This is a genomic window from Ruegeria sp. HKCCA5929 (genome assembly GCF_013034525.1).
Lineage (GTDB): Bacteria > Pseudomonadota > Alphaproteobacteria > Rhodobacterales > Rhodobacteraceae > Ruegeria.
The window spans coordinates 224,868-280,632 of sequence record NZ_WQGE01000006.1; the positions used below are offsets into that span (position 1 = coordinate 224,868).

Genomic DNA, 55,765 nt, shown 5'->3' on the forward strand with positions numbered 1-55,765 from the left:
GCTGCAATCACATTACGCGCCGGACGCGCCAGTCCGCCTGAATGCGGGATCGCGTCAGGGGGATGAGGTCTTGCTGGGCTTTGGCCCGGTGGATTGTGATTTGAACCTGTCCGTGGACGGCAACCTGGCTGAGGCCGCCGCAAACCTTTTTGCCTGCTTGCATGAATTGAACAAGACAGGCAGACCAATCGCCGTTTCTACGATCCCTGATACTGGATTGGGCACAGCTATCAACGACAGGCTGCGACGCGCGGCAGCGCCACGCGACTGCTGATCAGGCGCGGCCGGCGCTGGCGGACAAAGTCAAAGGATCCACGCCCAAGGTTGCCAGCGCAGCCTCCCATTTTTCATCATCCGGCACGTCGAAGACCAGCTTGGAAGCGGCTTCAGTGGTCAGCCAGCCATTCATCGCGATTTCATCTTCAAGCTGACCTGGACCCCAGCCGGAATAACCCAGTGCCAACATCGAATTCAGCGGCCCGACGCCAGAGGCAAGGTCTTCCAGCACATCCAGCGTCGCGGTCATGCTGAACTCTTCCGAGATCTGCATCGAATGCAAGTTTGCTTCATAGTCCGCGCTGTGCAGAACAAAGCCGCGCGACATCTCGACAGGGCCGCCAAAATGAACCAGCCGTTCGCCAACAACCGGAATACGGCACGCAATGTTCAATTGGCCCAGCAAGGTCTTGATGCGCAGGTCCGAGGGTTTGTTGATGATCAGCCCCATGGCGCCGTCATCGCCGTGGCTGCACATGTAAACCACCGAATGTTCGAATCGCGGGTCGCCCATACCGGGCATCGCAATCAACAGTTTTCCGGTCAGATCCATGGGACGTCATCTCTTTCTCGACTCTGTCAACAATGGCCCCGCCACCCCTGTGTTTGCAAGAGAACAACGGGTAATTCGACAGATTTCATTGCAGTGACCGGATCGTGACTTGGAATCCGGCCCCAGCCCGCGCATGTATGAGGGATGAAGATGTCGATCAAATCCACAGCCGCCGTTGCGTTTGCTTGCCTGACCCTGTCCTCTGCTGCCACCGCACAGAGTTTGGACGGTGTGGTGAAACTGGATGTTCTGGACGGTGGTCGAACCGCAAACGGCACGTATCTGAGCGCCCTGAGGCTAACCCTCAAAGACGGCTGGAAAACCTATTGGCGGGCGCCCGGTGATGCTGGCATCCCGCCCCAGTTCGACTGGAAACGCTCAAGCAACGTTGGGCATGTGGACATCACCTGGCCCGCGCCCGAGATTTTTGACCAGAATGGCTTGCAGTCGATCGGCTATGAAAACCAGCTGATCCTACCGATTGAAATTACACCGCGAAACCCTGCCAAACCCGTACGCCTGCAAGGTGAGATGGATCTGGGCGTTTGCAAAGACGTGTGTATCCCGGAACGTTTGGGCTTTGACCACACACTGGACTCAGAAGCAGGCCGCAACCCAGCCATTGCTGCGGCTCTGGCGCAACGTCCCTACTCGGCGCAGGAAGCCCGTGTCAGCAAGGCCACGTGTAATCTCACGCCAACTCAAGACGGAATTCAAATCGAAGCTCGGGTGACGATGCCGTCTGCGGGGGGTCGCGAAGTCGCCGTGATCGAGCCCGGAAACCCGGTTCTCTGGGCATCGCAACCGGTCTCGCAACGCGAGGGCAATACGCTAGTGGCGCAGGCTGAAATCATCAACGCGTCTGGTGCACCTTTCGCGCTGGACCGATCTGAAATCCGGATCACCGTTCTGGGCGCAAATCACGCGGTCGACATTCTGGGCTGCAGCGCGGGCTGACCTTGTGATCCAAACTCCAAAAATCGGCGCTTTGGCGGTTGTTCTGCGTCAGGATCAGGTGCTTCTGGTACAGCGCAGCAAACAACCAGATGCCGGGTTGTGGGGCTTTCCGGGCGGGCATGTGGAATGGGGCGAGACCGTTCTGCAAGCAGCACAGCGCGAACTGCGCGAGGAAACCTCGGTGATTGCAGAGCCGTCACACTATCTCAAGAATCTGGATCTTCTGCGGCACGACCCCAATGGGCAAGTTCTGTCCCACTACCTTCTGGTTGGTGTCGCCTGCACGTACCTCTCTGGCACGCCCGAAGCTGGCGACGACGCACTGGATGCACGCTGGTTTCCAATCGACCAGATACGCGAAGGCGACCTGCCGATGAGCGCGCGGGTTGCCGATCTGATGGAATTCGCTCTGCGTGAAGGTTAGGTTCCTGCCGACCGAGTGAGCCGACCATAGAACACCGCAGACAGTGCCATGCTCAGCACCAGAATAGGCAGGGCTCCGGCAAGGAACGCGCCCAGCCCCATCTGCAAAGCCGGGATACCGTCTGCGTCAGCATAAAGGCCCTGGAAAATACCTATCGGCGCACCGGTAACTGTTGGCCAGATCATCGTCAGAACAAACCAAACCGCCAAAGCGGCTCCTGTCGCCATCAAAGCGCCCCGAACCACCCGGTCGGGTGCGCGTAACGCGCGGCGCATGGCGGTCATCGGGCGCGCAACATCGTTGAGGATCGCCAGCAGGGCAGGCACGAGGATCAGAACCAGAAGCATTCCAAACCCAAGCCCATAGACCAAGGTGATCACGGTCGGCTTCAGGAATTGTGCCTGTTGCGAGCCCTCATAAAGCAGCGGTGCAAGCCCAAGAACCGTTGTCAGTGTGGTCAGCATAACGGGCCTCAGCCTGTCGGCTGTGCCTTCGACAATTGACGGCACCAGACCGCGATCCTGCTGATACCCATCTATCGTGGTCACAAGCACAATCGAGTCGTTGATAATGATCCCGGTCATTCCCAGCAATCCGACCACCGTGAACATACTGAGCGGAACATCCCAGATGTAATGCCCCCAGATCGCACCGACGAGGCCAAAGGGGATAATCGCCATAACCACCAACGGCCTCGACCAGCTTGCAAACACCCAGGCCAGCACAAGGTAGATACCGGTCAGACACAGTATCAATCCGGTGCGGGCTTCGGCTAGGAATTCGTTCTCCTGCTCGCTCAGACCCGACATACGCCATTCAACCTGACGTTCTGCGGAGATGTTGGGTAGTATCTCGTCCTGCATCATGCGTTCGATTTCAGCCGCTCGGGCAGGGTCGTCTTCGGAAATATCTCCTGTAACTGAAACCACCCTCAGACCATTTTCGCGCCGGACGACGGAAAACCCGGTTTTTCGTTCGACGGAAACGATGTCGGCCAGCGGAACATAAACCCCATCAGGCGAACGCATAAGGGTGCGTTCAAGGAAGTCTGCCGTCAACTCGCCCTCAGGCAATTCAACCCTAATTTCGGTGCTACGCGGGCCATCGGGGAAGGTGGCGGCCTCGATCCCGTTAAGGCGGTTGCGCAACGCGCGGCCCAGCGTTTCGATCCGAAAGCCCAAAGCTTGCCCCTGTGCCGTCAGGTCCAGAATGAACTCTTCCTTGTCATAGGCCAGAGTGTCTTCTAGCGCCGAGACTTCGGGGAATTTCGACAACGCGGTCTGCAGGTCCTCTGAGGCCGCCTTCAGAACATTCACGTCCGATCCATAAAATTGCACATCAATGGCATCGCCGCCGGGGCCGGACCGCCAGCCCCGGAAAGTCAAAACCTCGACATTCGGGTGCCGTGGCACGAAGTCCTGCAATTCGCCCACAAATTCAAAACTGGAATAGGGCCGCAGGTCGGCATCAATCAATTCGATCGAAATCCCACCCAGCACGCTGCCGTCTTTGCCGTCTGCCGCCGCCAGACCACGGCCCGCGGTGCCCCCGACCTCGGCCAGAACAAATTCGATCGGATTTTGGCCATAACGTTCTTCATAAATCTGACCCAGCTCGTCGGTGGCGTCCTGTACAATGCGCATCATTTCCAGCGTATCCGACCGGGTCGAACCTTCGCGCATGATGAACCCGCCACTGACGGAGCTGCGTTCAGGCGCGTTGAAGAAACGCCAGTTCACATCACCACGGATGAACAGGGCAACCTGACTGGCCAAAATCGCGATCATCAAAGCCACAACAACGTATCGCGCCCAGATCACCCAGGCGATCAACGGACGGAACAGGTGGTCCCGCACCCAGCGGAAGCCTCGGTTCACAACACGGTTCGGTAGATCGTACCAGTGTTCCTTGGCAGAATGCGCAATCGCGTGCGCCATATGGTTGGGCAGAATAAGAAAGCACTCAACCAGCGACGCGATCAGAACCGCAATCACCGTGAACGGAATATCGCGTATCAACTCGCCGAAGCGACCACCTACAAGGGTCAGGCCAAAGAACGCAATCACCGTCGTGACGGTCGCTGCCAGAACCGGCATCGCCATGCGCCGGGCTGCGCGTTCAGCGGCCACCACAGGCGGCTCGCCCAGACGACGGGCGCGGAAATCGGCGTGTTCGCCCACTACAATGGCGTCATCCACCACGATACCGAGGGTAATGATCAGGCCAAACAATGAGACCATGTTCAGCGACAACCCACCTAAATACATCAGCGCAATGGCAGCCGACATGGCCACAGGAATACCCGCCGCAACCCAGAAAGCGATGCGGGCATTCAGGAAAAGAAACAACAGACAGACCACAAGGCCCAAACCCATCAACCCATTGTCGACAAGGATGTTCAGCCGGTCTGTGATGGCCTGGGCCCGGGTGCGGATCAACTCGATCTTTACGCCTTCGGGCACACTTGCCTGCATCTCGCGGGCGACATCTTCAACGGTGCGCTGAATTTCGATGGCATCGCCCTGGTTTGACCGGTCAACCCGGATCGACATGGCCGGATTTTCGCCAACAAAATAACTGTGGTAACGCGTAACCCCATCGACTCGTATGTGGGCGATATCCCCGACCCGCAGCTTCGACCCATCATCGTTGGTTCGCAATGCAATTGCTTCGATCTGTTCAGGCCTACGCTTTTCGGTTCCAGCCCGAATGCGGGCGCCTGCACCTTCCACTTCACCTGCGGGATCCGTATTGACTTCGGACCCGATAACCGAAGCAATTTCGGCCATCGTAATGTCATTTGCGATCAACTGAGCCGTTGTCACTTCGACAATAATCTGCGGTGCGGCAATGCCCCGAATGCTGGTACGAGTCACACCGGCGGCAAACAGGCGATTGACCAATTCGTCGGTCAGTTTGGCCAATTGCGCCGTGTCGGTTGGGCCACTAATGATAAGATCCGTCACCCGATCACGCCAAACGCCGCGCTGGATTTTGGGTTCTTCAGCGTCTTCAGGCAGGTCCGAGACACCATCTACTGCGGTTCGAACGTCCTCAATTGCGCGAGACATGTCCCAGTTTGGCTCAAACTCAAGACGTATCCGTGTCCACCCAGGGTGCGAGTCGGCCTCCGTGCTTGTTACACCTTCCACTGCCAACAACGCAGGTTCCAGAAGCTGGACAATGCCCGCATCCATATCTTCTGGCCCGCCATCGTCCCACGTGACGCTTACGTCGACACGTTCCAAGACCACGTCTGGAAAGAACTGCGCCCGCATGTTGGGAATGGCCGCCGCACCCAGAACCAGCATCACCAGCAATAGGAGATTGGCAACGGTCCGATGGCGCGTAAAGTAACTGAGAATGCCGCCCGCTGCCCCGGGTATCTCGCGCATCATGGCGCTCAGCCTCCGGCCTTGGTTTCAAGACGACGTATCAGAGCAGCCGGCACGCGCGCTTCCTGCAATTGGCCAAGTAGCTGCGATTTCTCGTCTTGCGGCATGGATTCACTGGCTTCGACTTGCGCGACAAGCGCGGCCCGTTTCGAGGGACTTAACTCAACCATGTCCGGGGCTGCACCAGCCTCAACGCGTAATGGCCGAACCCGCACGCCCGAACCCAGCAGCGGCGTGCGTCCGATGACAACTTCGCGCCCCTCAAGCCCGTCGCCACGCAACAGGACCTCATCCCCTTGCCTGCGAACCAACTGCACCGGAAGACTTTCCAGGCGGTCGTCCGCGCCCAGAACCAGAACCGTACCCGACGCATCAAGCACGGAAGAAGGTAATCGGTATACATTTGCGACTGGTTGTTCTTGAACCGAAACCGTCACAAAATCACCGGGCTTGAAACCTGACGCCTCTTGCAGACGAGCATAGATCAACCGCCCGGTCTGTCCTTCTCCGGCCGAACCGCTGTCGCGACTGATTTGACCTGCAGCAGTCAGATCAGCGCCGGTGACTTCCAGCGACACTGTAACCGGGGCGTTTATCAGTCGGTCGGTTTCGTCCAACAAGCGGACATATTGCGCCGTCGACACCCGGAACGCCACCTCAAGCGCGTTGGGATCAACCAGTTCCGCCAGCTTTTCGTTGGCCGACACCAATCGCCCTTCCACAAGGGTCACGTCGGTCAGCGTGCCGTCAAACCCAGCCCGCACCGTCATGTCTTCTAGGTCACGCTCTGCTGCTTCCAATGCGATCACCGCACGGGACTGCAAAGTCATGGCCTGATCAACACGGGATTCTGCCTGCGCCAGCGCGATGCGACGGGCCAGAACCGCTTGCTGCGCCGAGGTTGCAGCCAGTTCAGCCTCTTCTACGCTAGCCGCGGCACCAACCCCACGGGATTGCAAGTCACGCTGACGTTGCAACGCCCGTTCACGCAGGTCCGCCTGCGCCTCGGCTGACTTCAACTCGTCCTGTGCCAGTAGCAACGAGCGTTCGGCATCGCGTTCTTCAAACTGAGCATCCAAAAGATCGGATTTGGCCCGATCCAGTGCTGATTGCGCATCCGCCGGGTCCAGTTCAACCAGCACCTCGCCCGCCGAGACTGTGCCACCATCCTCAAAGTCTTCAGCCAGCGCAACCACGCGCCCGCCCAACGCCGCACGCAATTCCAGCCTGCGGCGGCTTTGAACCTCTCCGAATGCCTCAAGATAGGGGGTGACGGTTTCTGCCTCGGCCTGACGCACCGCAACCGCAAAGACTCTTTCACGCGAAGGCGGTGCAGCATCTTCCCGGGTCAAAACGTCTTGCACCGCGCTTACAATTATCTGCGCGGCAACAAACAGCAAAGCCAGCGTCAGAAACGCCAGAAAAATACCGACAAGACTTTGCCGCAAAAATCGCATCAGTCAGTTACCCCGGTTGCACCACGCTGCCGTCCCTAACATGTAGCTGGATCACGAATTATGCCAAGCCACAAAGCGGTTACACGGAATTGAACGTATGACCAGTCTACTTCCGTCGCAGGTGTTCGTCCAATCTGGGCATTATTTCCACAAAATTGCAGGGGCGATGCCTATACTCGAACTGTTTTTCGAGTATCCCGTCCCACGCATCCTTGCAGGCGCCCGGGCTGCCGGGCAGTGCGAAAAGATACGTACCACCGGCAACCCCACCCGTTGCACGGGACTGCACCGCCGAGGTGCCGATTTTCTCCATCGAGATAATGGTGAACACGGTGCCGAACGCGTCGATCTCTTTCTCATAGACGTCGCGATGCGCCTCGACGGTCACGTCGCGCCCGGTCAAACCGGTGCCTCCGGTCGAGATCACGACGTCAATCTGATCATCCGCCACCCAGGCGCGCAACTGATCGGCAATCTGATCACGTTCGTCCCTAATAATCTTGCGATCAGCCACCACGTGGCCCGCTTTTTCGATCCGGTCCACCAGAGTCTGACCCGAGCGATCTTCGTCCATCGACCGTGTATCCGACACGGTCAGGACGGCAATTTTGACTGGGATGAACTCTTTGTTTTCGTCAATGCGTGACATCTTGCGTCAGGCCCTTTCCAAAATCGCAAGCCGGATGGCAAGCGCGGCAAAAATACCGCCTGTAACCCAGCCAATAATACGAGAGGCGCGCGGGTTGCCGACCAGCACCCGACCCGCGCCGCCCGCGAATATGCCCACCAGCCCGTTTACCACAAACGCTCCGACTGCGATGATCACACCAAAGGTTAGAAACTGAAGCAGAACAGAGCCCGTGGCGGGGTTCACAAACTGCGGGATGAAAGCCAGCACAAACAGGATGACCTTGGGGTTGGTCAAGTTGACCAGCATCCCATCCCGAAATGCCAGATGCGTTGGACGGACCGGCGTATCTTCGGTGATCGCACCGTTACGGATCGCGCCCCAGGCCAGATAGAGCAGATATGTAACGCCCATCCAGCGGATCACGTCGAACAGCCACGGCATCGCCGCGACTGCGGCCCCCAGGCCCAGACCGGCCAACAGAACATGGATCATCAACCCGACCGCCACACCGGCACTGGCCGATACCGCAGGCCGTGGGCCGGAGCGCAACCCCTGACCAAAGCAAAACATCATATCCGCACCCGGTGTGAAGTTCAGCGCCAAGGCAGCCGGAATGAAAGCCAGAAAAGTGATGGTGTCGATCATGGCTCTACCTCAAACCAATTCGGCTTTGGCCCCAGATTGGCCAATTGCGTTCGGCCCAGCGTTCCGCGATAGCCCCAACTTTCGTGTACATGTCCAAAGACCGCATGACCCGGCTGAAGCCGCTCTATGGCGTCGCGCACAGCGGTTGACCCAACCGACAGACCTTGCGACGTCTGATCCCCATAGCCTTTGGGCGGAGAATGCACGATCAGGACATCAGCCGCATCGCACCGGTCGAGCATCTCGGTCGCAGCACCTTCAGTCAGGTCGCAGGACCACTCGCCAAACGGCGTGGGCGGCACGCCATAACCAAGACCAAACAGGCGAAGCCCGTCGAGTGTCATACCGGACCCGTGCAAAACATGAACACCTTCCGGCGCGGCATCGCCCAGTTCTTCTGCGCTTTCTGCATTTCCTGGAATCAAAACCAGCGGGGCAGAAATGCCCGCAAGCATTTGCATCGCCTCATCCAGACCCTGACGCATGTTGCAATAATCACCCGCGCCAATGACCAAATCCGCGTCAACACTCGCCGCTACCAGATCCGCGGCGCGATTGCGCGCCATATGCAAATCGGAAAAGGCCAGAACCTTCATGTTGCGCCTCGCAGCCGCGCTTTCAATTCCAGCAGATCAGCCCAAGCCTGCCGTTTCATTTGCGGCTGACGCAACAGATAGGCCGGGTGGAACATCGGGATCACCGGCAAATCCATCGCCTGATCCCAATTGCCGCGCAAACGAGTGATACCCCGTTTTCCCAGCACTGCCTGACAGCTGATATTGCCCATCACCACCAGAACTTCGGGCTTGGCCAACGCAACGTGACGCTCAAGGAAAGGCTTCATCATCCCGATTTCTTCGGGCTTGGGATCGCGGTTCTGCGGAGGCCGCCATGGTAGTACATTGGTGATATACACGTTTTCGCGGCGATCCAGATCAATTGCCGCCAGCATCCGGTCCAGCAACTGACCGGCGCGACCGACAAAGGGCTTGCCTTCACGGTCTTCATCGCGGCCGGGGGCTTCGCCGATGATCATCACCTTTGCGCCGGGGGTGCCGTCGGCAAAAACCAACTGTCGTGCCCCGCGCTTTAGCTCGCAATGATCAAAAGCCTCCATCGCCGCGCGCAATTGGTCCAGAGACCCTGCCCCCTGCGCTGCAGCCTGCGCTACGGCAACCGGGTCAGCCTGTTTAGGTTTCGTCTGAGGAGCGGAGGCCGCTTCTGCCTTCTTGGGCTTGGGCGACGTATCCGGCAACGCATACCGATCAACCGGCGCATCCCCGATTGCCTCGGTCGCGCCCAGTTCGATCTGCCATTCCAGCAGCGCCCGTGCAGAGTAATAGTCCAAGCCCGATTCCATACGGATAATTTACCTGCCTAAACGCTGAGGGAAAGCGAATAGGGCTTGATCGGTCGCTCTGTCGCGCCGACCATCAAGGCGCGATGCTCAGAATTCTGCGATTCCTCCTGCTTAGTCTTGTGCTGGCCCTTACCGGTGATCCGGCTTTGGCGACGTTTCACGACACACATGGGCAGTGCCGTGCGGGTCAGTTCAAATGCGGCAGCACCTGCTGTTCGGGCGGGCAAAGATGCAGCTTTGATGGCCACTGCATTCCGCTGGGCGGCACCTATTGTGGTGGCGGTCGCACCTGCGGCCCGTTCGAACGTTGCGTGGCCGGTGGAACCAGATGTGCACCCGCGGGTCTGAACAAGTGCACATCTCGTCTGGATTGCCCGGGAGACAGTTTTTGCAACGGGCGTGGCGAATGCGAACGGATCACACCCGACCTGGACACAACGCCGCCCACCACGTGCGACGACGGGCGCACCTGCGCGCGTGGCTCCTCCTGCCTGCCCGGTGGGGGCTGTTCCCGCCCTGGGTGGTTCTTGTGCGAAGAAACCGGTTCGCAATGCCGCCCTGGCTTCAAATGCTCGGCCCATCAGGGCTGCGTGCCGATCAAGGCCATCGACTGCGGTTATGGCAAATGGTGCAAGCCGGGTGAACAATGCCTGCCCGAGGGCGGCTGCGAAAAACTGCCAGAGGGTACCGAACCTTAGGTTGCCTTGCGCCGCCCAGCTTTCTATAAGCGGCCCGATTGTCAGACAGGAGCCCGCCCATGCGTTTCGCCCATCGTCACCTTCTTGGCATCGAGCATCTGTCGCAATCCGATATCACCGAAATTCTGGATCTGGCCGAGACCTATGTCGACATGAACCGCCAGTCGACCAAGCATTCGGACGTTCTGTCGGGGCTGACCCAGATCAATATGTTCTTTGAAAACTCGACCCGCACACAAGCCAGTTTCGAACTGGCGGGCAAGCGTCTGGGTGCAGATGTGATGAACATGGCAATGCAGGCCAGTTCGATCAAAAAAGGTGAAACCCTGATCGATACGGCGATGACATTGAACGCAATGCACCCGGATCTGCTGGTGGTCCGGCATCCGCATTCCGGCGCGGTCGACTTGCTGGCGCAAAAGGTCAATTGCGCCGTTCTGAACGCGGGCGACGGCAAACACGAACACCCTACGCAGGCCCTGTTGGACGCGTTGACGATCCGACGCGCCAAGGGCCGCCTGCACCGGCTGAACATCGCGATTTGCGGCGACGTGGCCCATTCCCGCGTCGCGCGATCAAACCTGATCCTGCTGGGTAAAATGGAAAACCGTATTCGCCTGATCGGCCCGCCGACACTGGTGCCCAGCCAGTTTGCCGAGTTCGGGGCCGAGATCTACGACGACATGAACGAGGGTCTGAAGGACGTCGATGTCGTCATGATGCTGCGCCTTCAGAAAGAGCGGATGGATGGTGGGTTCATCCCCTCGGAACGCGAGTACTATCACCGCTATGGGCTGGATGCCGCAAAGCTGGCGCAAGCCAAGCCTGATGCCATTGTCATGCATCCCGGCCCGATGAACCGCGGGGTTGAGATCGACGGCACGCTGGCCGATGACATCAACCGGTCCGTCATTCAGGAACAGGTGGAAATGGGCGTCGCCGTCCGCATGGCCGCGATGGATCTGTTGGCCCGCAACCTGCGCGAGGCCGCATGAGCGATCTGACCGTCGCCCCCCACGAACGCGGCGTCTTGCGCCTGTTCACGCTGGACATGCGCCCGGAAGAGGCGAAGTTTCTGCGCGAACCGGGTGCTGCCGATCAGGTGCTTGGGGTGGACGGGTTGGATCCTGAGCAGATCGATATCTTTCCAGTGTCCGATCTCGAAGACCTCGGGCTGTATGGCTATCTGACCGAAGGTTGCGGCGTGTCCTCAGATCAGTTGGATCAGGACGCTCTGGCCGCGATAGACGGCTGGGTTATGGTCTTGCGCAGCGCTGCGTTCCAAGGACGCCCGGCGACGTTGAAACCTGATCCGCGCTTGCACCTGATCGGTCTGTTCACGGAAGAGGCCACAAACTGGACCGGTGGGGTCATTGAAACCGAAAGCGCCAAGCCTTTTTCGGCACCGCAAGCCGCTCCAACGGATAACCACCCCCACCGCGTCGGGTCAGCTGTTCTGGCACTGGCCGCGCTTTTGGTCATCGGAGGCGTCATATGGCTGATCCTGTGATCTTCGCCCCGGACAAAGGGGCCTATATCCGCACCAACGCCTGGTTGGCCGCTGTCGCGATGGGTGGCGCCATGGTCGTTCTGTGGCTGATTGGAAATCCGTACATCTGGACCGGAGCTCCCGCAGGTCTGGCCGCCATTGGCATCCGCGCCTGGTATCTGGCCTCGGAAGAGTTGGTCGCCAATTGGGAAATGTCGGACACCACCCTAACCGGCCCTGGCCCGCGCAAGGTGCCTTTGAGCCAGATCCAAACGGTCAACACCATGGGCAGCTTTGTTCAGATCGTCACCAAGAGTGGTGACAAGCACCTGATCAAGTATCAAGCCGACCCTGCCGCAACCAAAGCCGCCATCGAAAGGGCCATGCCATGAGCACCGTTCTCTTCACCAACGCCCGCCTGATCGACCCGGAGGCCGGGACGGATACAATCGGCTGGCTACAGGTGGCCGATGACCGGATCGTTGACCGAGGGGAAGGAAACGCGCCGGGTTCTGACGGGCAGATCATCGATTGCAACGGAAAGTGCCTTGCCCCCGGTATCGTCGATATCGGCGTCAAAGTGTGTGAACCGGGCGAGCGGCACAAGGAAAGCTACAAGTCTGCAGGTCTGGCCGCCGCTGCCGGTGGTGTGACCACCATCGTCACCCGTCCCGATACGCTGCCAGCAGTGGATACGCCTGAGACGTTGGAATTCGCGACCCGGCGCGCGCAGGCGGATGCGCCTGTCAACGTGCTGCCGATGGCTGCGCTGACCAAAGGGCGCGAAGGGCGTGAGATGACCGAGATCGGGTTTTTGCAGGACGCAGGCGCTGTGGCCTTTACCGATTGCGATCATGTCATCACCAATACCAAGGTGTTTTCCCGCGCGCTGACCTACGCAAAATCCTGTGACGCGTTGGTGATCGCCCACCCTCAGGAACCCGGTCTCAGCGCCGGGGCGGCGGCGACCAGCGGCAAGTTCGCAGCGTTGCGCGGCCTGCCTGCCGTATCGCCGATGGCGGAACGCATGGGTCTGGATCGTGATATTGCCCTGCTTGAGATGACCGAAGCGACCTACCACGCCGATCAGATCACCACCGCCCGCGCCCTGCCCGCGCTGGAACGGGCCAAGCGCAATGGGCTGGACATCACTGCCGGCACATCGATCCACCATCTGACCCTGAATGAGTTGGACGTGGCCGACTATCGCACCTTCTTTAAGGTCAAACCGCCGCTGCGGTCCGAGGATGACCGGCAAGCGGTGATCGAGGCTGTGCGGACAGGGCTGATCGACACCATCAGTTCGATGCACACACCGCAAGATGAAGAAAGCAAGCGCCTGCCGTTTGAAGAGGCTGCCTCGGGTGCGGTCGCTTTGGAAACGCTGCTGCCTGCAGCACTCCGCCTGTATCACGCAGATCAACTGGACCTGCCGACCCTTTTTAGGGCCATGGCGCTCAACCCTGCAAAACGGTTGGGACTGAAGAGCGGTCGATTGGCCGAAGACGCCCCGGCTGATCTGGTTCTCTTCGACCCGGATGTGCCCTTTTTGCTTGATCGGTTTGCCTTAAAATCCAAATCGCAAAACACGCCATTTGACGGCCAGCGGATGCAAGGTAAGGTCTTAGCAACTTATGTTGCAGGCCAAGAAGTGTTCCGGAGACCTTAATGCCCATTATCGGAAATTCGGCAGAGGATTTGTTCTTGTGGGCTTTGATTGGATACCTGTTGGGATCCATCCCCTTTGGGTTGATCCTGGCCAAGGTCATGGGGCTAGGCAACCTGCGCGAAATAGGGTCGGGCAATATCGGGGCCACAAACGTTCTGCGCACTGGAAACAAGGCCGCTGCAGCCCTGACGTTGCTGTTTGACGCCGCCAAAGGGGCTGTGGCCGTTCTTGTTGCGCGCGCTTATGCGGGCGAAGATGCCGCCCAAATCGCAGCGCTTATGGCATTTGTGGGCCATTGCTTCCCGATTTGGCTTGGCTTCCAAGGCGGGAAAGGCGTGGCAACCTTTCTGGGGCTGTGGCTGGCGCTGGACTGGCGCGTCGGTGTGGCCTGCTGCCTGAGCTGGCTGGTCGCGGCCGCAATCTGGCGGATTTCGTCGGTCGGCGCACTGGCTGCGGCGGCACTGTCGACAACCTGGGTATTGGTTCTCACAAACGGATCCACCTTTATTCTGGGGATCATCCTGACTCTTATGATCTATTGGCGTCATGGCTCGAATGTGGCGCGGATCAAGGCCGGGACTGAACCGAAAATCGGGAAGCCGTGACGGTACCCGACGCGTTCTTGTCAGCGTTTCTGGCGCTGCCGGAGGGCAGCTTTACCGGCACTTCGAGTGCGCGTAGCTATGTTGTCGTGCGGCAGCGGATGGCTGGTGGCAAGTCGCACAAACTGGTCGCCCATGAGCGGGGCGGCGCGGACTATATCAGCCTGAACCTGTACCAGACGCGAGACAGCGGGGCGTTGCTGCGGCCCTGTGAAATGCCCGCCAGCAAAGTCATCACTTTCGTACTGGGCCTTGTGCCTGACTAAATCAGCTAAGCTCTGCATTTTTGAACACGACATCTTTGCTGCTGCACAATCACAATTCATTGCTTTGAACGTGATCACCCCGCTTCCCAGATCGCTGTCGTGACGGTCAATTACGGGCCGCACAGGACAACAACCGGGGCCTGCGCTTGCACCAAGACAAGGCTCCTTTCACGAAAGGTGAAGCAATGAACACTTTTAAATCTCTGATCGGCGGCGTCGCTCTGTCCGTCGCGCTGGCAACTTCGACTTTGGCTGCAGGCGTGGAAATCAACGCCAGCTCGACCGGCTTGGCGATGCAGGGCTATGACCCGGTTGCCTACTTCACCGCCGGTGAAGCAACCAAAGGTGATTACCGCATCACCACGCTGCATGATGAAGCGCTGTACCGTTTCTCGTCGGAAGAAAACAAAGCCGCTTTTGAAGCCAACCCCGAAGCATACCTGCCCGCATACGGTGGCTACTGTGCATTTGGCGCGGCCATGGGCTTCAAGTTCGACGGCGACCCGAACCACTGGAAAATCGTTGACAACAAGCTGTACCTGAACCTGTCGCAAGATATCCAGGAACGTTGGGAAGGCGACATCCCGGGCTTCATCGAAAGCGCAAGCGCAAACTGGGAAACCATCGCTGACAAGACCCCTGCGGAGCTGCAAGAGCAATAATCCGCTGAAAATGTCAGGCGTGTCGGCGGCGGAGCGTTCCGTCGCCGCATGTCGTTTGAAGACCTCAGATCCTTTCCTATCTTTTCAGTATACTAAGTGCCCGGCTGAACAGGGCACAGGCGCTTGCCTGTATCTTCAAGCGCCGGATTTCGGGCTGGAATACGTAGAAATCAATGATCCGGTAACCAAGCTGGATCGTATCGGTTTGCATAGGTGAGCAGAGGCTCGCTCGTGCAGAGTTTCGAACGAAAGGAAATGAGATGACTTTGAAATTGGCTCTCATCGCAACAGCCGCGACACTGACGGCCGGATCAGCGCTGGCGCAATCTTCGGGCAATTGGACCGGTTTCTACGGTGGTCTGCAGTTGGGTTACATTGACGTGGATACCAACGTATCTGGCGTCGACGGAGACGGCGCAATCGGTGGTATTGTACTGGGTTACGACTATGATCTGGGAACCTGGGTTGTTGGCGGCGGCTTTGATTACGACTGGACCGATGTGGATCTGGCCGGAGCCGCTACCGTCGAAGACGTATGGCGCCTGAAAGCGCGCGCAGGGTACAAAGTTAACCCACAAGGTCTTCTATACGGAACGGTCGGGTATGCCGAAGCCGGGACAGACACCCTCGGCAGCGATGACGGCTGGTTCATCGGCGCGGGCTATGAACAGATCGTGGCACCCAATGTGAGCATCGGTGGGGAACTGCTGTACCACGAATTCGACAATTTCAACGCAACTGGTGTGGATGTCGACGCAACCACATTGCAGATCCGGGCGACGTATCGGTTTTGATAACTGTTGGCTGAAAACTTATGACCCGGCTTTTTCAGCCGGGTCGCGTCTCACACATCCAAAATTGTGCTGCCGGTTGTTTGCCGCGCCTCAAGCGCGCGATGCGCATCAGCGACCTGATCAAGCGCAAAGCGTTGATCCACATGGATCTTGACCTCACCGCCTTCAACTTTGCCAAATAGTCGTCGGGCCATTGCCTGACACACCGCATGATCCGAGATATGCGTGAACAGCGTGGGCCGGGTGATCTTAAGTGAACCCTTTTGACCCAGAACACCGATATTGAAGGGTGGCACCGGGCCCGAAGCATTTCCGAAAGAAATCATCATGCCCAGCGGCTTGAGGGAATCCAAAGATCCCTCGAACGTGTCCGCCCCAACGGAATCCATCACCACATCCACACCCTGCCCCTTGGTGATCTCGGCCACGCGCTCGGCGAAATTTTCAGTCCGGTAGTTGATACAATGCGAAGCCCCGTTGAAACGGGCCAGGCTGCATTTTTCATCACTTCCAGCCGTCCCGATCAATGTGATCCCCTCGGATTTTGCCCATTGGCAGGCGATCAGTCCAACACCACCGGCGGCGGCATGGAACAGGACAGTATCGCCGCGTTTCAACGGAGTCGTTCGATGAAACAGGTATTCCACCGTTAATCCTTTAAGCATCATCGCCGCAGCAGTCTGAAATGTAATGTCATCTGGCAAGGGGCAAACCTGCGCTGCTGGCATCACTCGGGCCTCGCAATAGGCCCCCGACGGTGCCGCAGCATATGCAGCCCGCTGTCCCGGTGCCAGATGCGTTACCCCTTCACCAACAGCCTCGACAACACCTGCGGCCTCCATGCCCAGCGCGTGCGGAAGATCCAGAGGGTACAAGCCAGTCCGTTGATATACATCGATAAAATTTAGACCACAGGCTTCGTGACGAATTCGGATTTCCCCCGGTCCGGGGTCACCGAGCGGTCTGTCTTCGATCCGCAGAACGTCGGGGCCGCCAAACTCATGAATCATAACTGTTTTTGCTGTATTCTGCATCCTGACCTCCTCTTGCCTGCCCTCAAGCTAACATGACTTCGACGCAGGGCAATCCGTGCGATGCCAGACTATTGATCTGGATTTCGCAAAACTGTGCTATACTGCAATCAGGCGTTGCCGGCTGGTCCGGCCACGGGCAACGTGATGCCGGATCCGCCCCGCGGCGCAGTTTTCGCCAGGGAAGGGGAGGAAAATGGCCAAAACAATCGGAAACCCGATCAGCTGGACCGCCCGAAATCTCGGGGCGGCAGGTGATCATGTCACTGAAAGCGTCTCGCGCCTGGGCAGCGCGGACACCAAAGAGCTGCCAATGGTGCAAACCTTGACGCTGCAAGACCTGCGCGCCTGTCTGCGCGCGGGCTATGACGACTTTCTCGAAACACGGGCGGATGCCGTGTTCATCGTGTTGATCTACCCGATCGCAGGGCTCTTGATGTTCGGCTTTACTTTGAACATGAATCTGGTGCCGCTTCTGGCTCCACTTGTCGCCGGCTTTGCCTTGATCGGGCCAGTCGCCGCCGTGGGGCTTTATGAGATTAGCCGCAAGCGTGAACAGGGCAGCGCAGTGCATTGGTTGGATGCGTTCGGTGTCTTCAGATCACCGTCCTTCGGTGCAATTCTGGTACTTGGCTTCTACCTCGTCATGCTGCTTTTGGTCTGGCTGATGGTCGCACAAGCCATTCATACTTATACAATGGGCCCTGAAGTACCCGCATCCCTTGGTGCATTTGCCACACAGGTTCTCACCACTTCTGCGGGATGGACGATGATTGTCGCCGGAACCGCTGTTGGTTTTGTGTTTGCCCTGTGCGCATTGGCGGTCAGCGTTGTCAGCTTTCCATTGCTGCTGGACCGCAAGGTGGGACTGCCGGTGGCGGTTGTGACATCGTTTCGTGTCTTGCGTGAGAACCCCGGCGTCATCCTGACATGGGGCTTCATCGTGGCGGCGCTGCTTTTTCTGGGCGCCTTGCCGATGCTATTGGGTCTGATCGTGGTAGTACCCGTTCTGGGCCACGCCACATGGCATCTATACCGCCGCGCGGTGGCGTGAAGGCGCGGGACAAGCCCGCGCATTTGACACTTAGTCCGCAACCTTGAGGACGATCTTGCCGATATGGCCAGAGCTTTCCATGCGCGCATGGGCCGCTGCCGCGTCGGCCAGTTCAAATTCACTGTCCATAACGGGGGCAACTTTGCCAGCGTCGAGCAGAGGCCAAACAGCTTCGCGCAGGTCCTGCGCAATTTGTGCCTTGGCCAAATCGCTCTGCGGGCGCAGGGTACTGCCTGTCAGAGTCAGACGTTTGACCATCATCATCGCAAAGTTCAGCTCGACCTTCGGACCTTGCAGGAAAGCGATCTGTACCAGACGTCCATCCTCGGCCAATGCTTTGACGTTGCGTGGGATGTAATCCCCACCCACCATATCAAGGATCAGGTTCGCCCCGCCCTCGGCCCGCATGGTGGCCACAAAATCTTCATCGCGATAGTTGATTGCCTTTTCCGCACCTAGCTTGACGCAAGCCTCACATTTCTCATCGGACCCAGCGGTCGCAAAGACACGTGCACCAAAAGCATTGGCCAGTTGGATTGCGGTTGTTCCGATCCCGCTGGAGCCGCCATGGACCAGAAACCGCTCACCCGCTTTCAGATCGCCACGTGTGAACACGTTGGACCAGACGGTGAAAAAGGTTTCCGGCAGGCAAGCGGCTTCTTTCATTCCCATCCCCGCAGGGACCGGAAGGCAATGCGCAGCAGCCGTGGCGACGTATTCGGCATAGCCCCCACCCGGCAACAACGCACAAACCTTGTCGCCGACTGACAACCCCTCGACCCCTGCACCGACCGAGACCACTTCGCCCGACGCCTCAAGCCCTGGCAGGTCGCTGGCCCCCGGCGGCGGATCATAGGCCCCTGCCCGCTGCAACGCATCAGGACGGTTCACACCGGCAAAGGCGACTTTCAGTACAACCTGTCCGTCACCCGGTTCTGGGATCGGTCGTTCGGTCAGTTGCAAAACATCAGGACCACCCGGTTTGGTGATCTCAACAGCGCGCATCATCTGGGTCATAGGCACCTCCTTTGCGCAATGCCTAGCAGGCATACGGGCTGGGGCCTAGCGCCAAGATGCCCTACTTTCGGGGGTTCAACATGCCCGGAAGATCGGCCCGCATTCTCATGGGCGCTTTCACCTGCCCGGCCAGCCAGTTCGGAACCGCCAGAAACGGCTTCAGCACCGGATTGTCGCGTACCTGCGCCTTGAGCTTTTCAAACTCCATGACATTTGCGATCCGGCGGTCCAGGAATTCCCACGAGCGCTGATGGTCGGGGCTGTCATCGCCCAGCCAAAACAGCAACGTCGACGAGTAAACCCCCGACAGAGTGGCACGTTTGGTGTACCAATTCACATCGTCCGATGTGTCGCCCAGCGCATCCCAGATTAGATCGCAGGTTTGCCAAACCGCCTTGGCCCCATCCGCCGCATGGGTCGGCAGGGAAAACAGGGTCATGCCACGGCGCACCAACTCTTTGTCATCGACCGCCTGCAACCGGAACCGAACCGCAGCTGCAATCTTGTCGCGGAATTTCAACTCGCTCAGATCTTCGGATTTGATGCGATCCAGCATCGCCTGATCCCCGCGCGCGTGATAGGCCAGCGCAAGATCAACCGCCCCGCGCGGACAGATCGCACGGGCCAGACCATCATCCAGATCACAATCGGAAATAGAGGCGCGAAAACTGGTTTCCGACCAGCCGTCGAAGGGAACATGGATCAGCATCGCATCCAAAAGCTGCTGTTTTGCATCTTCATATGTGGTCGTCATAGCGGTTCTCCGGTTGTCGGGCCCAGTACTAGACAAGTTAGGGCGGCTTTGCTATACGGCCAACTCCTGCAATTTCCTTGCAACTCTATCTAGAAAGGTGGTGACAACCACATGCAGGTTAGTGTTCGCGACAATAACGTCGATCAGGCGCTTCGTGCCCTGAAGAAAAAGCTGCAGCGCGAAGGCGTGTTCCGTGAAATGAAGCTGAAGCAACATTTCGAGAAACCGTCCGAGAAAAAAGCGCGTGAGAAAGCTGAAGCGATTCGTCGTGCCCGTAAACTGGCACGCAAGAAAGCCCAGCGCGAAGGTCTGCTCTAAGACTTTCCTCATCCAGCTTTGGATGACACTATTTGACGACCCCCGAGGCCCCGCCCGGGGGTTTGTCGTTTCAGGGGTGGGTTTTATTCCGCCGACTCGTGCTTCAGGGTGTGCGACAAGCCGCCATTTCCCCACCAGCAACATTTTGCCCGGCATTTTGCAGCGCAGCGAATCCCGCTCTGGTAGCATTGCCCCGCCAGAATTCGCCTAATATTTCTGCGCCCCTATCTGACCTCAGCAAGCCGCATGTAACTGGCGACGTCCAACCGGACGACACTTACAAACGGAGGCTACCATGTCGACTGCAAGTCAAATCGAGCAAGAAATGCTGGCGCTGATCAACGCCGAGCGCACATCACGCGGGCTTACCCCACTGCAACTGGAAACACAGCTGAACGACTCATCCGAAGATCACAGCAGCTGGATGCTGGACACCGACACGTTCAGCCATACAGGCCAAGGCGGTTCTAGTGCGACACAGCGTATGCAGGATGCAGGTTTTGATCTGTCCGGCAGCTGGCGCACTGGCGAGAATATCGCCTGGCAATCAGAACGCGGCGAGCCCGGCATCAGCGATGACGTCGCGCAGTTGCACGAAAACCTGATGAACAGCCCGGGACACCGAGCAAACATTCTGAACCCTGATTTCGAATATATTGGCATCGGCATTGAAACCGGTGACATGCAAGGATTCGACGCGGTGATGGTCACTCAGAATTTCGCGGCCACTGACAGCGCTGTGATGCTGGACAACGGGAACGCTCCGGTTCCACCTGTGGACGATGTGGCGGACCCCCAAGACCCGGACGCCGAGACGCCCGACACCGATGTGGCCGAACCCGAGGATCCGGATACCGAGACGCCCGACACCGATGTGGCCGAGCCTGAGGACCCGGATGCTGAAACGCCCGACACGGATGTGGTTGAGCCTGAGGAGCCTGATGCTGAAACGCCTGACACCGACGTGGCCGAGCCTGAGGAGCCTGATGCTGAAACGCCTGACACCGACGTGGCCGAGCCTGAGGACCCGGATGCCGAAACGCCTGACACCGACATGGCCGAGCCCGAGGACCCGGATGCCGAAACGCCTGACACCGACGTGGCCGAGCCAACCCCCGAGACACCGGTCGGTGAAGAACCTGACGGATGTTTCGACGTGGCAGCCTTCCTGGCCGAACTGGAAGCTTTCCTGGATAACGTTCTGGCGCAGATTGATCAGTTCCACTGGGAGACAGACGACATGACGCCGTCGGATATGGCCGAGGATGACATGCAGGATACAGACACCGACGACATGGACATTGTTGAGGTCGATGACATGGACCCGGTCGAAGCCCCCGTTGACGACTATGCCGGCTCGGACGGAACAGATGACGCAGACATCTATGTATTCAATTTCTGGGGCACGGGCTGCATGATCGAAGCAGCCTGATAGCAGCTGAGGTGCGGGGCGGCTGGCTCGCCCCGCATGGCGCCATCAGTAAATCTTAGGCACGTACAATTCATCCGGCAAAACGCGACGCTCATATTCCGGGTTATATCGGCGGTCAGGCAGATTGACTTTTTCCTGTGGCACATCCGTGTATGGAACTTTGGTCAAAAGATGCTCGATACAGTTCAACCGCTCGCGTTTTTTGTCATTGCCTTCGACAATGTACCAAGGGGCTTCGGGAATGTTGGTCCGGAAGAGCATATCCTCTTTCGCCTTGGTATAAGATTCCCAACGGATGCGGGATTCCAGATCCATCGGTGACAGCTTCCACTGTTTCATCGGGTCGTGAATCCGCATGAGGAATCGCAACTGCTGTTCTTCATCCGTGATCGAGAACCAGTATTTCAGCAGAATAATCCCTGATCGCACCAACATCCGTTCGAATTCGGGAACGTCCTGAAAAAACTGTTCAACCTGATCTTCGGACGCAAAACCCATCACCCGTTCGACGCCTGCACGGTTATACCATGACCGGTCGAACAACACGATCTCACCTGCCGCAGGCAGATGCGGCACATAACGCTGAAAATACCACTGGCTCTGCTCGCGACGGCTGGGCGCGGGCAGGGCGACCACACGCGCAACACGTGGGTTCAAGCGCTGGGTGATCCGTTTGATCACGCCCCCCTTGCCCGCGCTGTCACGACCTTCGAACAGAATACAGACCTTGGCGCCGGTGTGCTGAACCCAATCCTGCACTTTGATCAGCTCAGCTTGCAGGCGCAGCAGGTTGCGGAAATAGACCTTGCGATCCAGCATATCCGGATGTTGTTCCCGATAGATCTTCCGCACTTCCATCGATAGCATCGGTTCGCTGAACTCGATCTCAAAATCTTCGTCCAACGTGTCTTCCAATTCGGCCTCAAGCCAATCTTTGGGTCCACCGTCGTTTTCGTAAGCCAAGGTCAGCTCCTTTTTTGTTATCGGGTTCGAACCATATCGGGCCCGTGTAACCGCCTGATGTCATCAGATAAATTGATGCAAGACGATGACGCCCAATGCTGCCGAAATCTCCGAAAATCCAGTCGGCGCGGGCATATGGTCTTTCCCCAAATGTGAAGGCCCAAACCAGAGGTTACAAGCGTCAGAATTGACGCAAGGCAGAACACAGGAACGCGCAGCGTGCTGAATGCTTGCATTGCCTCGATTTTGTGCGGCAAGACTGTCTGGACTTACAGGATGCAAAGCGCGTGACGTTCTTTCTTTCTCTATTACCGGCGATTTGGCCTTGGTTGATTCTGATCGCCGCGCAGGTAACTGCGCTTGTGGGGCACTGGGCGGTCGCGCTGTCACTGCTGGTTCTGTTTGCAAGCATCGCCTCAGCAACGGGGCTGATGTCACTTCTGGCTATTGCGGCTGTGGTCGGTGGGCTGGCCGGAGCCGCCTTGCTGCCGCACCTCCAAGGGCGGCTTGCGGTCGCAGGACACGCGCTTTTGATCCTGTGGTGTCTGGCCATGGGTGCGCATCTTCTGCCCGGATTTCAGAACCTGAAAGTGTTGGATCAGGTGCAGACCGGGGCCGCCAGTACAGGGTTCACAATGCACCTGAATCTGGACAAACCGATGGTCTTCTTCGCCGTTCTTCTAGCCTGGCCCGGCATGCTTCAAAGCACCATTCAGACCAAATTCGGCCCGCTGGTGGCAGGGCTCCTGCTGTTGCCGGGGCTGTTTCTATTGGGTCTTGCCGTCGGCGCGATACAGCCAGAATTTTCGGTCCCACGGTGGTGGCTGGTCTTTGTCCTGTCCAACTTGTTTTTGACCTGCCTGACGGAAGAAGCCTTCTTTCGTGGCTACCTGCAATCCGCCATCATCTCACGTCTTGGCGCCGTCGGAGGAGTTATTGCGGCTAGCCTGCTGTTCGGGTTGGTTCACTTTGGCGGCGGACCGGCCCTGGTGGTCTTTGCCTCAATTCTCGGGTTGGCCTGTGGTTTGGGGTATTATGCAACACAGCGTCTTTGGGTGCCCGTTGCGATGCATTTCGGGTTCAATCTGGTGCACCTGCTGCTGTTCACCTATCCCGGCCCCGCCTGAAATTCAGACTGGCAGAGCGGTGGTCTTGAACACTGTGCGCAAAGCAAACGAGCTTTGCATCTGCGCCACCCCGGGCAATCGCGACAGATATTGCCGGTGAATGCGCGCAAAATCCTCGGTGTTTTCGGCCACCACTTTCAGGATATAGTCCGCCGTTCCCGCCATCAGGTGGCACTCCAATACGTCGGGAATACGCGCCACTGCCTTTTCAAAAGAATCCAAAACCTCTTCGGCCTGTCCTTGCAAGGTAATCTCGACAAAGACGGTTGTAGGCACGTTCATCTTGCGCGCATCCAGCAACGCCACATAGTTGCGGATGAACCCCTCAACCTCGAGACGCTGAACACGCCGATGGCAGGCAGACGGCGACAGGTTGACCTGCTCAGACAGTTCCGAATTCGACATCCGGCCGTTTTTCTGGAGGGCGGCCAGAATCTTTCTATCAGTCGTATCTAAGGCCATTCGTGCAATTCCTTTGCGGGATTTACACCTTATACAGGAGATTCTTCCAAAGAAAATTCCCACGGCACGTTTTCTTTCACAGAAATTGCGCACCAGAATGCACATAATTTAAGCAGTTTATGAACGGAGACCACCATGAAAATCGGTTGCCCCAAGGAAATCAAACCTCAGGAATTCCGCGTCGGCATGACGCCCAACGCCGCTCAGGAAGCGGTTGCCCGCGGTCACGAAGTGCTGATCGAAACCGGTGCAGGCATCGGCGCTGGTTTTGACAATGACGCGTACGTTGCAGCAGGCGCACGCATCATCGACACCGCAGAAGAAGTGTTCGCCACCGCTGACATGATCGTTAAGGTCAAGGAACCGCAAGCTGTCGAACGCAAGATGCTGCGTGAAGGTCAGCTGCTGTTCACATACCTGCATCTGGCACCCGACCCAGAGCAAACCCATGACCTGCTGGAATCAGGCTGTACAGCGATCGCCTATGAAACCGTAACCGATGCCAATGGCGGTCTTCCTCTGCTGGCGCCGATGTCCGAAGTCGCGGGTCGTCTGGCGCCTCAGGTCGGCTCGTGGACCCTGCAAAAGGCAAATGGTGGACGCGGTGTTCTGATGGGCGGCGTTCCCGGCGTGGGCCCGGCCAAAGTCGTCGTGATTGGTGGCGGCGTCGTGGGTACGCACGCAGCAAAGATCGCCGCTGGCATGGGCGCAGACGTCACCGTTCTGGATCGCTCTTTGCCACGCCTGCGTTATTTGGATGACGTCTTTGGTGGGACATTCAAGAACCAATATTCAACCGCGGGCGCCACGGCCGAGCTGATCCGGGATGCCGATATGGTCATCGGTGCCGTTCTGATCCCTGGCGCTGCGGCTCCTAAACTTGTATCGCGCGCTCAATTGTCGACGATGAAGCCGGGCGCAGTTCTGGTTGATGTCGCCATCGATCAGGGCGGGTGCTTCGAGACCTCGAAAGCCACCACCCATGCCGACCCAATCTACGACGTCGATGGCATCATGCATTACTGCGTGGCAAACATGCCCGGTGCTGTGGCGCGTACTTCGACCATCGCATTGGGCAACGCCACGATGCCCTTCATGCTGTCTCTGGCTGATAAGGGCTGGAAACAGGCATGTCAGGACGATCCGCACCTTCTGGAAGGTCTGAACGTTCATGCAGGGCAGCTGACTTACTATGCCGTCGGCAAAGCCCTGGGTATTGACGTGGTTTCGCCCAACGTGGTGGTCAAGTCATAAGCAAAGATGGTTCTGAACCACAGTTTACAAACCAAAAAAGCACCGCGCTTTCGCGCGGTGCCCAGCCCAACAGGATAAGGGCAAATTTTATGCCCGGTTGACAGGCAGGAGCCGTCACCCCTGTTTCTGAATTTCCACTGCGTGTGGGTAAGGGATCGAGATACCCTTGTCGTCAAAGGCTTCTTTCACAGCCTTGGTCAGTTCGAATTTGGCATCCCAATAATCCTCAGCATCACACCAGAGCCGCGCTGTCAGGTCCACTGAACTGTCCCCAAGATTGGTGACCTTGACCCAGGGCTCGGGATCGCTGTGAATGCGGTCGTCCGCTTTCGCCACGTCCAAGATGATCTGCATCGCCTTGTCCGCACTGTCACCATAATCAATACCAAACACCAGATCGACGCGACGCGTGTCATGTGCCGAAAAGTTGGTGATGATCGATCCCCAGGACTGACCGTTCGGGACAATGATCTGAACGTTGTCAGGGGTTACCAGTTCGGTGGTGAACAGGTTCAAATCCTTCACGGTTCCTGCTGTGCCGCCAATATCCACATACTGACCCAGTTTGTAGGGTCGGAAGACGACCAGCATGACACCGGCAGCCAAATCGCTGAGCGTGCCTTGCAGCGCCAGACCGATGGCCAGCGAAGCGGCACCCAGTATGGCAACGATGCTTGTGGCTTCGATCCCAAAGATGCCAAGAACGGCAACCAGAACCATGGCCAGTATGGCCCATTTGACAAGGCTCGCCATAAAGTTCCCGAGTGTGGGATCGATATGTGGCGTCGAATTGATCCGGCGGCGCACCATGCCACCGATTGCGCCGGCTACAATCCAGCCCAGGATCAGAACGACAAGCGCCTTGACTGCATTCATGATCAGCGGGGCGTATGCGCCCACCTGTGTTACGACCTCATCCACGCGCATCTCCTTTCAACAGCAAGAAACCCGCGAGGTTTTCGCGGGGGTCACCGGATTGTGAGCTAAGATTGCGTTTCGGTCTAGGTGCGACTTTCGCCGGATTTCCCCGTTGTTCGTCAAAAAACACGGCCTGACCGGAAATGCACAGGGCAAAGGGCTTACATGATCGCAGTTTGATCCCTAGCTTTGACGAGATATCCAATCAGGAGCCCCCAATGCTGGACAACAAACCTCATCCGATCATGGCCCGCTGGCCTGCCCAATCCCCGGACAAGATCCAACTGTACTCCTATCCAACCCCAAACGGCGTCAAAGCGTCGATCATGCTTGAGGAAACCGGCCTGCCTTACGAGGCTCATCTGGTGACGCTCGCGGATGCGGATGTCAAAAGCCCCGAGTTTCTATCGCTGAACCCGAACAACAAAATCCCTGCTATCATCGATCCCAACGGGCCTGATGGTGAACCGCTTGCCCTGTTCGAAAGCGGCGCCATCCTACTGTACCTTGCAGAGAAGTCGGGCAAGTTATTGGGTGAAAGCGCTGCCGACAAACACCGCATCACCCAGTGGCTGATGTTTCAGATGGGCGGGGTCGGTCCGATGTTCGGCCAGCTGGGCTTTTTCCACAAATTTGCGGGCAGCGAGATCGAAGACCCCCGCCCGCGCGAACGCTATATCAACGAGGCGAAACGCCTGTTGAACGTGGTCAACACCCAGCTCGAAGGGCAAGATTGGATCGCAGGCGACTATTCAATCGCTGACATTGCCCTTGCGCCATGGCTGAATGCGTTGGATTTCTACGGCACGAAAGACGTTGTCGGCTGGGACGACTACGCCAATGCCGTCGCCTATGTCGACCGTTTCATGCAACGTCCGGCGGTTCAGCGCGGCAAGGTCATACCTGCGCGCGGCTAAACGATCAAATTTTTGGAAGGGTGCCTGTCGCGGCACCCTTTTTGCATGTCTCAGCCGTGCAGCGCGCCTGTCAGCACATAGCGCAGAATTTCCACCACCTGAGCAGGCTCTTCAGCCACGGCAAGCGCGGCCGCGTCGACTTCTTTCAACGCATGCTGATGATCCGGGCCGTGCAGAACAATGATCGACTTGCCAAGTGCCGCAGCATAACCCGCGTCAAAGGCTGCGTTCCACTGTTTGTACTTGTCTCCAAACCGAACAACCACGACGTCCGCATCCGCAATCCCCTTGCGCGTGCGGATCGCGTTGACCATCGCGCCCTTATGGTCGTGCCAATATTTGTTCGGCTCGGCCCCTAGAATGGCGACACCGCAATCATCGCTGGCAGCATGATCGGTCACAGGGCTGTTGAATGTCACATCCAAACCTTGCGCACCCTCAATTATCTGTTCCCGCCAGTCGGTGTGAATTTCGCCCGAGAGGTAAACGTTCAGCATATTCAGTCCTCCGCAAATACAGAAAGGGCGCCACCGCCCCTTCATCTTTTCAAAAATACTCTCGCCGAAGGCGATCCTGAGTTACCCGCGCAGGACGCCGCCGGTCGCCTTGGTAACTTTCGAGATGATCTTGTCGGCCACCGCTTCGATGTCTTTTTCCTTCAGCGTCGTGTCCGTCGGCTGCAGGCGCACGGTGATGGCCAGAGATTTCTTACCTTCACCCAGGCTTCCGCCGATGAATTCGTCAAAGACGCGTACATCCTCGATCAGCGCCTTGTCAGCACCCGCTGCAGCATTCACCAGCGTCAGCGCCTCGACGCCTTCATCGACGACAAAGGCAAAGTCACGTTCGACCGCCTGAAGGTCACGCAGCTCCAACGCGGCGCGGGTCGCACCGGATTTGCGGGGCAGAGGCACCTCGTCCGGCCAGATCGTAAACGCCATCGCCGGACCCTTGATGTCCATCGCCTGCAAGACACGCGGATGTAGTTCGCCGAACACGCCCAGTACCTTTTTCGGACCCAGGCAAATCTTGCCATGACGTCCCGGATGCCACCAGGCGTCCCCGTCACGAAGAATCTGCACCTTCGCCGGTGCACCAATGGCAGCCAGTACAGCTTCAGCATCTGCTTTGGCGTCAAACACATCCACCGCTCGCGCGGCCCCGTGTACATCTTTCGGTCCGTCACGACCGACCAGCAAGCCGGTGATCTGGGTTTTCTGATCGCCGGGCTCTCCGTCATGGAACACCGGGCCAACCTCGAACAAAGCGACGTCCGCAAAGCCTCGCGCCTGATTACGCGCCGCCGCTTGTAACAGGCCGGGCAGCAAGTCGGGTCGCATGTGGCTCATCTCGGACGAGATCGGGTTTTCCAGTTGGGTCGCCTCATCACCTCCGCCGAACAACGCCGCAGACGCCTGATCAATAAAGGTGTAGGACACACATTCATTATAGCCCAGCGCAGCGCAGGTGCGACGCGCCATGGACTGACGGCGCTGCGTCGGTGTCATCACCGCCTTGGGGATACCATCGGTCACGCGCAGCAGCGGCTTGCCCTGCAACTTGGTCAGCGACGCAATCCGCGCGACCTCTTCCACCAGATCGGCCTCACCCATGATATCGGGACGCCAGCTGGGCACATGAGCCATCTCACCTTCAAGGCGGAAACCCAGGCGGGTCAGGGTCTGACGCTGTTCGCTTTCGGGAATATCCATACCGACCAGTGACTGCACACGTGCCGCGTCCAGCTTGTAAGCCCGCCCGTGGTTCGGGGCCTTGCCCGCTTCGACCACGTTGGACGCTTCGCCGCCACAGATATCCAGGATCATCTGAGTTGCGTGTTCCAACCCTTCGCGGGTGTAATCTGGATCAACACCGCGCTCGAACCGGTACCGCGCGTCCGAATTGATTTTGAGCGCACGACCGGTCAGCGCGATCTGCACATGATCCCAAAACGCGCTTTCGAGGAAGACATTAACCGTCTCTTCGGCGCAGCCGGTTTCCTCACCGCCCATGATCCCGGCAATCGATTCCGGGCCGTTGTCGTCCGAAATCACCATCATGCCTGGCTGTAGGATGTATTCTTTCTCATCCAGCGCCACCAGTGTCTCGCCACCTTTGGCGCGATGCACCCGCAGGTTGCCTTGCACTTTATCCGCATCAAACACGTGCAGCGGGCGGTTGTGGTCGAAGGTCATATAGTTGGTGATGTCCACCAAGGCCGAGATCGGACGCAGGCCAATAGCCTTCAGCTGATCCTGCAGCCACTGTGGGCTGGGGCCGTTCTTGACGCCGCGGATCAGGCGCCCAGTGAAATGCGGCGCGCCGTCCAAAGTGTCTTCGTCAATGCTGACCTTGATCGGGCACTCGAAATCCCCGGGAACCGGCGCATAGTCACGCTGTTTCAACGTGCCGATACCACGCGCGGCCAGATCACGCGCGATCCCCTCAACGCCCAGCGCATCGGGCCGGTTCGGCGTGATCGCAATCTCGATCATCGGATCGACCTTCGACGGATCGTTCTCGGCCAGCCAGTCGACAAATTTGTCACCAACTTCACCGGAAGGCAGCTCGATAATGCCGTCATGCTCCTCCGACAGCTCCAGCTCGCGTTCCGAGGCCATCATGCCAAAGCTTTCGACGCCCCGGATCTTGCCGACGCTGATGGTGATATCCAGACCGGGGATGTACATGCCCGGCTTGCAAACCACGACGGTGATGCCTTCACGCGCGTTCGGGGCCCCGCAGATGATCTGCAGATCACCCTCGTCCGTCGCAACCGTGCAGACCCGTAGCTTGTCAGCGTCAGGGTGTTTCTCGGCATGTTTGACATGGCCCAGCGTAAAGCCTGCCAACCGGTCCGCCGGGTTCACGATCTCTTCGACCTCCAGGCCAAGGTCGGTCAGCGCCTCGGCGATCTCATCAACCGAAGCGTCAGTGTCGAGGTGGTCTTTCAGCCAGGACAGAGTGAATTTCATTGCACGGGGCCTTTTTTGGCAGATATCCAGTCGGCACAGGCAATGGCAAAGAATGGACCAAGGTGCAAGCGCTGTGCGTCACGGATAGGTGGGGGTGCGGCCCAAAAGCTCGTCCAATTGCCGCCCGATCCAGCCATGCGGGATGAAATGCCCGCCCGGATGGGTGTCCAGCACCACCTGCCCCTGCGCGCAATCAGTCCATTCCACGCGGCTGAGCGTCAGGATCGGCACCACGCTCCAATCGCCGCGCGGGGTTGCTCCGTTGCAATTGTACTTTTCACGCCACAGCGAGACCGGATAGGTCGTGTCGCCATTCGCGCCATAGGGAAAATCCATCACCGTATCGCTGAGGCCGTGGACATGGCGCGCCTCGCCCGGGCCTTCGGGACAGTTTTCGGTCTGGCGAATGCTGCCCGCAACGGCCAGTAAGGCGGCAACGTCATTGCCCGACTGGCACACATAACGCCACGCCATCGCACCGCCGAAGGAATAGCCTGAGACATAGATGCGTTCGGGATCAATCGGATAGCGCTTGGCCACATCCTCCAGCACCCTGTCGGCAAAGGGCACGTCGCCGGTGTCCGAGGTCCAGAAATCCCAGCTTTTGCCCAACCCGTTTGGGGCCACTAGTAACACGCCCCGCAGCTTGGTCGCCCCGGCGATGCGTTCGTGGTTGACGACCACGGTCCCCTGCCGCGCCCAGCCGTGGAAATGCAGCAATACGGGCAAAGGCGTTTCGCCATCCCAGCCCTCGGGTTCCAGCACATGGTACGAGCGGTCGCCGACCTCACAGGCCGTGTCGCCGTGGCAGTCGGTATTCCAAGGCCCCATGGCGAAGGCGGGGGAGGCGGTCAGCAGCAGAAGGCAAAGCAGTCGATAGATCATGCGCCTGACCCTAGCCAGCCAGAGCGCCAAGTCACCTCACAACCCCGTGGGAACCTGTAACAAGCCGCGCAGCTCAAAAAATCACAGCATCGAACGACCTAAAGCGATGGTAGATCATAAGTTCTCAGCCTAATCTCATTCACGAGCGCGTTTATAGCTAAATCAAGATTTTCGATCGCTTTTTTTACCACTGGCTGGCAGCGTTGACGTATAAAGTCACCGTTAAATTCTGCGTCAATATCTTGCTCTTCGGTGATGCGAGTAAGCTCTTCACTAAGTTTTTTAAGAACATCAGCAATTGACTCATGACAGTCACGTAAAAATGGCGCGATTTCAATATGAACCAAAATCATTACAGCTTTGGCTTTGATAAGTAATGCTCTTTGAGCCGAGCGGACTTTCGAAATGCTATCTAGCAGAGATTGGTAGCCTTTGTAATCAATGTCAGAAAACGTTAGACGAGATTCGGTAAACAGCATCACCAATTCTTCATACGCCTTACGCTGCTCCAATGCGATTTGCAGTTTCCGGTCTTCGTTCTTCTGTTGAGGGTAAGCTTTGAACGCTATTACCAGCGCTGTAGCAGAGGCCAGCATAGCTGGGCCCCAATCAGAAAACGATCCGAGCCAACTGAAGTCACGGCACACATTTTCGCACGCCGTGATCACCTCTATTTCGCTCACCGAGACAAACCACCATGCAGATTCGGCATATCCAACGCCGCAAACCCATAGTGGCGCAACCAGCGCAGGTCAGAATCAAAGAACGCCCGCAGGTCGGGAATGCCGTATTTCAGCATCGCCAGACGGTCGATCCCAATGCCAAACGCAAAGCCTTGATAGACCTCAGGATCAATCCCACCGGCGGCGATCACCTTGGGGTGGACCATGCCGGAGCCCAGAATCTCCATCCAGTCGTCGCCCTCACCGATTTTCAGCTGACCGTTGTCCCAGGAACAGCGGATATCGACCTCGGCCGACGGTTCGGTGAAGGGGAAGTGCGAGGCGCGGAAGCGCAGTTCAACGTCGTCGACTTCGAAAAACGCCTTCACGAACTCTTCCAGAACCCATTTCAGGTTCGCCATCGAGATGTCTTTGTCGATGGCCAGCCCCTCGACCTGATGGAACATCGGCGTGTGAGTCTGGTCATAGTCGGCGCGGTAGACGCCGCCCGGACAGATCACGCGGATCGGCGCGCCCTGTTTCTCCATCGACCGGATCTGCACCGGCGAGGTATGCGTCCGCAGCACATGCGGCGGGCGATTGTCGCCCTCGGCACGGTGCATGTAGAACGTATCCATTTCGGCCCTCGCGGGGTGGTGGCCGGGGATATTCAGGGCGTCAAAGTTGTACCAGTCGGTCTCAATCCGCGGCCCTTCGGCCACCGAGAAGCCCAGTTCGGCAAAGATCGCGGTCAGTTCCTCGGTCGCCTGGCTGATCGGGTGGATCGAGCCCTGACGGCGAGCGCGGGTTGGCAGAGTAACGTCCAGCCATTCGGTGCGCAGACGTTCATCCAGCGCGGCATCGGCCAGAGCCACTTTCTTGGCGGACAGAGCCGAGTTGATCTCATCCTTCAGGGCGTTCAGCGCGGGGCCTGCAACCTGACGTTCCTCGGGCGTCATCTTGCCCAACTCGCGCATCTTCAACGCGACCTCGCCTTTTTTGCCCACGGCAGCGACGCGGATCGCCTCAAGCGCGTTTTCGTCGCCTGCTTCGGCGATTTGGCCCAGATATTTTGCCTTAAGATCGTCCATGACGGCCCTCTGAATTTGGTCGAGAACCTGCTATCGGCCCCGCCCCGCGAATGCAAGCGGGACGGTGCGGATCAATAGCTGTATTCCGGGAAAATCCGGGTCAGGTCGCCATTCCAGTCGCCATTGTAGTGATCCAGCAACTCATCTGCCGGAACCTTACCAGTGTCGATGCTTTCCTTGAGCGCATTCAGGAAATGTGTCTCATCCGGGACCAGCCCCCCTGCACCGGGGCGTGCGCGGGCCTTCAACCCGGCCTCAGAGATCGCAACAACCTCACGCGCCAAGTCGTGCATGTTGATGTCACCGACCTGCGCCTGAAGGCCATTGACCGCAGCTTGCACGCGAAGCCCTTCGCGTGTTTCCGCGTCCCAGCCCTTGACCAGATCCCACGCCGCATCCAGCGCGCTCTGATCGTAAGTCAAACCAACCCAGAAGGCGGGCAGCGCACACAGGCGGCGCCACGGGCCACCATCTGCCCCGCGCATCTCCATGTATTTCTTGATCCGTGCTTCGGGGAAAGCCGTGGTCAGATGATCGGCCCAATCGCTGAGGGTCGGTGTCTCACCCGGCAATGCAGGCAATTCCCCTTTGAGGAAGTCGCGGAACGACATGCCCAGCGCGTTGATATACTGGCCGTCGCGATAGACAAAATACATCGGCACATCGAGCGCATATTGCACGTAACGTTCGAACCCAAAGCCGTCTTCGAACACAAAGGGCAGCATCCCAGTGCGTGCATCATCCAGATGCCGCCAGATATGGCTGCGCCAGCTTTTCTGACCGTTGGGCTTGCCTTCAAAAAAGGGCGAATTGGCAAACAAGGCGGTCGCCACCGGTTGCAGCGCAAGTGCAACGCGCAGTTTCTGCACCATGTCGGCCTCGGACCCGAAGTCGATATTGACCTGAACCGTGCAAGTGCGCCGCATCATGGCGCGGCCCATGGTGCCGACCTTTTCCATATAGTCGTTCATCAGCCGATAACGCCCCTTGGGCATCAAGGGCATTTCCTCGTGGGTCCATATCGGGGCCGCGCCCAGACCGATGAAACCAACGCCGATCTCGTCCGCGATGTCCTTCACCTCACGCAGGTGGGTGTTTACCTCATCGCAGGTCTCGTGGATCGTCTCAAGCGGGGCACCGGAAAGCTCCAGCGCGCCACCGGGTTCCAGGCTGACATTTGCACCGTCTTTTTCAAGACCGATCAACTTGTCGCCTTCGCGCACTTCGCCCCAGCCATGGCGATCCCGCAGACCTTCCAGCACGGCCACAATCGAGCGTTTGCCTTCAAACGGCAGCGGCTTCAGCGTGTCTTTGCAATAGCCGAACTTTTCGTGCTCGGTGCCGATGCGCCAGTCTTCTTTGGGCTTGCAGCCTGATTCCAGATATTCGGCCAGTTGCTCATGGCGTTCGATCGGACCGCCGCCGGACTGAGGGATGGACATGAACCGTGCTCCGATCCTGATGTGTCTGTCTTGAAGGTCAGTCGTGGTCGTAAATGACGCCAGTGTCAATGCAACCGCAAATGTGCCGGGCGCGATGGGGTACGTTCCCAGATGACGACGGGATGTCTTGATGTACCGTTGAGTTCCGACAGCATCTGTTCGGTTTTCAGCCCTGGCAGGCTAGAGAACACATCAAACAAAGCCTCTGCCCCTTCTGCATTCACAGGAATGTGAAGCGCCGGCTGTCCCGACTGATCCAAAACCCAATGCGCCGGGCTTGAGGTCGGGTCGAGCGCAAGCCGTTCAATTTCGCGCGTCGCCACGATGCCGCCATCCAAAGGACCCAGATAGGTGATCTGACCTTCGTCCACGGTCACCACACCCTGCCCGCCTGCGCCGGTTCTGAACCGGGCGCGCTGTATGCCAATGACCGCCAATGCCACAGACACCAAGATCAGGAACCAGCCCAACCATGCCAACAACCCACCCGGCCCGCTGACCCAGCTGAGGCCGAGGATCAGGACAAAAACCGCAACCACCACTTCGCGCCAGCGCCACAGCGCCAGTTTTGCCTCGGGTCGGATGAAACTCATCTGTACTCTCCAACAGAAACGCCCGAATACGGTGCCTGTATTGCCTCAAACTGCATGGACGTGAAATCGTGCACCAGTTGACGATTTTCAATCCCACCCGAATCGACCAACTGCGTCTGCCACAACTTTCCGTTTTCCGCCCATTGCAACAAGTCGCCAAAACGGTCCGCCCATTCCCATCCTGAGCAACATATTGCCGGCCCGTCGTGAGGTGACAACAAAGCATACTGACTGGAAATAAGAGCGCGGTTCTTTTTTCCTACCGTGAACGTTTGCCTCAGAACCCAACCTTCCGACAGGTCCAGCCTCAGTTCCGTTTCATACTTTTCGCCGCGCGTGTGGATCCAACCCCTTTGCTGCAAGCGAGATACTACTAGATCACCCATGTGAAACCCGTCAGTCGAATGCGGGAAGCTGTCGGTCTTTGCTGCTCTCAGGTCATCGGGCAGGTCTTCAGGGGGCGTTGCGCCGTTCAGCCAAAGCCTGCCGTCCTCAGTGAACGCGCCTCCGCCGAACCAGCTGTCGGATTGGGGCCAATACGCGATCGCCGTAAGCCAGGGTGCTTTGGAAACGGCCGTCCAGCAGCGACCACCTTTGCACGCAAAGTAGACAAGATGTTGGCCTGATGGGGACAGATCGCACCTGTGTTCATGAATGCGTGCGCCAAGCCATTGCCCAAGCCTGACAGTGCCTTTACCGCGGTCCCACATCAAAACGGCAACTTGGTCGGTCGGACCGCGACGCAAAACAACTGCTTGATCTGAACCCAAAGCCGTCAAAACGTGCAGCCGGGGCGGTGGTGTCACGACCAATCCCCCAGCGCCTGTTGCCACATGGTTAGCGCTGCAACGGCTGCCGTATCCGCCCGCAGGATACGCGGGCCCAGACTGACCACATGCGCATACGGTAATGCCGTCAGTCGCGCGCGTTCTTTGTCGGAAAAGCCACCTTCCGGGCCGATCAGAATCGCCCAAGGCCGTCCTTTTTCATTAGCGGCCAATCGCAGGGCCGAGCCGACCTCGGCCTCGTTGCAGAACATCAACTGACGGTCTTCGGGCCATGTATCCAGTACACGATCCACCCGCTGCAGGTCGGTGACTTCGGGCACGAATGTGCCACCACACTGTTCTGCAGCCTCGACCGCATGGGCCTGCAAGCGGTCCTGACGGATGCGTTCGGAATTGGTGAATTCGGTCTGCACAGGCAGGATGCGGGCCGCGCCCATTTCTGCCGCTTTTTCGACGATGAAATCGGTGCGAGCCTTTTTGATCGGCGCAAACAGGAACCACAGATCGGGCGGTAATTGCAAAGGTTTGGTCTGTTCAAGGCAGGTCAATACTCCACCCCGCTTGCCCGCTTCTGTCACTTTGGCCAACCATTCGCCATCCCGGCTGTTGAACAGGGCCACAAACCCGCCAACCGACAGGCGCATCACGCCAAACAGATAATGCGCCTGGTCGCGCGTCAAAGGAACCGATTGCCCCTGACCCAAGGGCTGCTCTACATACAGTCTGATCTTCGCACTCATGAGACCTTACATATGCAAGGCAATGCCCCAACACCAGACGGTCAAGTCGCCGATGCCGTAACCGGCAATTGGGTCGACACTTATGCACCGGCTTTTGCCCGCCCTTATCTGCGCCTCAGCCGCGCGGACCGGCCCATTGGAACGTGGCTGTTGCTGATTCCATGCTGGTGGGGATTAGCGTTGGCCATTCTGCATGATGGCCAGCCCCGTTGGGAAGATCTGTGGATTGCCATTGGCTGCGCGCTGGGCGCGTTTCTGATGCGAGGGGCCGGATGCACCTGGAACGACATCACGGATCGGGACTTCGACGGGCAGGTTGAACGCACACGTTCACGCCCGATTCCTTCGGGACAGGTCAGCGTCCGGCAGGCTGCGGTGTGGATGATCCTGCAATGCCTGCTGGCGCTTGGCATCCTGCTCAGCTTCAATCAGGCCGCGATTGCCATGGGCGTTTTGTCCCTGCTGCCGGTGACAATCTACCCTTACGCGAAACGGTTCACGTGGTGGCCGCAGGTGTTCCTTGGACTGGCCTTCAACTGGGGCGCGCTATTGGCTTGGGCCGCGCATAGCGGCTCTGTAGGCTGGCCTGCCATCACGCTTTACCTGGCGGGCATCGCATGGACCCTGTTCTACGATACGATCTACGCCCATCAGGACGCCGAAGATGACGAGTTGGTGGGCATCAAGTCCACGGCGCGCTTGTTCGGCAAAGATACAGCGAAGTGGCTTAAGTACTTTTTGGTGGCAACGGTATCGCTGATGGGACTGGCCATCATCGATGCGGGCGTGCCGGATGCTTCGATTCTGGCGCTTGTTGTTGCACTTAGCGGACCTTGGGCCATGGGTTGGCACATGGCGTGGCAGTTGCGCGGTCTGAATCTGGAAGACAATGCCAAGCTGCTGCAATTGTTCCGGGTCAACCGCGACACCGGCTTGATTCCGCTGATCTTCCTTTGCGTCGCTTTGCTGCTCTGATTGCACCTGCCGAATGGGGACTGTAAAGATCGGCCCAATCGCCTGAGGAGTGTCGAACCCAAGCATGCGTCTGCCGTATTTTATCGCTGTTTTGCTGATTTTTCTGGTTTCGGCCGGATTGTCCCTCGTGGCCGCCAGCTACGCTGTTACGAAGATCGAAGAGACATCCGAATTCGCTGTGCGTCGATCATTGGACCTTAAAGGACATGACTGGGCCGAGGTCGAATCCGACGGGCTTCGTGTGGTTCTGACAGGCACCGCGCCGGATGAAGCCACCCGATTCAACGCGCTGACCGCTGCTGGAACCGAGGTCGAAACATCCCGTGTGATCGACGAAATGGAGGTCGAGGCCACCTCGGCGCTGGCCCCACCCCGCTTTTCAGCAGAGATTCTGCGCAATGACAGCGGCATCTCGATCATCGGTCTGATCCCCGCCAGCGAGGACAGGGAAGAGCTGATTGACCGGCTGCGCAACCTGGATCGGAGCGTTGCAGTATCGGACTTGATGGAAACGGCAGATTACCCCAAGCCCGACGGCTGGGACGCCGCAATATCTTACGCCATCGAAGCATTGGCACGCTTGCCTCGTGCAAAAGTTTCCGCCAGCTCTGGCTTGGTCAAGATCACCGCAATTGCTGATAGCCAAGAAGAAAAACAGCGGCTTGAACAGGATCTGACGCGCACCGCGCCGCCCAGCTTGCGCATCGGCCTGGCAATCTCGGCCCCCCGCCCCGTCATCACACCCTTTACGCTGCGCTACCTGATCAATGATGAGGGCGGGCAGTTTGACGCCTGTTCCGCGCAGGATGAAAAGGCGCGCGACCGCATCGTAGCCGCCGCACGCGAGGCCGGCTTGCAAGGCACTTATTCTTGCACCATCGGTCTGGGGGAACCCTCACCGCGTTGGCCCGAAGCCGCTGAACTGAGCATTCAGGCCCTGTCAAAAATCGGCAATGGCACTGTCACACTGTCAGATGCCGACATTACACTGGTCGCAGCCCAAGGAACGGACCCTGCCCTCTTTGACCGGGTGGTGGGTGAGCTTGAAACCGCCCTGCCCCCCGTCTTTGCGCTGCACGCCGTGTTGCCAGAGCCCGAAGACACGGATGCGACCGGCCCGGTTGAGTTTTCGGCCACCCGCAGCCCCGAAGGTCTGGTGCAGCTGCGCGGTCGTCTGGGCGATGAAACCCTGCGTGACATGGTCGACAGCTATGCCCGGGCCGCATTTGGCTCTGATCAAGTTTACACGGCCACCCGCATCGTGACCGATCTGCCCTCAGACTGGCCTGTCCGAGTTCTGGCCGGGCTGGAAGCATTGGCGCAGCTGCACAACGGGGCCCTGACCGTGACGCCTGATACCGTGGAGTTGATGGGCCTCAGCCACGAAGAAGACGCGAAAGCCCGCATTGCTGGTCAGCTGTCGGACAAACTGGGCGAAGGTCAGGAATTCACTCTGATGATTACCTATCAGCCTCCGCCGGAACCCGAAGACGCCCTGCCCGATCCGGAAGTCTGTGAACAACAGATCGCTGAAGTCCAGGCTTCCAGCAAAATCGCCTTCGAACCCGGATCGGCCACGATTGCATCGGATTCGCGCGATACCGTGAACCAGATCGCAGACATCCTGCGGGACTGCGGCCCCATTCGACTGGAGATTCAGGGTCACACAGACAGTCAGGGGCGCGAAGAGATGAACCAGCAGCTCAGTCAAGCACGCGCGCAGTCGATCCTGAACGAGTTGCGCGGGCGTCGCATTCCCACCAGCAGCTACACGGCCGTCGGATATGGCGAAACGCAACCCATTGCGGACAACGACACTGAAGAAGGTCGGGAAGAAAACCGTCGTATTGAATTCCGCCTGATCCGCCCCGAGCCTGTTGAGGCCAATGAAACAGGTCTCGAAGCGCTTGAGACTGAGACTGACACGTCAGAAGCAGACCAGACCGACACGACCGCATCAGATGCGGATGCAAAGGACCAGTAAGTTGAACAGAATAGAATTCATCATCGCCACGGCCATCATTCTGTTTGCCGCATTCTGCATGGGCTGGTTTGCCAACTGGCTGGCTCACCGCCTGTCCCGCGTACGCCAAAGCGACGTGGCCGATCTGGACCGGATGAGTCAGGAGCTGCACGAGGCCGAAGAAACCCGTGATCAGGCCATCACTTATCTGCAACAGCGCGAAGCCGAGCTGACCAATCAGCTGACCCAGACCGAGGCTGAGCTGGCCGCCGCCATGGACGGTCTGCGCGCCGCGCGACAAGAGGCCGAAGAATTACGCGGGCGGATCAACAACGCCGACTGACGCGCCCGCGACATGATCGGGTTACAAAATCTGCGCGAGATCCGCGATCAGGTCTTCGGGATCTTCAAGACCAACCGACAGCCGGAACACGCCGTCCCCGGCGTAATCCCGGTAGCTTTCCAGTTGCGCCCCTTCCAGACGGAAAGAGGTCTGCATCAAAGCCTCCGTTCCCATCCAGAAAATCAGGCTGCGATGATGGCCAAGTGACACGGCGTAATGGACGATCTTCAATTTGTCGATCATCTGCTGGGCCAGTGCTTCTCCGGTGGCGTTGTCGCTCACCTGAAAGGTGATCATGCCGGATGAATTCCGCATCTGCCGCTGTGCCAGTTCGTATTGTGGGTGTGATTTCAGACCCGGATACACGACTTTGGTGACGGTCCCGCGTGTTTCAAGCCATTCAGCCACCGCCATGGCCCCCGCCTGATGCGCCTTCATCCGAAGCGGCAAAGTAGCCATACCCCTGGCGATCATCCACGCGTTGAACGGTGACATGATGCTGCCGTGATGAATGGCTGATTCATTGCGAATCTTCTCAATCAACTCTTTGCGGCCCGCTACCGCTCCGCCAATGGCATCACCATGTCCGCCTATGAACTTGGTCACGGAGTGCATGATCAGATTGACGCCCAAATCTTTGCTGGGTTGACCCAGCGGAGAGGCAAAGGTGGCATCGCAAGACAATAACGCCCCGGCATTTTGCGCAATGGCTGAGACCGCAGCCAGATCGGTCAGTCGCCCGATTGGGTTTACCGGTGTTTCCGTATGTATCAGCCGTGTGTTCGGCCTGATCGCCGCTGACACCGCCGCCAGATCAGACATGTTGACCGTGCTGACTTCGATCCCCAAGCGCGGCAACGTGTCCCGCGCCAGCTCGGCCACGCCCGCATAAGACACGTCAGAGACGATCACGTGATCTCCGGCAGACAGGAACGTCAGGAAAATCGCAGTTGCAGCCGCCATGCCTGACGCCAGACAAATACAATCCTCGGTGCCTTCCAAGGCGCTGATCTTGGTTTCAAGCGTTCGCACGTTGGGGTTGGCCCAGCGCCCATAAAGGTAAGGGGCCTCTTCCTCGAGATCATGGGCCGAGAACCCGGCAACCTGACCGGTGACAAAAGTCGAGGACATATGCAAAGCCGGTGCAGATGCACCATTGGTCGGGTCCGGTTCTTCGCCCGCATGAATAGCGCGCGTCGCAAGACCCTTGTTTCTCAAATCGTTTTGCATGGGGTTGTCCTCTTGATCCGGTTGATCGGATTAAGCGTGAGCTCTGTTGCTGACGTCTAGAGGAAAATTGAACCTGATCAGGGTCAAAAACGACCACCGCATTGTTGCGGTGGCGGGCCCATCTCACCACCGGGTTAGTGCGTCTTCGTCTTCGTCCTTGGCGGCAACCCATTCCGCACCGACCCCAGTGATTTCTTTCTTCCAGAACGGGGCGCGGGATTTCAGGTAATCCATCAAGTATTCAGCCGCCTCGAATGCATCTTTGCGATGCGGCGCTGCGGTCGCCACCATCATGATCCGGTCGCCCGGGGCCAGGCGACCGTGGCGGTGGATCACCAACACATCGCCCAGTGACCACCGATCCTTGGCTTCCTGGGCAATCTTGGTCAGGGCACGTTCGGTCATGCCCGGATAATGTTCGATCTCCATGACATCCAGATCACCGCTTGCAAGATCGCGTACGACGCCGGTGAAGGTAACGATGGCACCGTTGGCATCATCCCCGGCGGCAAAGGCGTTGGCCTCAGCGCCCAGATCGAAAGCTTCTTCCTGAACAGCGATCCTCATCACTTAACCACCTGTCATCGGCGGAAAAAACGCAACCTCACGCACACCGGTCAGCGAGGCGTCAAAATCTGAAAGCTCTTGATCCAATGCCACGCGCAGGGCTGACAAATCGGCAAAAGCCGCTGCGTAACGTTCTTCCCTTGCGCTTAACTCGGCCACCAGATCGCTGACCGTGGCAGCACTGGTTTCGACTTTTTCCTTTGGCAAACCGATGCGTTCGCGCACCCATGCAAAGTACAGCACATCCATCGCTTAGCTCTCCTTCAGATGCGGCATGGCTTTACGTAAGTAGTCATAACCGGTGATCAATGTCAGCGTTGCGGCAATCCACAGCAACCACAGCCCGATTTGGCCAGCCCAGTACATGCCTTCGATATTCCAGCGCAGGTGGTTTACATCTTCAACCTGACCCGCAATGATCTGCTCGACCAGATCAGCATCCATTCCGAAGCTCGCCATAACGGCATAGTGTTCAAAGATACCTTGCGAAAACAGAACCGCGATGGCGATCATCTGCGCAGTGGTCTTCCACTTGGCCAGTTTCGTAACTTTTAGCGTCCCAGCCACATCACCCAGATATTCACGCAGGCCCGAGACAAAAACCTCGCGGAATAGGATCACTGTGGCAGGCAGCACCAGCCACGGGGTCCAGTGTTCGGTCGAGTAGCCGACAAGGATCATAAGTGCGATCACAACCATCGCCTTATCTGCAATCGGGTCCAGCATCGCACCGATTTTGGTTTCCTGCTTCCAGGCGCGGGCCAGATACCCATCGAACCAATCCGTGATCGCTGCCGACAGGAACAGGATCAAAGCGAACCAGTCCGCGTATGGCCGGGTAAAGTACAAAAACATGACGGCCAGACCGGGTGCCGCCAACAGGCGCAGGACGGTCAGAATATTGGGCAAGTTCCACTTCATGGCTTGGACCCTATATCGACGCCGCAGGACAGAAAAGCCAAACAGGCAAAAAACTGCGCCACACCGAAACGCTTGGTCAAAGCGCCGCAGGCCTGACGTCTCAGAGTTGTACCTCTTGGCCTTTTCCTGCTTTGCGGTCAGATTGCCGCGCAAGTCCAATCAGAAAGAAACAGATGACAGCGCATATTCAAACCGACGCCCGGTCGAACATGATCGGCAGCCTTTGGATGATCGCCGCGATGGCGGGCTTCGCGCTTGAGGACGCTTTGCTGAAAGCAGCCTCGGCCGTACTTCCGATCTGGCAGGTGCTGGTGCTGTTTGGCGCGGGCGGCTCGGTGATCTTTGCGGCGGTGGCATTGGCCCGGGGGCAAAACTTGCTGCATCCCGATGTCTTGTCCCGCCCGATGAAAGTTCGGGTGCTGTTCGAGGTCTTTGGTCGGTTGTTCTATGTTCTGGCGATCGCGTTGACCCCTTTGTCTTCGGCCACGGTGATCCTGCAAGCCACGCCACTGGTCGTGGTTGCCGGTGCTGCGATGTTCTTCGGGGAATCCGTCGGCTGGCGGCGGTGGAGCGCCATTTTCGTCGGTATGATCGGGGTTGTCGTGATCCTGCAACCCACCGGCGACAGCTTCTCGCTGCTGTCGATACTGGCCGTGCTGGGGATGCTGGGATTTGCCGGGCGCGATCTGGCCAGCCGCGCAGCACCTGCCACATTGGGAACCGAGGTCTTGGGGTTCTACGGATTTCTCAGCATCATCGTTGCTGGGCTCGCCTATCGGTTTTGGGAAGGCGTCCCGATGGTTTCGCTTGATCTACATACCAGCCTGCATCTAACCGGCGCGGTGCTGATGGGCGTTCTGGCTTATTCGTCACTGATGAAGGCCATGCGCACGGGCGAAGTGTCCGCTGTGACCCCGTTCCGCTATACCCGCCTGCTGTTCGGCATCGGGTTGGGCGTGGTCATGTTCGGTGAAAGCCTCGATCCGACCATGTGGATCGGCAGCGCGCTCATTGTGGCTTCGGGGCTGTACATCCTGTGGCGTGGACGACGCGCCTAGCCCTTGTCGTGGAAGAAATCGTAAACCTTCTGCGCCAGCCCGGCCGAGATCCCCTCGACCGCTTTCAGATCGGCAAGATTGGCCCTGCTGACCGCCTTGGCGCTACCGAAGTGCGTCAACAAGGCACGTTTGCGCGCGGCCCCTACACCGGGAATTTCGTCCAACGGCGTGGCCCCGACGGCCTTTGCCCGTTTCGCGCGATGGGTACCGATGGCGAACCGATGCGCCTCGTCCCTTAAACGTTGAATGAAATACAGCACCGGGTCGTTGCGCTTCAGGGCAAAGGGGCGCTGACCGGTCCTATGGAATTCTTCCTTGCCGTGATCGCGGTCGACCCCTTTGGCAACGCCAACCATGGGAATGTCTTCGACCCCATGGGCCTGCATGATTTCGTGCACGGCGCTCACCTGCCCTGCACCGCCATCAATCAGCAGCAGGTCTGGCCAGAGCCCTTTGTCCCGATCCGGATCTTCCTTTTGCAACCGGGTGAAGCGACGGTTCAGCACCTCTTTCATCATGCCGAAATCATCGCCAGGTGTGAGGTCATCGCCTCGAATGTTGAACTTGCGATAGGCGTTCTTCATGAAGCCCTCAGGCCCCGCAACAATCATGCCGCCTACGGCGTTGGTGCCCTGAATGTGCGAGTTGTCGTAAACCTCGATCCGTTCCGGTGGCGCGTCCAGATCAAACGCTTCGGCTACCCCGCGCAGAAGTTTGGCCTGCGTCGCGCTTTCTGACATGCGACGAGCCAATGACTCGCGCGCATTTCGCAGGGCTCCTGCCACCAGTTCCTGCTTCTCACCGCGTTGCGGCACCAGGATTTCCACCTTGCGGCCTGCTTTCTCGGTCAGGGCCTCCTGCATCAGATCGGCGTTTTCAATGCCGTCCGACAGGATCAATTGCCGGGGCGGTTCCTTGTTGTCGTAGAACTGGCCAAGGAACGCCTCCATCACCTCAGCGGGCGAAACATCGGGGCCGACCCGCGGATAGAAATCCTTGTTGCCCCAGTTCTGGTTGGCACGGATGAAGAACACCTGCACACAAGCCTGACCGCTATCCATGTACAGGCCGATCACATCTGCCTCGGCCACGCCGCGCGGGTTGATGCCTTGGGACGTCTGTACTTGCGTCAGCGCCCGGATGCGATCCCGTAGACCGGCGGCGCGTTCGAACTCCATCGCCTCGGACGCAGCCATCATCTGCTCGGCCAGATCCTCCTGCACTTTGGTGGACCGGCCAGACAGGAAACGCTCAGCGTCCTTGACGCTTTCGCGGTATGCCTCTTCCGAGATCAAACTGACACATGGCCCTGAACAGCGTTTGATCTGATAGAGCAGACAAGGCCGCGTTCGACTGTCAAACATGGAATCCGAGCAGTTGCGCAGCAGGAACGCCTTTTGCAATTGGTTCAGTGTCCGATTCACCGCACCGGCACTGGCGAACGGGCCGAAATAGGCACCTTTCTCTTTCTTCGCCCCGCGATGCTTTTTGATCTGCGGAAAGGCATGGCTTTTTGAGACCAGAATATTGGGGAAACTTTTATCGTCGCGCAGAAGCACGTTGTACTTCGGCTTGAGCTGCTTGATCAGGTTCTGCTCCAGCAGCAGCGCCTCGGTCTCGGTCCGAGTAGTCAGAAACATCATCGAGGCGGTCGAAGCGATCATCTTTTCGATCCGGCCGGAATGCCCCGGGCGTGTGTAATTCGACACCCGCGCCTTCAGGTTGCGCGCTTTGCCCACGTAAAGAACACGACTGTCTGCGTCCAGCATCCGATACACACCGGGCGAACTGTCCAGCGTTTTCACATAACGCTGAATACAGGCGTAACCGGTCTGAGAGGAGTCGCTGTGGGTCGTCATGGGCTTTTGATATGATTCTCTTGGACTGGCTGCAATCTCAGGCCTCTCAAATCAAGAGGAAACAAATCCACGACTTCTGTGGATAAGTGTGAAGATAAGTTTCTGCTGGATCGGAAATCCCCTTGTTTCATTGCCTCTTCCTTGATTTGCACAAAAAATGGGCAATATTGTAAGCATATGTAAATAAAAGATATTTTTTCCATCACTTAGCAAGTGTATGAAAAAAAAGACATTTTTGTAACGCGCAGGTAACAGGATTGAGAGCGGTGCAAAACTTGCAGCAAAATTGCTTATTCTACGCCCAGCACGTCAGGCGTTTTCCATCCCAGATGCTGTCCCCCATCAACGCAGAGCAATTGCCCTGTGACTGCATGTGCATCCAAAAAATAGCCCAGCGCTGCGGTTATGTCCGACGGGTTGGAGCCCCGCTCAAGCACCGTGTTCGATCGCTGTGCCTGAAAATGCTGTTCGCTTTGACGATGCCCCTGAACCGTCGGACCCGGACCAATCGCGTTGACCCGAATGTCAGGTGACAGGGCCTGAGCAGCCGTTCGGGTCAGGGCCCATAACCCCATTTTCGCGATGGTGTAGGACATGAATTCGGGCGTCAGCTTTCGGACCCGCATATCGACCATGTTGACGATCAAGCCCGCGGCCAGAGGCTCGTTGTTTTCGTCCATGCCAGCGGCCAGTCCCTGTTCAGACATAGCCTGCGTCAGTACGAATGGCGCGCGTAGATTGCTGTCGAGATGGCGGTCCCAGCTTTGGCGGGTTGCAGTATGGATATTGTCGTATTCAAAAATCGAGGCGTTGTTCACCAGACAAGTGATCGGTCCACCCAGCGCCTCAGCCGCTTTGGGCAACAACGCCTGAACCTGAACTTCGTCCAGCAGATCGGCCTGCAATGCCACCGCGTGCCGCCCAAGGGCCTGCACCTTTTCTACAGTTTCCTGCGCCGGTTGTTCTGATGTGGCGTAATGCACCGCCACATCGTAACCATGACCCGCCAGATACAGCGCCATGGCCCGGCCCAGACGAATACCGGCACCGGTCACTAAAGCTCGGGTCATGCTTCACCTCGTTTTGTCAGATCACACCAGCAATACGGTGACATAAAGCACATAAAGGAAAGTCAACACCAACCCCCAGATGCGCGAGATATCTTGTTTGAAGAACACAAACGGGATCAGCAGCAGCGATGCGCCCAGCATGACCCAAAGGTCGAATTGCAGGAACTCGGGATCAACCGGGATACGACCAAACCAGGTTGCGATCCCGATGATGGCCAAAAGGTTGAACATGTTCGAACCGATCACGTTACCCAGCGCCACGTCGGCCTGTCTGCGCAACGCGGCCATAACTGTTGTCGCCAATTCAGGCAAAGACGTTCCAACTGCAATCAATGTCAAACCAATGACCGTTTCGCTGACACCATAGTTACGTGCGATGACCGTTGCATTATCCACCAACAGATGCGCGCCCATCGGCAGACCAATCAGCCCGAGGATCAAGAAAACAGATACCTTCCAATACGGCATGTCAGGATCTGCTTCTTCCAGCCCCTCAAGCTCTTCATCCACACAGGCCTCACCGCAGGCTTTGCGATGGGCTTTTGCCTCTCGAAAGGCGTTCATAAGAATAAGACCCAAAGCCGCCAGCAGGATCAGGCCGCTAAAGAAAGTAAACGTTCCCAAAAATGCCAAACCAATGAACAGAACCGTCGCCATCAGCATGAAGACATAGTTCCTGCGGCTGTTGCACTCACTGGTGTGTAACGTTGCCAACAGCGCGGGCAAGCCTAGAACCAGCAGGATATTCGCCGTGTTTGATCCGACTACGTTGCCCAGCGCGATGCCAGGCGCGTCCTCTTCCAAAGCGCTGATTGCAATCAAAAGCTCAGGCGCGGATGTCCCAAAAGCTACAATCGTCAGGCTGACAATCAGCGCCGGAACGCCAAGGCGCAGGCTCAGGTTTACGGCACCACGCACAAGGGCGTCGCCTGCCAGCAACAGAATCAACAAGCCCAGACCGGACAACAGCCATGTGGTAATCAAGTCCGGCCTCCCTTTTCGCAGGCGCAGGGGCCTTTGCCGATACGATACCGACCGCAGCGCGGACATTTCGCCGAACTCAATTTCTTTTGCCCGGGAAAGCGAAGCTTACCGAACATTGCCAATACGCCCATGGCAATCAGGAAAAGGGTGACGGCCTTGATGATCACGTTACAAACCGAAACGCGCATAGGCTGCACGCTCCTCTAATCCGGCGATGGCATCCTGTGCCAGGCTGGCCCCAAAGCGCGTCCAGATCGGTTTGCGAACACCATAACGACGGAACTTGACCTTGTCTCCAAAGCGTTCCTGCATCTTGGGTTTGAGATGAGCGATGCCATCAATCAGGCCCAATTCCTGCGCGCGGCGCGCCAGCCAAACCTCACCTGTGAACAGATCAGCACTGCTATCCAGCTTGTCACCGCGGCGCGCTTTGACATGGTCAATAAAGTTTTCATGGATGTCCCCCAACAAACCTTGCAGGCGGGCGACATCCTCTTTCTTTTCCGGCGCAAACGGATCCAGCATGGATTTCGACTGGCCTGCCGTGTGCACGCGCCGCTCGAACCCTTGCCGGGCCAGAAAGACATGCGCGCCAAACCCGGCCGAGATCACTCCGATCGAGCCCAGAACCGAACTGTCATCTGCCCAGATCTCGTCCGCGGCGGCGGCCAGCCAGTACCCGCCCGAGGCAGCAACATCCTCGACAAAGGCGATAACGGGCACATCCAGCTCTTCCGACAAACGCCGGATACGGGCACCGATCAGCGAACTTTGCACAGGGGACCCGCCCGGGGAATTGAGCTCAATCGCCACGGCGGCGGGTTTTCCCTTGCGAAACGCTTTTTCCAGAACCGGGGCCAGGGTTGTATCGTTCAACGCCCCACGCCCCGCCATTCCAATGGCGCCGGACAGGCGGACAACGGCCACGCAGGGGTGTTTTTTGACAAACGGCAGGCTGAGTTTCATGGGTGCCGATGTAGAGTGCCCCCAACCCGTAAACAAGGGACTCATCCGGCCTTAAACGCGACGTGAACCAAATTCCCACACTCGGTGGGCAAAAATGCAACGCCCAAGAACAGTCAGCTGCGTATGCGCCAACCGGTTTTGAAGATCCAGCCAATGACCGCCAGACAAACACCTGTAAAAGCCAGAATGGCCAGCAGACTAAAGACAATCGGTACATCGGCCAGCCCGTAAAAAGACCAACGGAACCCCGAAATCAGATAAACGACCGGATTGAACAATGTGATGGTCTGCCACACCGGTGGCAGCATCGAGATCGAATAAAACGTTCCCCCCAGAAATATCAGGGGCGTCACAACAAGCTGAGGCACCAGAGACATCTGTTCGAAATTGCTGGCCCAGATTCCAATGATGAAGCCCAGCAAAGAAAAACTGAGACAGGACAGGATCAGGAACGCAGCCATGGCAAAGGGATGTTCAATCCGAATATCCACAAAAAAGGTAGCGGTTGCCAATATCACCAAACCCACAAACAGCGCCTTGGTGGCTGCGGCACCTACATATCCGATCACGATCTCGATGAAATTGACCGGCGCGGACAGAAGCTCGTAGATGGTGCCCAGAAACTTCGGGAAATATATCCCGAAAGACGCGTTCGAAATCGACAGCATCACCACCGACAGCATGATCAGCCCCGGCACGATAAACGCACCATATGAGACGCCTTCGACTTCCTGAATGCGGCTGCCGATAGCCGTGCCAAAGACCACGAAGTACAACGACGTGGACAGAACCGGCGAGAAAAAACTTTGCGCGAGGGTGCGGAAGAACCGGGTCATTTCGAACCGGTAGATGGCAGCAATTGCAGTCCAGTTCATGCCATTTCTCCGGATACAAGGTTGACGAATATCTCTTCCAGACTCGATTGCCGTGTTTGCACGTCCCGCAGGATCAACCCGGCTTGTGACACGTCATTCAGCAGTGTCGTGATACCCGTGCGGTCCGCGTGGGTGTCATAGGTGTAAATCAAGACATCCCCCGCGCCATTCAGCGTCAAATTATGCAGCGCAAGACTGTCAGGAATCTGCGCGATTGGCTCTGTCAGCATGACCTCAATCTGCTTTTTGCCCATTTGCGCCATCAGCGCGTCCTTGTCCTGCACCAACAGCAGCTCACCCTTGTCGATGACCCCGACACGATCTGCGATGGCTTCGGCCTCTTCGATGTAGTGGGTGGTCAGAATGATGGTGACCCCGTCCTGTTTTAGCTCGGCCACGATTTCCCACATGTCTTTACGCAGTTCGACATCCACACCGGCAGTGGGTTCATCCAGAAACAGAACGCGGGGTTCATGGGCCAGTGCCTTCGCAATAAGGACACGACGTTTCATACCGCCAGACAACTCCTTGATCGCGTTGTCGCGCTTGTCCCAGAGGGATAGTTTCCGCAGAATCTCTTCGATCCGCGCGTTGTTTTTGCCAAGCCCGAACAGCCCCCGCGACAGGCGCACCGTGTTCCAGACCTTCTCAAACGGTTCCAGCGCAATTTCCTGCGGCACAAGCCCGATCATCCTGCGCGCAGCGCGGTAATCGGCCTGAATATCATGCCCTCCCACCGTGACCTCGCCGGAACTCGGGGTGGTGATCCCGCAGATGGTCGAGATCAAGGTTGTCTTTCCGGCACCGTTTGGTCCCAGCAGAGCAAGAATCTCACCCTCTTCAATGTCCAAAGACACACCTTTCAGCGCCTCAAACCCATCGGCGTAAGACTTGCGCAGATCTCTGATGGACAAAATTGTCGTCATATCCGTTCCCCGTTCTGGCGTGGACCCTATCGCGCCAAACCTGGGTATAACAGGTCAATTCAACATCGTTTGACACACATCTGCCTTACAGGCGACGATCTGCGCCATCAAACATCCGCCTTGCAATCCGCAGCCGGCTCGCAAACTCTGCCCGAAACGGAGGGTGCAGATGCTAAAAGGAATTCGTGTCGTCGAAATTGAGGGGCTGGGTCCCGGCCCGTTTGCCGCCATGCAATTGGCCGATTTGGGCGCTGATGTGATAACCATTCATCGCAAAAGCGGTGCCGTCACACCCGGAATGCCAGAACGCTCACTTCTGGATCGCGGCAAGCGGTCCATAGCGCTTGACCTGAAAGACCCTGATGACCTGGAAACCGCCCTGTGTCTGATCGGCACCGCAGATGCCTTGATCGAAGGCTTCCGCCCCGGTGTGATGGAAAAGCTGGGCCTTGGCCCCGACGCTTGCCTGACCCGCAACCCAAAACTGGTCTATGGTCGTATGACCGGCTGGGGTCAGGATAGCCCGCTGTCTGATACTGCCGGGCATGATCTCAACTATATCGCCCTGTCCGGGGCGCTTTGGTATGCCTCTCAACCCGGCCAACCCCCGCAGACACCTGCAACTCTGGTGGGCGATATTGGCGGTGGTTCCATGTATCTGGTCGCAGGTATTCTGGCCGGTCTGATCCATGCGCAACGAACTGGTGAAGGCACAGTTGTCGATGCCGCAATCTACGACGGTTCAGCCCATATGATGAACCTTCTGATGACCATGCGCCAAACAGGCAATCTGTCCGACACGCGCGGCGAAAGCCTGCTGGACGGCCCACACTGGAGCCGAACTTACACCTGCGCCGATGGTGGCTTCATCACCGTCCAATGCCTTGAACCCAAGTTTTACGCCCAGTTCTTGCAGATCCTGGGTCTCGCTCAAGATACCGCATTCCAGAACCAATATGATCGCACACTCTGGCCTGATCTGACCCAAAGCCTTGCCGATATTTTCGCCAGTCAACCCCGCGGCCATTGGGAAGCCTTATTCCGTGGCACGGATGCCTGCGTCGCCCCTGTGCTCAGCCCGCAAGAGGCGCTGGACCACCCTATGAACACTCACCGCAACAGCTGGCAAGACATCGACGGAACCCTGCAATCCGCCGCCGCGCCGCGATTTTCTAATCACCAATGGCACCCCAGTCCTAGCCCGGAACGCGGTGAGCACACAAAGGAAATCCTCGCCGAGCTCAATGCTCCGCGCTGATCCGCTCTTCATCTGGCCACAAATACCTCGGGGGATGAATTGGCCGCAGGCCAAGAAGGGGGCTGGTCCCCTTTCGCCGGTTTACCGCCCACGCACCGTGTCGATCATCAGCTGCACGTTCTCAGGATCCGCGTCCGGTGTGATGCCATGCCCCAGGTTGAAGATGTGTGGCCCTTTCGAGAACGCCTCGACAATGCGTCGCGTCTCGTCCACCAGCGCCTGCCCGCCCGTCACCATATGAGACGAGGCCAGATTGCCCTGTACACAGCCATCTACCTGCACATGCTCGGCCGCCCATTCCGGCGACACCGAATTGTCCAGCGCAACACAGTCCACACCGGTTGCTTTGGCAAACCCGATATACCCATCGCCCGCCTCACGCGGGAATCCAATGGCCGGAATGCCTGGATGGCGTTTCTTAATGGCCTGAGTAATCACCCGGCACGGTTCGACCGCGTATTTCTGGAACGCCTCGCCTTTCAATGACCCCGCCCAACTGTCAAAGATCTTGACCACCTCGGCCCCGGCTTCGATTTGCGCGGACAGGTACTCGATCGTTGCGGCGGTGATGCGATCCAACAAAGCCTCAAACAGCGCGGTGTTCCCTTCCCGCAACGCGTGCGCGGGACCCTGATCTGGCGTGCCGCGCCCCGCGATCATGTAGGTGGCCACCGTCCACGGCGCGCCAGCAAACCCGATCAAAGTGGTTTCCGACGGTAATTCCTGTGACAGAATGCGCACCGTTTCATAAACCGGTGACAGTGTTTCATGAATCGCGTCAACCGGCTTCAACACGTCAAACTCGGATTGCTGCGTGATCGTCGACAGGCGAGGGCCTTCACCGGTCACAAACCACAGATCCACGCCCAGCGCCTGCGGTACCAACAGGATATCAGCAAACAGGATCGCGGCATCAAACCCATATCGCCGGATCGGTTGCAATGTGACTTCGGCGGCCAGCTCAGGGTTATAGCACAAGGACAGGAAATCACCGGCCTGCGCGCGGGTGGCGCGATATTCGGGCAAATACCGACCCGCCTGGCGCATCATCCAGATCGGCGGCACGTCCTGAACCTCACCCGCCAGAGCCCGCAGCAGTTTCTTTGTCTCGGCCATTTTTGCCCCCAGTCATCCGGTTTTCGCAACGGGTCGTCCTTCGGCGGCAATTTGTCAAGCGCAGCCCCCATTGTCAGGGCAATGTGACGCGACTAAAGCTGTGAGCATGACTGTGAATTTGCCCACACCCGCATCGCCCCTCAGAATCGGCACCCGTGGTTCTCCGCTTGCGCTGGCGCAGGCCCATGAAACACGCCAACGCCTGAGTGATGCCTTCGACCTGCCCGAAGACGCATTCGAGATCGTTGTGATCAAAACCACGGGCGACAATCGCGCCATGATCGATGCTGATCGACCGCTGAAAGAGATCGGCAACAAGGGCCTGTTCACCAAAGAAATCGAAGAAGCGATGCTGCGCACCGAAATCGACATCGCCGTGCATTCGACCAAAGACATGCCAGTCGCACAGCCCGACGGTTTGGTGCTTGATACATTCCTGCCACGTGAAGACGTAAGGGATGCATTTATCTCACCGCGCCTGGGTTCCATCCACAACCTGCCCGAGGGGGCCGTTGTCGGCACTTCCTCGCTGCGCCGTCGGGCACAATTGCTGAGTCGCCGCCCTGATCTGAAGGTGGTCGAGTTTCGCGGAAACGTGCAGACGCGGCTGAAAAAGCTGGAAGATGGCGTGGCAGATTGCACCTTTTTGGCGATGGCCGGTATTCGCCGCTTGGGTATGGATGATGTCCCGGCCAGCGCCATTTCCCCTGACGATATGCTGCCCGCCATCGCGCAAGGCACCATCGGCATTGAACGGCGCAGCGACGACATGCGCGCAGCAGAAATGCTTGAGGCGATACATCACGCGGAAACCGGCCAACGGCTGGCGGCCGAACGTACGTTGCTGGATGCGCTGGACGGGTCATGCGAAACACCGATCGCGGGTCTGGCCGAGCTGGATGGCGGCACTCTCAGGTTGCGAGGCGAGGTTCTGCGACCAGATGGAACTGAAACCGCCAACCGGGATATGACAGCCCCAATAGAAGACGGTCCGGAAATGGCCCGCGCGATGGCCGCCGAACTGCTTGCGCAAGCAGGCCCGGATTTATTCGATTGGAAAAAATCAAAATAAATTCGCCTAATGTGAACTGGGTCACTGTAGAAGGTGATTTAATCAGGCATTAAGGTGACATACCAACCAGGAAGTCGGGTCAGTCTCGAAAGTATCGAAAAGTTTTCAGATTGCGGTGATTTAATCAGTATTCGAGGGGGCGAGGCTGGCCCCCGACTTCCCAAGGTGACGGGTCGCAGTTTTAACCAACGGCGACCCGTTTTTCATACAAACAACACTCAGGAAATCGCAGCAACCGCGTGACGCACGGCCTCTCTGGTCTGATCCAGATCTTCCTCTGTCACTGCCAGAGACGGGTACAGCTTGCCCGGGGCTTTGAATATCCCATGCGACCTCAAAGCCGCGTTATATGATGTGTTGCGCGCAGGGTCATCATGACTGGCGCTGCGGTAATCCCTGCATTCGGCCTTGGTAAAATAGATGTCGAACAACGTCTCGTCACCGCAAATCCGATGCGGAATACCCGCTTCGTTCAGCGCCTCGGCCTGCATATCTTGCAGCTGTCGGCCGATGTTGCGCAGACGGTCATACGCCCCGTCTCGACGCAGAATCTCCATTGTCTTCAAACCTGCAGCCGCAGCGATAGGATTGCCTGACAAAGTTCCCAATTGCATCAACCAGCCGTCTTCACCGACTTTCGATTTGTCAAAATGCTTCATGATTTCGGCACTCGCGCCCAAAGCGGCCAAAGGAAAGCCGCCACCTGTGATCTTGCCCAACGTGCAGATATCCGGGGTCACGCCATAACGTTCCTGCGCCCCACCATATGCCAGACGGAACCCTGTGACGATCTCATCGAAGATCAGCAGCACATCGTGTTTGTCGCACAAATCCCTCAGCCCTTGCAGGTACCCGGGCAAGGGCGGAATGATCCGCTGCAACGGCTCGACCATGATCGCCGCCACATCGTCATGTTCATCCAACAAGGCCGCGACAGCCTCAAGATCATTGAACGGCGCGATCAGCATCTGTTCGGCAACGCTGTCCGGGATCCCGGCACTGTCGGGCACGGCCTGAGGGAAATTGACCCGACGGCTGGGCGCCAGACTCATCTGCGCTTCGGCGCTCATCCCGTGGTACCCGCCCTCGAACTTGAGGATCTTGTTGCGACCCGTATAGGCCCGTGCCAGCCGAATGGCATACATGTCAGCTTCGCCACCTGACGCAACAAACCGCACCTGTTCACAGCAGGGAACGGCCTCGATGATGGCTTCGGCCAGTTCGATACCCTTTCTGTTATTGGCAAAGAAGGTCATGCCTTGCGGAAGCTGTTCCAGCACGGCCTCCATCACCTCGGGGTGGCCATGCCCCAGCAGCATGGGGCCGGACCCGATCAGGTAGTCGACATATTCGTTGCCGTCTTCGTCCCAGACACGACTGCCTTCGCCCCGGGCGATGACGATGCCCGGGTCGAAATTGCCGAACCCGCCTGCTGGCAATACAGCCCTTGCACGGTCGATCCATTCGGATTGAGTGTTAATCTTCAACATGTCACGTGATCTCCGTCATCTCAGAACGTTGGTGCGAGTCCTATTTGTACACGGCTTCAGGATCTCCCAGCGTGTTTTCATCAGGGTGCACACCCAGCCCCGGAGTTTCAGGCAAGTGCAGGTGACCGTCAATATTGCGCGGCCCACGCCCGCCCGCAATGTCGACGGTGATCATGTCCTGACAAGCCCATACCGCATGGCAATTGTCATCCGGGATCGTGGCCGCCAAATGCAGTGCTTCGGTATCGGCCAGAACCGTGCCGCCGGTTGCCATTACAAACATGTCGATACCATGGGCCAATGCGATGTCCCGCATCCGTGCGGCCTTGGTCAAACCACCAACGCGGTTCAGTTTGATCCCGAAAATCTCGGCAATGCCCTCGCGGGCAATCCGGGCGGCATCCTGCAAGGTCACGAGGCTTTCATCCACAGAGACAGGCGAGGCATGCAACCCCGAGATCGCAGCAATATCATCCAACGTCTCACCCGGCTGTTCGAACATAACGTTCAGGTCTTCGCAGGCGCTCATCACCCGCAGGGCCTGTTGCCGCGTCCAACCGCGGTTCACGTCATACAGGACAATCTCGCCCGGTCGCCGAATGCTCTCTACATCGCGGACACGCGCAATATCGCGTTCCACGTTGCCGCCGATCTTTACCGAATGCGCGATGTAACCCCGGCTGCGATAGCGCTCCATCACCTCTCGGGTTTCTTCGACAGTCTTTGCCCCTACAGACGAAGCAATCGGGCGCGGCATGCGCGACCCACCCCCCATCAGATCAGCAATGGGC

60 protein-coding genes (2 of these 60 only partly in view) are annotated in these 55,765 nt (G+C 58.0%); 24 read left to right on the forward strand and 36 right to left on the reverse strand.

The window, feature by feature from the left end; genetic code table 11:
- A protein-coding gene (locus GOV90_RS15765; protein WP_171093931.1) for an L-threonylcarbamoyladenylate synthase crosses the window boundary here: on the forward strand, nucleotides 1–274 show its 3' end. The gene continues 677 nt to the left of window position 1, outside the view; 274 of the gene's 951 nt are visible here — the last part of the coding sequence; its start codon lies off the left edge, out of view; it ends in the stop codon at nucleotides 272–274.
- On the opposite strand, the gene GOV90_RS15770 is transcribed toward GOV90_RS15765, so the two are convergent.
- Nucleotides 275–829, reverse strand: coding sequence for a YqgE/AlgH family protein (locus GOV90_RS15770; RefSeq protein ID WP_171093771.1), 555 nt, complete (start codon nucleotides 827–829; stop codon nucleotides 275–277). It lies immediately after the preceding gene.
- A 150-nt stretch (nucleotides 830–979) separates the two neighbouring features.
- Between GOV90_RS15770 and GOV90_RS15775 the strand changes: the two genes are divergently transcribed.
- The gene (locus GOV90_RS15775) at nucleotides 980–1,786 is read left to right on the forward strand and encodes a protein-disulfide reductase DsbD domain-containing protein (protein WP_371732502.1); all 807 of its coding nucleotides are present in this window, start codon (nucleotides 980–982) and stop codon (nucleotides 1,784–1,786) included.
- A gap of 4 nt (nucleotides 1,787–1,790) precedes the next feature.
- A complete protein-coding gene (locus tag GOV90_RS15780; protein WP_171093774.1) occupies nucleotides 1,791–2,210 on the forward strand; it encodes an NUDIX hydrolase in 420 nt (139 codons plus the stop codon).
- On the opposite strand, the gene GOV90_RS15785 is transcribed toward GOV90_RS15780, so the two are convergent.
- From GOV90_RS15785 to GOV90_RS15810, 6 genes are all read right to left on the reverse strand, one after another.
- Entirely contained in the window at nucleotides 2,207–5,608 is a 3,402-nt protein-coding gene (locus GOV90_RS15785) for an efflux RND transporter permease subunit (RefSeq protein WP_171093777.1), read from the reverse strand. The genes GOV90_RS15780 and GOV90_RS15785 overlap by 4 nt on opposite strands.
- 5 nt (nucleotides 5,609–5,613) lie before the next feature.
- A complete protein-coding gene (locus GOV90_RS15790) occupies nucleotides 5,614–7,062 on the reverse strand; it encodes an efflux RND transporter periplasmic adaptor subunit (RefSeq protein ID WP_171093779.1) in 1,449 nt (482 codons plus the stop codon).
- Between the two features lie 106 nt (nucleotides 7,063–7,168).
- The gene (moaB, locus tag GOV90_RS15795) at nucleotides 7,169–7,711 is read right to left on the reverse strand and encodes a molybdenum cofactor biosynthesis protein B (protein WP_171093780.1); all 543 of its coding nucleotides are present in this window, start codon (nucleotides 7,709–7,711) and stop codon (nucleotides 7,169–7,171) included.
- A gap of 6 nt (nucleotides 7,712–7,717) precedes the next feature.
- A complete protein-coding gene (locus GOV90_RS15800; protein WP_171093782.1) occupies nucleotides 7,718–8,338 on the reverse strand; it encodes a LysE family translocator in 621 nt (206 codons plus the stop codon).
- A complete protein-coding gene (locus GOV90_RS15805) occupies nucleotides 8,335–8,934 on the reverse strand; it encodes a metallophosphoesterase (protein WP_171093784.1) in 600 nt (199 codons plus the stop codon). The genes GOV90_RS15800 and GOV90_RS15805 overlap by 4 nt, the downstream gene beginning before the upstream one ends.
- Nucleotides 8,931–9,698 (reverse strand): uracil-DNA glycosylase family protein, encoded by a 768-nt coding sequence (locus tag GOV90_RS15810; protein ID WP_171093786.1) that lies wholly within the window; start codon nucleotides 9,696–9,698, stop codon nucleotides 8,931–8,933. The genes GOV90_RS15805 and GOV90_RS15810 overlap by 4 nt, the downstream gene beginning before the upstream one ends.
- Nucleotides 9,699–9,781: 83 nt before the next feature.
- On the opposite strand from GOV90_RS15810, the gene GOV90_RS15815 reads away from it, so the two are divergent.
- The 9 genes from GOV90_RS15815 (at nucleotide 9,782) to GOV90_RS15855 (ending at nucleotide 15,878) form a co-directional block, all read left to right on the forward strand.
- Nucleotides 9,782–10,396, forward strand: coding sequence for a scavenger receptor class F, member 2 (locus GOV90_RS15815; RefSeq protein WP_171093788.1), 615 nt, complete (start codon nucleotides 9,782–9,784; stop codon nucleotides 10,394–10,396).
- A gap of 59 nt (nucleotides 10,397–10,455) precedes the next feature.
- Entirely contained in the window at nucleotides 10,456–11,391 is a 936-nt protein-coding gene (locus tag GOV90_RS15820; RefSeq protein ID WP_171093790.1) for an aspartate carbamoyltransferase catalytic subunit, read from the forward strand.
- Nucleotides 11,388–11,906, forward strand: coding sequence for a hypothetical protein (locus tag GOV90_RS15825; RefSeq protein ID WP_171093792.1), 519 nt, complete (start codon nucleotides 11,388–11,390; stop codon nucleotides 11,904–11,906). Before GOV90_RS15820 ends, GOV90_RS15825 begins: the two co-directional genes overlap by 4 nt.
- Complete coding sequence (locus GOV90_RS15830; protein ID WP_171093794.1) at nucleotides 11,891–12,277, forward strand: hypothetical protein; 387 nt, start codon at nucleotides 11,891–11,893, stop codon at nucleotides 12,275–12,277. The genes GOV90_RS15825 and GOV90_RS15830 overlap by 16 nt, the downstream gene beginning before the upstream one ends.
- A complete protein-coding gene (gene pyrC / locus GOV90_RS15835; protein ID WP_171093796.1) occupies nucleotides 12,274–13,554 on the forward strand; it encodes a dihydroorotase in 1,281 nt (426 codons plus the stop codon). Before GOV90_RS15830 ends, pyrC begins: the two co-directional genes overlap by 4 nt.
- Nucleotides 13,554–14,159 (forward strand): glycerol-3-phosphate 1-O-acyltransferase PlsY, encoded by a 606-nt coding sequence (plsY, locus tag GOV90_RS15840; protein WP_171093798.1) that lies wholly within the window; start codon nucleotides 13,554–13,556, stop codon nucleotides 14,157–14,159. Before pyrC ends, plsY begins: the two co-directional genes overlap by 1 nt.
- The gene (locus GOV90_RS15845; RefSeq protein WP_171093800.1) at nucleotides 14,156–14,422 is read left to right on the forward strand and encodes a hypothetical protein; all 267 of its coding nucleotides are present in this window, start codon (nucleotides 14,156–14,158) and stop codon (nucleotides 14,420–14,422) included. Before plsY ends, GOV90_RS15845 begins: the two co-directional genes overlap by 4 nt.
- Before the next feature lie 185 nt (nucleotides 14,423–14,607).
- Entirely contained in the window at nucleotides 14,608–15,084 is a 477-nt protein-coding gene (locus tag GOV90_RS15850; RefSeq protein ID WP_171172870.1) for a YHS domain-containing (seleno)protein, read from the forward strand.
- Between the two features lie 260 nt (nucleotides 15,085–15,344).
- A complete protein-coding gene (locus tag GOV90_RS15855) occupies nucleotides 15,345–15,878 on the forward strand; it encodes an outer membrane protein (RefSeq protein ID WP_171093803.1) in 534 nt (177 codons plus the stop codon).
- Between the two features lie 50 nt (nucleotides 15,879–15,928).
- Here GOV90_RS15855 and GOV90_RS15860 read toward each other — a convergent pair whose 3' ends face one another.
- On the reverse strand, nucleotides 15,929–16,912 hold the full coding sequence (locus GOV90_RS15860) for a quinone oxidoreductase (RefSeq protein ID WP_171093805.1): 984 nt from the start codon (nucleotides 16,910–16,912) through the stop codon (nucleotides 15,929–15,931).
- A gap of 193 nt (nucleotides 16,913–17,105) precedes the next feature.
- Between GOV90_RS15860 and GOV90_RS15865 the strand changes: the two genes are divergently transcribed.
- Entirely contained in the window at nucleotides 17,106–17,963 is an 858-nt protein-coding gene (locus GOV90_RS15865; protein ID WP_171093807.1) for a DUF2189 domain-containing protein, read from the forward strand.
- Between the two features lie 30 nt (nucleotides 17,964–17,993).
- Here GOV90_RS15865 and GOV90_RS15870 read toward each other — a convergent pair whose 3' ends face one another.
- Nucleotides 17,994–18,980 carry an NAD(P)H-quinone oxidoreductase gene (locus tag GOV90_RS15870; RefSeq protein ID WP_171093809.1) on the reverse strand — a complete coding sequence of 329 codons (987 nt, stop codon included), beginning with the start codon at nucleotides 18,978–18,980 and terminating at the stop codon, nucleotides 17,994–17,996.
- Nucleotides 18,981–19,041: 61 nt separating this feature from the next.
- Nucleotides 19,042–19,734 (reverse strand): COQ9 family protein, encoded by a 693-nt coding sequence (locus GOV90_RS15875; RefSeq protein ID WP_171093810.1) that lies wholly within the window; start codon nucleotides 19,732–19,734, stop codon nucleotides 19,042–19,044.
- Nucleotides 19,735–19,845: 111 nt separating this feature from the next.
- Here GOV90_RS15875 and rpsU point away from each other — a divergent pair, with 111 nt between their 5' ends.
- On the forward strand, nucleotides 19,846–20,052 hold the full coding sequence (gene rpsU, locus GOV90_RS15880) for a 30S ribosomal protein S21 (RefSeq protein ID WP_005614280.1): 207 nt from the start codon (nucleotides 19,846–19,848) through the stop codon (nucleotides 20,050–20,052).
- A gap of 295 nt (nucleotides 20,053–20,347) precedes the next feature.
- Nucleotides 20,348–21,484 (forward strand): CAP domain-containing protein, encoded by a 1,137-nt coding sequence (locus GOV90_RS15885; protein ID WP_171105486.1) that lies wholly within the window; start codon nucleotides 20,348–20,350, stop codon nucleotides 21,482–21,484.
- 45 nt (nucleotides 21,485–21,529) lie between these two features.
- On the opposite strand, the gene ppk2 is transcribed toward GOV90_RS15885, so the two are convergent.
- Nucleotides 21,530–22,447, reverse strand: coding sequence for a polyphosphate kinase 2 (ppk2, locus tag GOV90_RS15890; protein WP_171093814.1), 918 nt, complete (start codon nucleotides 22,445–22,447; stop codon nucleotides 21,530–21,532).
- 287 nt (nucleotides 22,448–22,734) lie between these two features.
- Between ppk2 and GOV90_RS21380 the strand changes: the two genes are divergently transcribed.
- The gene (locus GOV90_RS21380; protein WP_171093816.1) at nucleotides 22,735–23,574 is read left to right on the forward strand and encodes a CPBP family intramembrane glutamic endopeptidase; all 840 of its coding nucleotides are present in this window, start codon (nucleotides 22,735–22,737) and stop codon (nucleotides 23,572–23,574) included.
- Between the two features lie 3 nt (nucleotides 23,575–23,577).
- On the opposite strand, the gene GOV90_RS15900 is transcribed toward GOV90_RS21380, so the two are convergent.
- Nucleotides 23,578–24,036 (reverse strand): Lrp/AsnC family transcriptional regulator, encoded by a 459-nt coding sequence (locus GOV90_RS15900; RefSeq protein WP_171093819.1) that lies wholly within the window; start codon nucleotides 24,034–24,036, stop codon nucleotides 23,578–23,580.
- A 135-nt stretch (nucleotides 24,037–24,171) separates the two neighbouring features.
- On the opposite strand from GOV90_RS15900, the gene ald reads away from it, so the two are divergent.
- Nucleotides 24,172–25,290 (forward strand): alanine dehydrogenase, encoded by a 1,119-nt coding sequence (gene ald / locus GOV90_RS15905; protein WP_171093821.1) that lies wholly within the window; start codon nucleotides 24,172–24,174, stop codon nucleotides 25,288–25,290.
- A gap of 114 nt (nucleotides 25,291–25,404) precedes the next feature.
- Here ald and GOV90_RS15910 read toward each other — a convergent pair whose 3' ends face one another.
- Entirely contained in the window at nucleotides 25,405–26,211 is an 807-nt protein-coding gene (locus tag GOV90_RS15910; protein WP_171093824.1) for a mechanosensitive ion channel domain-containing protein, read from the reverse strand.
- Nucleotides 26,212–26,426: 215 nt separating this feature from the next.
- Between GOV90_RS15910 and GOV90_RS15915 the strand changes: the two genes are divergently transcribed.
- Nucleotides 26,427–27,125: a glutathione S-transferase family protein gene (locus tag GOV90_RS15915; protein WP_171093826.1), complete on the forward strand. Its 699-nt coding sequence runs from the start codon at nucleotides 26,427–26,429 to the stop codon at nucleotides 27,123–27,125.
- A gap of 50 nt (nucleotides 27,126–27,175) precedes the next feature.
- On the opposite strand, the gene GOV90_RS15920 is transcribed toward GOV90_RS15915, so the two are convergent.
- The 9 genes from GOV90_RS15920 to GOV90_RS15960 form a co-directional block, all read right to left on the reverse strand.
- A complete protein-coding gene (locus GOV90_RS15920; RefSeq protein WP_171093828.1) occupies nucleotides 27,176–27,622 on the reverse strand; it encodes a YtoQ family protein in 447 nt (148 codons plus the stop codon).
- An 81-nt stretch (nucleotides 27,623–27,703) separates the two neighbouring features.
- Nucleotides 27,704–30,100 (reverse strand): phenylalanine--tRNA ligase subunit beta, encoded by a 2,397-nt coding sequence (gene pheT / locus GOV90_RS15925; protein WP_171093830.1) that lies wholly within the window; start codon nucleotides 30,098–30,100, stop codon nucleotides 27,704–27,706.
- 78 nt (nucleotides 30,101–30,178) lie between these two features.
- Nucleotides 30,179–30,985: a PHB depolymerase family esterase gene (locus tag GOV90_RS15930; RefSeq protein ID WP_171093832.1), complete on the reverse strand. Its 807-nt coding sequence runs from the start codon at nucleotides 30,983–30,985 to the stop codon at nucleotides 30,179–30,181.
- A 98-nt stretch (nucleotides 30,986–31,083) separates the two neighbouring features.
- Nucleotides 31,084–31,668, reverse strand: coding sequence for a hypothetical protein (locus GOV90_RS15935; protein WP_171093834.1), 585 nt, complete (start codon nucleotides 31,666–31,668; stop codon nucleotides 31,084–31,086).
- Nucleotides 31,665–32,738 (reverse strand): phenylalanine--tRNA ligase subunit alpha, encoded by a 1,074-nt coding sequence (gene pheS, locus GOV90_RS15940; protein WP_171093836.1) that lies wholly within the window; start codon nucleotides 32,736–32,738, stop codon nucleotides 31,665–31,667. The genes GOV90_RS15935 and pheS overlap by 4 nt, the downstream gene beginning before the upstream one ends.
- Before the next feature lie 71 nt (nucleotides 32,739–32,809).
- Nucleotides 32,810–34,180, reverse strand: a complete 1,371-nt coding sequence (locus GOV90_RS15945; RefSeq protein WP_171093838.1) for a glutamate--cysteine ligase — start codon at nucleotides 34,178–34,180, stop codon at nucleotides 32,810–32,812.
- Between the two features lie 65 nt (nucleotides 34,181–34,245).
- Nucleotides 34,246–34,773, reverse strand: coding sequence for a hypothetical protein (locus GOV90_RS15950; RefSeq protein ID WP_171093840.1), 528 nt, complete (start codon nucleotides 34,771–34,773; stop codon nucleotides 34,246–34,248).
- A complete protein-coding gene (locus GOV90_RS15955) occupies nucleotides 34,770–35,579 on the reverse strand; it encodes a hypothetical protein (RefSeq protein WP_171093842.1) in 810 nt (269 codons plus the stop codon). Before GOV90_RS15955 ends, GOV90_RS15950 begins: the two co-directional genes overlap by 4 nt.
- Complete coding sequence (locus tag GOV90_RS15960) at nucleotides 35,576–36,301, reverse strand: 16S rRNA (uracil(1498)-N(3))-methyltransferase (protein WP_171093844.1); 726 nt, start codon at nucleotides 36,299–36,301, stop codon at nucleotides 35,576–35,578. The genes GOV90_RS15955 and GOV90_RS15960 overlap by 4 nt, the downstream gene beginning before the upstream one ends.
- 12 nt (nucleotides 36,302–36,313) lie before the next feature.
- Between GOV90_RS15960 and ubiA the strand changes: the two genes are divergently transcribed.
- The 3 genes from ubiA to GOV90_RS15975 all read left to right on the forward strand — a co-directional run bounded on the left by ubiA (nucleotide 36,314) and on the right by GOV90_RS15975 (nucleotide 39,582).
- Nucleotides 36,314–37,276, forward strand: coding sequence for a 4-hydroxybenzoate octaprenyltransferase (gene ubiA, locus GOV90_RS15965; RefSeq protein WP_171093845.1), 963 nt, complete (start codon nucleotides 36,314–36,316; stop codon nucleotides 37,274–37,276).
- 64 nt (nucleotides 37,277–37,340) lie between these two features.
- Nucleotides 37,341–39,260 (forward strand): OmpA family protein, encoded by a 1,920-nt coding sequence (locus GOV90_RS15970; protein WP_171093847.1) that lies wholly within the window; start codon nucleotides 37,341–37,343, stop codon nucleotides 39,258–39,260.
- Nucleotide 39,261: 1 nt separating this feature from the next.
- Nucleotides 39,262–39,582 carry a hypothetical protein gene (locus GOV90_RS15975; RefSeq protein WP_170446384.1) on the forward strand — a complete coding sequence of 107 codons (321 nt, stop codon included), beginning with the start codon at nucleotides 39,262–39,264 and terminating at the stop codon, nucleotides 39,580–39,582.
- Between the two features lie 21 nt (nucleotides 39,583–39,603).
- Here GOV90_RS15975 and GOV90_RS15980 read toward each other — a convergent pair whose 3' ends face one another.
- The 4 genes from GOV90_RS15980 to pgsA all read right to left on the reverse strand — a co-directional run bounded on the left by GOV90_RS15980 (nucleotide 39,604) and on the right by pgsA (nucleotide 42,300).
- On the reverse strand, nucleotides 39,604–40,812 hold the full coding sequence (locus tag GOV90_RS15980; protein ID WP_171093849.1) for a PLP-dependent aspartate aminotransferase family protein: 1,209 nt from the start codon (nucleotides 40,810–40,812) through the stop codon (nucleotides 39,604–39,606).
- A 123-nt stretch (nucleotides 40,813–40,935) separates the two neighbouring features.
- Nucleotides 40,936–41,379 (reverse strand): molybdenum cofactor biosynthesis protein MoaE, encoded by a 444-nt coding sequence (locus GOV90_RS15985; RefSeq protein WP_171093850.1) that lies wholly within the window; start codon nucleotides 41,377–41,379, stop codon nucleotides 40,936–40,938.
- A gap of 3 nt (nucleotides 41,380–41,382) precedes the next feature.
- Nucleotides 41,383–41,628 (reverse strand): molybdopterin converting factor subunit 1, encoded by a 246-nt coding sequence (gene moaD / locus GOV90_RS15990; RefSeq protein WP_171093853.1) that lies wholly within the window; start codon nucleotides 41,626–41,628, stop codon nucleotides 41,383–41,385.
- Between the two features lie 3 nt (nucleotides 41,629–41,631).
- Complete coding sequence (pgsA, locus tag GOV90_RS15995; protein WP_171093855.1) at nucleotides 41,632–42,300, reverse strand: CDP-diacylglycerol--glycerol-3-phosphate 3-phosphatidyltransferase; 669 nt, start codon at nucleotides 42,298–42,300, stop codon at nucleotides 41,632–41,634.
- 173 nt (nucleotides 42,301–42,473) lie between these two features.
- On the opposite strand from pgsA, the gene GOV90_RS16000 reads away from it, so the two are divergent.
- Nucleotides 42,474–43,358, forward strand: coding sequence for a DMT family transporter (locus GOV90_RS16000; protein WP_171093857.1), 885 nt, complete (start codon nucleotides 42,474–42,476; stop codon nucleotides 43,356–43,358).
- Here the strand turns inward: GOV90_RS16000 and uvrC are convergent.
- The 7 genes from uvrC to GOV90_RS16030 all read right to left on the reverse strand — a co-directional run bounded on the left by uvrC (nucleotide 43,355) and on the right by GOV90_RS16030 (nucleotide 50,038).
- Nucleotides 43,355–45,217 (reverse strand): excinuclease ABC subunit UvrC, encoded by a 1,863-nt coding sequence (uvrC, locus tag GOV90_RS16005; protein WP_171093859.1) that lies wholly within the window; start codon nucleotides 45,215–45,217, stop codon nucleotides 43,355–43,357. The two genes, GOV90_RS16000 and uvrC, sit on opposite strands and share 4 nt — an antisense overlap.
- A 290-nt stretch (nucleotides 45,218–45,507) precedes the next feature.
- Nucleotides 45,508–46,287, reverse strand: coding sequence for an SDR family oxidoreductase (locus GOV90_RS16010; RefSeq protein WP_171093861.1), 780 nt, complete (start codon nucleotides 46,285–46,287; stop codon nucleotides 45,508–45,510).
- 21 nt (nucleotides 46,288–46,308) lie between these two features.
- Entirely contained in the window at nucleotides 46,309–47,268 is a 960-nt protein-coding gene (locus GOV90_RS16015) for a calcium/sodium antiporter (protein ID WP_171093933.1), read from the reverse strand.
- Nucleotides 47,268–47,459: a hypothetical protein gene (locus GOV90_RS21205; RefSeq protein ID WP_253284744.1), complete on the reverse strand. Its 192-nt coding sequence runs from the start codon at nucleotides 47,457–47,459 to the stop codon at nucleotides 47,268–47,270. Before GOV90_RS21205 ends, GOV90_RS16015 begins: the two co-directional genes overlap by 1 nt.
- Nucleotides 47,440–48,237 (reverse strand): S49 family peptidase, encoded by a 798-nt coding sequence (locus GOV90_RS16020; RefSeq protein ID WP_171093863.1) that lies wholly within the window; start codon nucleotides 48,235–48,237, stop codon nucleotides 47,440–47,442. The genes GOV90_RS21205 and GOV90_RS16020 overlap by 20 nt, the downstream gene beginning before the upstream one ends.
- A gap of 113 nt (nucleotides 48,238–48,350) precedes the next feature.
- Entirely contained in the window at nucleotides 48,351–49,112 is a 762-nt protein-coding gene (locus GOV90_RS16025; RefSeq protein ID WP_171093865.1) for an ABC transporter permease, read from the reverse strand.
- On the reverse strand, nucleotides 49,109–50,038 hold the full coding sequence (locus GOV90_RS16030) for an ABC transporter ATP-binding protein (protein ID WP_171093867.1): 930 nt from the start codon (nucleotides 50,036–50,038) through the stop codon (nucleotides 49,109–49,111). Before GOV90_RS16030 ends, GOV90_RS16025 begins: the two co-directional genes overlap by 4 nt.
- Nucleotides 50,039–50,207: 169 nt before the next feature.
- On the opposite strand from GOV90_RS16030, the gene GOV90_RS16035 reads away from it, so the two are divergent.
- Nucleotides 50,208–51,296, forward strand: a complete 1,089-nt coding sequence (locus GOV90_RS16035; RefSeq protein WP_171093869.1) for a CaiB/BaiF CoA-transferase family protein — start codon at nucleotides 50,208–50,210, stop codon at nucleotides 51,294–51,296.
- Between the two features lie 81 nt (nucleotides 51,297–51,377).
- Here GOV90_RS16035 and hemE read toward each other — a convergent pair whose 3' ends face one another.
- The gene (gene hemE, locus GOV90_RS16040) at nucleotides 51,378–52,412 is read right to left on the reverse strand and encodes a uroporphyrinogen decarboxylase (protein ID WP_171093872.1); all 1,035 of its coding nucleotides are present in this window, start codon (nucleotides 52,410–52,412) and stop codon (nucleotides 51,378–51,380) included.
- 106 nt (nucleotides 52,413–52,518) lie between these two features.
- On the opposite strand from hemE, the gene hemC reads away from it, so the two are divergent.
- Entirely contained in the window at nucleotides 52,519–53,484 is a 966-nt protein-coding gene (gene hemC / locus GOV90_RS16045; RefSeq protein WP_171093874.1) for a hydroxymethylbilane synthase, read from the forward strand.
- Nucleotides 53,485–53,702: 218 nt separating this feature from the next.
- Here the strand turns inward: hemC and GOV90_RS16050 are convergent, their stop codons facing one another.
- The gene (locus tag GOV90_RS16050; protein WP_171093876.1) at nucleotides 53,703–54,974 is read right to left on the reverse strand and encodes an aspartate aminotransferase family protein; all 1,272 of its coding nucleotides are present in this window, start codon (nucleotides 54,972–54,974) and stop codon (nucleotides 53,703–53,705) included.
- 40 nt (nucleotides 54,975–55,014) lie between these two features.
- Nucleotides 55,015–55,765 carry the 3' portion of a mandelate racemase/muconate lactonizing enzyme family protein gene (locus GOV90_RS16055; RefSeq protein ID WP_171093877.1) on the reverse strand. 356 nt of this gene lie beyond the right edge of the window, so the window shows 751 of its 1,107 coding nt (coding positions 357–1,107); the start codon falls outside the window, past its right edge; its stop codon occupies nucleotides 55,015–55,017.

Bases quoted from the DNA above. Each gene is read 5' to 3' on its own strand.
- GOV90_RS15970 (WP_171093847.1), top strand. From the start codon at position 37,341: ATGCGTCTGCCGTATTTTATCGCTGTTTTGCTGATTTTTCTGGTTTCG.
- GOV90_RS15960 (WP_171093844.1), bottom strand. From the start codon at position 36,301: ATGAGTGCGAAGATCAGACTGTATGTAGAGCAGCCCTTGGGTCAGGGG.
- plsY (WP_171093798.1), top strand. From the start codon at position 13,554: ATGCCCATTATCGGAAATTCGGCAGAGGATTTGTTCTTGTGGGCTTTG.
- hemC (WP_171093874.1), top strand. From the start codon at position 52,519: ATGACTGTGAATTTGCCCACACCCGCATCGCCCCTCAGAATCGGCACC.
- GOV90_RS15805 (WP_171093784.1), bottom strand. From the start codon at position 8,934: ATGAAGGTTCTGGCCTTTTCCGATTTGCATATGGCGCGCAATCGCGCC.
- pheS (WP_171093836.1), bottom strand. From the start codon at position 32,738: ATGGACGATCTTAAGGCAAAATATCTGGGCCAAATCGCCGAAGCAGGC.
- GOV90_RS15945 (WP_171093838.1), bottom strand. From the start codon at position 34,180: ATGTCCATCCCTCAGTCCGGCGGCGGTCCGATCGAACGCCATGAGCAA.
- ald (WP_171093821.1), top strand. From the start codon at position 24,172: ATGAAAATCGGTTGCCCCAAGGAAATCAAACCTCAGGAATTCCGCGTC.
- GOV90_RS15930 (WP_171093832.1), bottom strand. From the start codon at position 30,985: ATGATCTATCGACTGCTTTGCCTTCTGCTGCTGACCGCCTCCCCCGCC.
- GOV90_RS15785 (WP_171093777.1), bottom strand. From the start codon at position 5,608: ATGATGCGCGAGATACCCGGGGCAGCGGGCGGCATTCTCAGTTACTTT.
- GOV90_RS16010 (WP_171093861.1), bottom strand. From the start codon at position 46,287: ATGACCCGAGCTTTAGTGACCGGTGCCGGTATTCGTCTGGGCCGGGCC.
- GOV90_RS15950 (WP_171093840.1), bottom strand. From the start codon at position 34,773: ATGAGTTTCATCCGACCCGAGGCAAAACTGGCGCTGTGGCGCTGGCGC.
- GOV90_RS16000 (WP_171093857.1), top strand. From the start codon at position 42,474: ATGACAGCGCATATTCAAACCGACGCCCGGTCGAACATGATCGGCAGC.
- uvrC (WP_171093859.1), bottom strand. From the start codon at position 45,217: ATGACGACCCACAGCGACTCCTCTCAGACCGGTTACGCCTGTATTCAG.
- GOV90_RS15770 (WP_171093771.1), bottom strand. From the start codon at position 829: ATGGATCTGACCGGAAAACTGTTGATTGCGATGCCCGGTATGGGCGAC.
- rpsU (WP_005614280.1), top strand. From the start codon at position 19,846: ATGCAGGTTAGTGTTCGCGACAATAACGTCGATCAGGCGCTTCGTGCC.
- GOV90_RS15985 (WP_171093850.1), bottom strand. From the start codon at position 41,379: ATGAGGATCGCTGTTCAGGAAGAAGCTTTCGATCTGGGCGCTGAGGCC.
- GOV90_RS15775 (WP_371732502.1), top strand. From the start codon at position 980: ATGTCGATCAAATCCACAGCCGCCGTTGCGTTTGCTTGCCTGACCCTG.
- pheT (WP_171093830.1), bottom strand. From the start codon at position 30,100: ATGAAATTCACTCTGTCCTGGCTGAAAGACCACCTCGACACTGACGCT.
- GOV90_RS15915 (WP_171093826.1), top strand. From the start codon at position 26,427: ATGCTGGACAACAAACCTCATCCGATCATGGCCCGCTGGCCTGCCCAA.
- GOV90_RS16020 (WP_171093863.1), bottom strand. From the start codon at position 48,237: ATGAAACTCAGCCTGCCGTTTGTCAAAAAACACCCCTGCGTGGCCGTT.
- GOV90_RS15920 (WP_171093828.1), bottom strand. From the start codon at position 27,622: ATGCTGAACGTTTACCTCTCGGGCGAAATTCACACCGACTGGCGGGAA.
- GOV90_RS16035 (WP_171093869.1), top strand. From the start codon at position 50,208: ATGCTAAAAGGAATTCGTGTCGTCGAAATTGAGGGGCTGGGTCCCGGC.
- pyrC (WP_171093796.1), top strand. From the start codon at position 12,274: ATGAGCACCGTTCTCTTCACCAACGCCCGCCTGATCGACCCGGAGGCC.
- GOV90_RS15875 (WP_171093810.1), bottom strand. From the start codon at position 19,734: ATGACGACCACATATGAAGATGCAAAACAGCAGCTTTTGGATGCGATG.
- GOV90_RS15850 (WP_171172870.1), top strand. From the start codon at position 14,608: ATGAACACTTTTAAATCTCTGATCGGCGGCGTCGCTCTGTCCGTCGCG.
- GOV90_RS15865 (WP_171093807.1), top strand. From the start codon at position 17,106: ATGGCCAAAACAATCGGAAACCCGATCAGCTGGACCGCCCGAAATCTC.
- pgsA (WP_171093855.1), bottom strand. From the start codon at position 42,300: ATGAAGTGGAACTTGCCCAATATTCTGACCGTCCTGCGCCTGTTGGCG.
- moaD (WP_171093853.1), bottom strand. From the start codon at position 41,628: ATGGATGTGCTGTACTTTGCATGGGTGCGCGAACGCATCGGTTTGCCA.
- GOV90_RS15855 (WP_171093803.1), top strand. From the start codon at position 15,345: ATGACTTTGAAATTGGCTCTCATCGCAACAGCCGCGACACTGACGGCC.
- GOV90_RS21205 (WP_253284744.1), bottom strand. From the start codon at position 47,459: ATGCGCGTTTCGGTTTGTAACGTGATCATCAAGGCCGTCACCCTTTTC.
- hemE (WP_171093872.1), bottom strand. From the start codon at position 52,412: ATGGCCGAGACAAAGAAACTGCTGCGGGCTCTGGCGGGTGAGGTTCAG.
- GOV90_RS16050 (WP_171093876.1), bottom strand. From the start codon at position 54,974: ATGTTGAAGATTAACACTCAATCCGAATGGATCGACCGTGCAAGGGCT.
- GOV90_RS15820 (WP_171093790.1), top strand. From the start codon at position 10,456: ATGCGTTTCGCCCATCGTCACCTTCTTGGCATCGAGCATCTGTCGCAA.
- GOV90_RS16030 (WP_171093867.1), bottom strand. From the start codon at position 50,038: ATGACGACAATTTTGTCCATCAGAGATCTGCGCAAGTCTTACGCCGAT.
- GOV90_RS15800 (WP_171093782.1), bottom strand. From the start codon at position 8,338: ATGATCGACACCATCACTTTTCTGGCTTTCATTCCGGCTGCCTTGGCG.
- GOV90_RS16025 (WP_171093865.1), bottom strand. From the start codon at position 49,112: ATGAACTGGACTGCAATTGCTGCCATCTACCGGTTCGAAATGACCCGG.
- ubiA (WP_171093845.1), top strand. From the start codon at position 36,314: ATGCAAGGCAATGCCCCAACACCAGACGGTCAAGTCGCCGATGCCGTA.
- GOV90_RS15870 (WP_171093809.1), bottom strand. From the start codon at position 18,980: ATGACCCAGATGATGCGCGCTGTTGAGATCACCAAACCGGGTGGTCCT.
- GOV90_RS15900 (WP_171093819.1), bottom strand. From the start codon at position 24,036: ATGGCCTTAGATACGACTGATAGAAAGATTCTGGCCGCCCTCCAGAAA.
- moaB (WP_171093780.1), bottom strand. From the start codon at position 7,711: ATGTCACGCATTGACGAAAACAAAGAGTTCATCCCAGTCAAAATTGCC.
- GOV90_RS15790 (WP_171093779.1), bottom strand. From the start codon at position 7,062: ATGCGATTTTTGCGGCAAAGTCTTGTCGGTATTTTTCTGGCGTTTCTG.
- GOV90_RS15810 (WP_171093786.1), bottom strand. From the start codon at position 9,698: ATGGAATCGGGCTTGGACTATTACTCTGCACGGGCGCTGCTGGAATGG.
- GOV90_RS15815 (WP_171093788.1), top strand. From the start codon at position 9,782: ATGCTCAGAATTCTGCGATTCCTCCTGCTTAGTCTTGTGCTGGCCCTT.
- GOV90_RS15860 (WP_171093805.1), bottom strand. From the start codon at position 16,912: ATGCAGAATACAGCAAAAACAGTTATGATTCATGAGTTTGGCGGCCCC.
- GOV90_RS15980 (WP_171093849.1), bottom strand. From the start codon at position 40,812: ATGCAAAACGATTTGAGAAACAAGGGTCTTGCGACGCGCGCTATTCAT.
- GOV90_RS15825 (WP_171093792.1), top strand. From the start codon at position 11,388: ATGAGCGATCTGACCGTCGCCCCCCACGAACGCGGCGTCTTGCGCCTG.
- GOV90_RS15830 (WP_171093794.1), top strand. From the start codon at position 11,891: ATGGCTGATCCTGTGATCTTCGCCCCGGACAAAGGGGCCTATATCCGC.
- GOV90_RS15885 (WP_171105486.1), top strand. From the start codon at position 20,348: ATGTCGACTGCAAGTCAAATCGAGCAAGAAATGCTGGCGCTGATCAAC.